We start from the raw sequence: 54773 nt of genomic DNA, 5'->3' as shown, positions 1-54773 counted from the left end.
TAAGTAGATGCAAATCGATCCGGCACTTGAAATGTTGTAGAATCAAGGATAAGAATACGCTCAAAGTGAGCAGAAAGAGCATGAGAAATCTTAGATACTCCTCCAATTTTAGCTTGTAGAAGTATAGTAAATACAGTTCGAAAGAAGGATACAGAAGCCGAGTTAAATCGCCGATTAAGTCCCTCAGGACTTAACAACACTCCTGTTGAAGTTTCTAATTGACTACAAAGTTGAGTAAGAGAGGTAGTAGCGATTTGTTGATTTAACCATACACACAAAGATAAGAAATGGTGCCCGTGGCACTTGCGTTTTCGTTTCATTCCGCCTGCTTCTATAGCTAATTGATTAAGTGTAGCGGGAGACATATATCGATATAACTCTTCAGCAAATAAAGACAACTCTTGTTTTTGATGAATATTCATAAAAAGCACGTCACCCTTTCTCATTAATATAAGAAAATAGTAATGCGCTTTTAATTTCAAGAATAGTCCGAATGTAGATTTGAAATAAAATTGTACTGTTTATAAAAAAGTCCTACCGTTTTGAAAAAAGTTAAACCGTTTGAAAAAATGGATTTAATTGTATTTTTTTGAACAGTCGTGCTAAAATATAAACATGAATACAAAAAATAAAACGAACAATCAAAAAGAAAAGTCATTTATTGAAAAAGCCCGGAGGGCTCAAATTATGGAATGTGCAATTGAAACACTTGCTGAAGTAGGTTATGTAAAAGCCTCTTTAGGACAAATCGCTAAACGTGCAAAAATAAGTAAGGGGGTTATTTCTTATTACTTTACAAACAAAGAGGAACTTCTAGAGCAAGTTATAATCGATTATTATATAGCTTGCCAGTCCTTTAGTTGTCCGCAAATTGAAGCTCAAACGACCCCAGAAGGAATGCTCCAAACGTATATTGAATCAAATCTGAAATTTATAGATAAACATCGAAAGCATGTATTCGCTGTTATAGAAATTGTTTCAAATGAAAGAACAGATGAAGGGAAACTTCGGTTTGCAGCAGACCATGATGAAACTATTTTTCTTCCCATTAAAAATATTTTACGTTTAGGGATGCAAGAGGGGGTGTTTCGAAAATTTTCCGAAACGGCCTTAAGGGTGATGGCGTTAACAATCAGGCATGCCATAGACGGATTTAGCCTCGAGCTAATGAGGAACCCCGATCTAAGCGTTAAAGATTACACTAAAGAACTTATTACAATCTTTGAGCGGACAACTCAAGAGTAACATATCACCCTGATAAGGGGGAAGGTCATGATATTTTATGAGGTTATTTGTTTTTGCTGTAAAAGTGTATTTCGAGTAAATGAAGGAACTGAAAAATATAAGCAATTCAAGGAAAATCCAAAAGGGAAATATTGCTGTGACGAATGCAGTCATAAAATAAGACTTGAAGCAATTAAACATTTTTTAGATAGGGGCATCTACTTCTTATTTTTACTAGTTTATAATGTCTAACATAATTCGTCTTAAAATAATTAAATTTATTTATAAATATTGTTTATATATTCATAAAGGAAAACTCCATTTTAATCAATCTTTTGACAAAATGGAGTTTTTTTATTTGTTGTTAAATAGGGATAGGAGGATATTTTTTAATCCATCTTTATTTTAAAGCTACACCGAATCCTTAAGTTGATGGATGTGGGGTAGCGTCCGGAGTAGCGTTAGGAAAATGGGGATTTACAACGTTAGGTATATTCCAGTATTAAAAATCCCAATTTCTCATTTATATCACTGAGAGATTGGGAATTATTCAACAATCGCGTCTGATTACATAATATTGAAATATGCAAAGAAGCAGTAAAAGTGTTCTTTAGTTATTTTGCGAGTAACACCCTGAGTCCAAAACCAAATTTATTCATCAATCTCCAACTTTTCCCACTCACTTAAATACATGACATCATGTACCACATTTTGTTTCTTTTCAGGAAGTAAACAAAGGAACTCTAATGAATTGCCGTCAGGATCGTTAAAATAAAGATTAGCAGTAGGTGTCCAGGTTTGTACCATGGGCTCAGTAGGTTCAAGACCAAAAGCCGATCTTGGACATATACCTTTATTGAGTAGCCATTCTCTTGCATTAATTATATCTTCATAGTTAATTTTGAATGCAAAGTGGCTTTTATGAAATTCTTCTTCTGAAACCTCCCAAACGCCCAGCATTTGTTCTCTCTTTTTATTTTTATCAAACCAAAAAAATGCTACACGGCGCTCTTCAATATAATGGGCTAGATCTAATCCTAGTTTATTATAAAATTCTATTGCTGTTTCTAAATTTTTTGTTTGAACATGTGTTTCATATAAAGATCCTGGGAACATAGTATATCCTCCTTAGTTTTTTTTTTTTTGAAAATTCTTACTATCAAGGACCATTTTAACAAATTAGAAATAGAAGTGATATCGTATAATTGGCTGAGCATGTATACATTGAATAAAAAGAACCATGTCGTTCAAGAAAAACTGATCAATTTAACAAGAGGATTTCTGATAACAAAACAGAATACATAAACGATTGGAACGTTAGGTAGAGCTGCATCAATATCAATCCCAACAGTAAAACAATAGACAATACGGTAGTTTGGAAAGATCATTAACAAAGTATTAGCTCAAAAAACATTTGGAGGAATATATGTTTAATGGGATTACATTAAGGTACATGGAGATGGTGTAAATGACATTGGAAAAGAAAAAGTATGATGCTGCCGTAATTGGAGGAGGATTGTCAGGAATGACTGCGGCTATTTATCTAGCAAAGGCAGGCAAATCGGTCATTGTTTTTGAAAAAGCAAGAAAACTGGGCGGAATGGCTCAAACAACAAATATAAATGGTGCCCTATTCAACTTTGGTCCGCATGCTATGTATGAAGGAGGCGGAGCGCTTCAAATCCTTAACGAACTCAACTGCATTCCAAAGGGAGGGTATGCTTCCAAAGGTAGACTAATTGGGATTTGGCAAGAGGGTATGGTCCAAATTCCAACAGATTTGTCTCAAGAAGAAAATATGGAGTGGAGTAAACTCATGAGTGGTTTAGGTCAAGTCGATACAGAATCGATTCGATCGATTAACTTAATGGATTGGGCAAAGAACCACATATTTTATGATCGTGTCCGTCTATTTTTTCTAGCAATGTGCAGGCAATGGTCGTATTGTGACAATCCGAGTGTTTTAAGTGCTGGTTTTGTGATCAAGCAAGGACAGCTAGCTGGACAGGGTGTCAAATATATTGATGGAGGCTGGCAAACCGTTGTGGATGATCTGCATGGACTAGCCGTGAAAGCTGGGGTAACCTTTGCCACCGGATGTAAAGTGAATCAAATTCTGCATAGCTCTGGTACTGTTCGTGCCTTATCGCTATCAGATGGTAATACAGTCTTAACGTCTTCAGTTGTCATTACTGCAGGACCAAATGAAGCTTGCCGGCTTGTTGAGGGAGCAGATCATATGTCGCTTGGAAGGTGGAAGAATGAATCTCGTCCCCTATATGCAGCATGTTTAGATGTAGCGTTGAATCGTCTGCCAAATTCGGAGAGAGCTTTCGCACTTGGCTTGGATCAACCATTCTATTTTTCGATTCAGTCGCTATCTTCTAAATTAAGTAAAAATGGAGCGTACGTACTTCATGTCATGAAATATAACGATAATCGGAGTCAGACAGATCCAAAAGAGGACAAGAAGCAATTGACTAATCTACTGGATCTTTTACAGCCTGGATGGGATAAGGAAGTTGACTCCATACGTTTCTTACCTAAAATAATGGTCGCCCACGATTCACGTACGATTTACCACGATGGAGCTGGTTCGGCTCCGGGTGTATTCGTTCCAGAAGTAAATGGGCTTTATGTTGCTGGGGATTGGGTCGGCTTAGAAGGGCGGCTGGCCGACGCGGCAATGATCAGCGCAAAACTTGCTGCACAGGGGGTTATTAACAATTCACATTAACGACATGGTAAATCGGAAGGGTCTCAATGAGCATGAAAAAGTTAGTGATTATTTCGATGTATGTTACGATACGAAGCGAAACAAAAATTACTAAGCAAAGGGGCGTTAAAATAATGAAGAAGCTTGTGTTAGCGACATTAGGATTAGCTATAGCATTATCATTTAGTAACAATACAGGTGATACACAACATGCTCTAAAAAAGGAAGAAATTATACAATACTCACATGCTGATCATTTTTAATAGCTAATTAACGAAGGGACTCCAATTATGGAGTCCCTTCGTTAATGGGGTAATGCTTTAGTTTATCTAATTATAACAATATTTGTAAAAAGTGTAAAGGGGTTCTAAATGTATAGAGGGGTTCATTTGGCTTTTTCATTTAATAAAAAATTATGTTTATACTTAATTTAATAATTTCATCTACGCTATATTTCATGAGCTCTTCAATCTGTGTATCTAGATTTTATTCTTGTGCACTTACAAGAGCGTACCCATAGACCATTTTTAGCCCTCTTTATATATTCTTTTTGATAAGTGTTATTGAGAGTATAAGATGAAAACTGTTTTAGCTGGTGAGGAAAAAGCGGGTTATCCAATATTAGAAGTACGAGAGGGGAAAGAATTCTGGAAAACGTCAAAAGAAAAAAGGAGTCGAATAACGACTCCTTTTTAAATGGGATAGATTTATTATCGGAAATATTACCTACTGAAATACTTTTTCAATTGTAGGCATAACAGCGATTGGTGGTAGAGATTTAGTCCATGCAGCTGCATATATATTTAACTTTTCACCTAAAGTGTAATCTTCTCCATTGGAAACAGGAACTCTTAGAATCTTATTCTGGGAAACTAGTTCCCACCAATCAGTTTGATAAGCAAGTGCTTCATCTTTTGTAGAAGTAGCTGCAACTACTAAATAATTGTTGTCTACCGAAATAACATATCCAGTAAACGGTTCTTGCTCTTGGTTTTGAATAGAGTGAACAGGTGTAGCGCTTCCAGAAGAATTATTTGAATCTGCAAAGGCTGGTGTTAATCCGAAAGTGAATCCACATCCTAATGTTAAAGCTGTTACGGTTGTTACTAATTTTTGATTGTTTGTAAACATGATAGATCCCCCTTATATTTTATCCCTACACTATTCACTTTCTAGTTGTATACATATAAAGCCTTTTAATATTAAGATATTTAACAATTATGTCACAAACATCCCATAAATGTTAATATTATCTATTAATAGGGATGGATTTATGTTATAATTCACTAGGTGAACTATTATTGTTCCTTTCATCTCTTGATGAATGTATACCCTTCCTTAATTTTAAATATGTTCAATTTTATTGGTGAAGAGGAGAGAGATCCCTCTTCTTTTTTCTGTTCATAACATAAGATTTTATATTATGAACAGAAAAAGAACCCTATGGGGTTCTTTTTCCAGGCATATTAACAGTAAGGAGAGTAATGAAGTGCTAATTTCAAATCTTTATTAGGTGAAAGATTTGAAAAAGCTTATGTTATTATTTTTACACATATGTAATATATAGTAAATTGATAATGTTTTGACTTACTATTGCTAATATTCAATTAAGATAGTTAACAATATTTTTATGTTGTTAACTATCTTGTTTGGCATGGAATGCTTTAAAATCTTTCTTTGAAGAATTTATTGTTGGCTATAAACAAATTAAAAATAAAACTAATAAATAAACCCAGTAGAAAATATAGAGTTAATGGATAACATAGCTTCTTATCAACGCAGTAGCATATATTTTTTAAGGGCTTTACTAAGTTTTTTGAAAGATTTAAGAACAAGAAGAAAGTTTTTAATGTTAGAATTCTGGAAACATTAGGGTAGAAATTTAATGTTTTCGGAAAAAAGAATTGACTTCTATATTAGCTGTAACTAGAATGGTTACATAAAGATGTAATCAATTCAGTTACAACTAATGACTGCTTAAAATAAAAATATGATTTATATATTTAATTAAGAATGGTGGTACACACGTTGCCACCCGGTGTAGAAAGTTACTAACGCATTCAAAATGCATAATCCCAACTTTAGTAATTTCTAATACTGGGTAATAATGTGCAACGTTATCTTTTGTTAAAAACCTTGGTTAATCTTTCTTTGGAAAGATTAGTTTTTGGGGAATATAGTAAGGTATCTCAAAAAGAACAAGGTATAAAAAGATGTACTTATATAAACCAAAAAGTTAGCTAAGCTGGATAATAAAAATAAAGGTAGGAGATTTAAATGGAGACGAAACAAGATAACCTTATTTACGTATGGGACGCATATTGTGGATGGTGCTATGGCTTTTCAGAAAATATTAAAGGATTTTACAAAAACCACACTGAAGTACCATTAACAGTTTTATGTGGAGGGTTATTTTTAGATAATTTACCAATGAAAAACTTCTCATATATAGAAGAGGGAAATAAAAGAATTAATCAACTTACAGGTGCAGAATTTGGTCCTTCATATCAAAAATTGGTGGAAGAGGGTACTTTTAAAATGAATTCGCAAGATGCTGCAATTGGCTTTTCAGCTTTACGATCATTAGCTCCAGACCGTTTGTTAGAATTCACTTCGGCTATGCAAAAAGCGTTTTATTATGAGGGGCAAAGTCTAAGTGATCCTGAAACATATCGTAAGATTGCAATTGAGCATGGTTTGGACCCTGAACAAGTATTAGAGCGTTTAAACGCTCAAGAAACACTATTAGATGTCCAAAATGATTTCAATAAAGTTCGACAGCTTGGTGTTAATAGTTATCCTTCATTACTTTTACAAAAGGAGAATCAAATTATTCCTATTGGTGGTGGGGTGATGACACCAGATAAAATCGAAGCGCGTTTTAAAAGTTTATATTAATCAATCTTAAGCAACAGTATCTTGCATTTAACGTTTTAAAAAAGGCTAGAAGTGGATGGACTTAAACCTTTTTATAACAGTTGGTTTCAATTTGTTCTTAAAAAGAGTCTAATTTAAATTCTACTATAAGCTAAAGTAGCAAACATGTTATCTTACGCCAACTGATATTCATCTCTGTCCTATTTGATGGTGCTATCACGCTTTCAGGTGAATGGAAGAGGGAGCTTCTACCGGAATAAGATAAAAATATGTTAACTAGTTAATAACTTTAACAAAAGGAGAATAACATTCTATGTTTAAAACAATCGATACAAATCAAAAAGATGTGAAATTAACGGTGTTTAGTTCGGACGAAAAAAGCTTTATGGTTACTGCAACCTTAGTTGAGAAAGCGGGACATGCATTTTTAATAAACTCAAAATTTACGCAGTCTGATTCTAAAGAAATAATTGATTATCTGAAAAAAAACAATTTATCTCTAGATAAAATCTTTATTATTCATGGGGATCCAGACTACTACTTTGGATTAGAGAGTATTAAAGCGGCTTACCCAGAAGCCATAGCGTATGCTACAGAGTCTACTGTTGAACATATTGTTCATTCTGTCTTAGGTAAATTAAAAGTTTGGAAAGACGCCCTAGGAGAAAACGCACCAAGTAACGTAGTATTACCTCAAGTGTTTAAAGAAAAAGCTATTGATTTTCAAGGGTTAACATTTGAACTAGTAGGTTTAGATCATTACAGAACTAGCTTATTTAATAAAGAGCTAAAATTATTAATTGGTGGTATTGATGTATTTAACGAAATACATGTATTCTTAGCGGATACTAGCTCAAAAGCGGCAATGGAGGCATGGATTGAAAACTTGAAAGTATTACAAGCATTACATGCTGACATAATTGTACCTAGCCATGGATCAATTGAAAAATCTTTAAATAATCAGGCACTTACTGCAACTATGGATTACCTAAGAACTGCGGTTCAAGCTTCTGAGGAAAGTAAAACTTCAAAAGATTTTGTGGCAAAACTTGAAGCAGCATATCCAGGTTATGCAAATAAAGGTGTATTAGAATTAAGTGCAAAAGTTGTAACAAAAGAAATGCCTTGGGGCTAATGCCATGAATAAATATCAAAAAATATTACATGAAACGTATGTGTTAACTGGCGAAGGTAAATTGGACGCGTTCAAAACGTATTTAAGTGAAAATGTATCTTGGACAGAAGCTGCTGGGTTTCCATATGCAGGTACTTATATAGGTCCAGATGAAGTAGTGAAAAATGTACATGAACGCCTTGGCACGGAATGGGATAATTATAGCGCTAAAGATGAAATTTATGCATTTAATAACAATACTGTTATCGTTTATGGAAAATATAGTGGAACATATACAGCTACAGGGAAATCGTTCATAGCAGATTTTTGTCACCTTTATGAGTTTGATGAGAACGATAAGGTTAAGAAGTTTATTCAAATTGTGGACAGTGCAACTGTTAATGAGGTATTGAGTTAGAGTTAATAGCTTCTTGCATACCTTGTATAAAGAGTAATGTTAGGATAAACAGGTTTTACTAACATTACCCCTCAGATCATATTTTGGGGAAGGTTTCACCTTTTTCAAACGTGTTATGGAAGATAATTTAGAAGAGGTAGGTATATATGAAATTAGAGAAAAATTTAATCATAACAATTATTTCTGTATTTATTTTAGGAGTAGTTTCGACTTTGGTATATCAAGCTTCCACCGGTAATAACAAAGGTAACTCAATCAAGAGCGAGAATGGCGCTTCTGTATCAAAAGAAGTAAAAGAAAATGAAAAGAATAAAAAGATGGTAGTTGATTTCTATAATGAAGTTTTTAATAAACACAATATCGATATTATCCCTAAATATGTTAGCGAGGATTATAAGCAACATAATCCTTTTGTTGCTGATGGACGAAAAGCCTTCATGGATTTCTTTAAGGAGGATTTTGTTAAAAATCCTAATTCCTCTGCAGAGATTAAACGTGTAGTAGCTGAAGGGGATACAGTTGCTCTTCATGTACATTCTCGTACTAATTCTCAAGATAAGGGAGTCGCTATAGTGGATTTATTTCGTATAAAGGATGGTAAGATTGTCGAACATTGGGATGTAATTCAGGAGATCCCAAGTGAAGCGGCTAATGATAATACGATGTTTTAGGTAGAATATATATCTAATAATTGTTTAATTTGTAGTGCTGTATAGAATTTAGAAATGTAGATAAGTAAAGGAGATGTCCTAGGCATGGTACTAGGATATCCCTTTTTATTTTAACGAGATTAAATTTACTATTATTAGTAGAGTGTTTATTTCGCGTATTTATTGATAACTTAACACTAAAACTACACCGCTATGAAATTAGATAACCGTATCAGTTTGTAAGAAAGGAAAAACGTGGTCCAGCATGCCATGAATCTATACGATCTACATGAACTTTTGTAAATCTAACCATAGTATCTTCATTAACATAATTCATATAGTTTATAAATATATCGCCATTGGGTCCATAGTTACAAAAAATGACGTTCTATTTTGGTGATTTAACAGGATTTTATAATTCAGATTTTTATATGTCACTAATAGTTTATAAAAAAGTGTTGAATAATTGTGATCCTGGTGTTGCGATTAGTGGGAATCTGCTAGAAGAAGAGGCACAAATTGATGATCGTATTCAAATTTATGCGAAACGTGATGTGGATTTAGATAGAGATGCTGAGGAGAGTACCTATGAAACACTATTTGATGGAGATCTGGCAAAATGCCGATTTCAGGAGAATTTGCTTTAATGCTGGTCTTATCTAAGATTGGTAGTAAATTTGTATTAAAAGAGCTTCCTATCTTAGATAGTTTTGGAAAATTAACTTATAATAAGGAAAAAATTTTGAACTTCTTCTGGTGTACTTGAATACACTTAGGGTAGCGTTGATGGGAATAGAGTGAAGCATGTATTAGCACATACTAAATCGAATCTGCATAAACCTACGCATTCAGTAATTAATGTAGAAAAAACAAAGTTATTAGAACTATTAGATGAAGCCTGGTCCACAAAAGGAGAGCAGTTACCAAAGGATGCATGTATCCTTTGGTAACTATGGGAGAGTTGTAGGAACTGCAGGAGAAATTTCAATTAGAATTGTTGTACGAACTAATACAAATAAAGTTATAACAGCAAACATTATTAATTTAGGATACGATTGGTATAAAGAATAATTCAAAGATTTGCTATTATTGCTTTAAAAGCCTTTTTTCTAAGATGAAGTGAACCATGAAAATAGGACACATATCAAAACACCTTCTGAATTTGTATACTTAGTATGCGAATTCAGAAGGTGTTTTTTTATGTACTACTATTCGAGTACACATCATTTCAGGCGGTTTTCTTTTATGCTTCTATTTCTTTCTCCTTTGCTACCACTGTATCTCTCCACAACACAAGTAGTTTTCTAAATTCAGAGGTCTCAATTTTACATTGGTTATTTGGGGCACTCATAAAGAAGTTAATAGCACTGGTATAATTAGGTTTAATATAGACTGCTGCTACGTTCCCTTCTATTTCATATTGCGGAACTGTTTGGTCAACTACATTATCCAAAACCTGTATATACTCATCTGCCTCATCATCTAAAATATCTTCTAAAAAATGAGAAATTATAGAAATCTCCTTTGGCAAACGTATTCTCAATCCACCAAGTCCATCACGATAAAATTCGTATGTATATTTCATTTTTTACCTCCTAGTATAAACCGGATATGCAGTTATTATCTCATTATTTTTGATAATCATTTCTACTTTAAATTCGTGAGATGTTTGTCCTACATATCTAACTATCTCTCCTCCACCCATCATACTTTCATAGTGATATCCAACAGCTTTTAATCCCTACCCTTTTTGTCTTAGTTCTCCGTGAAAAAGGTACTTAATAAGTGATGAGTCAAATCTATACGGGAATTTCCCACCATTAATTCTTCCACCATTAGCAAATTGATAGGTTGAGAGTTTTTCTTCAGCTTGTTTAAAATCTGGTGAATCAAATCTAGATCGTAAACCATCTCCACCAGCAAAAGCAAATCAGATAAAAATGTAGGGCTTAAGTAACTAGAATAAAGAAAAAAGCCATACAAGTAGTATGACTTTCTTTGCGAAACAATTAAGCTTGTGGTGCAGGCGGTCTTCCATGGTCGTAAGCAGGTGCACCAGTATTACCATCAGCTATACCCCAAGGTTCTCCGTGTGTGTAAGAGGGAGACCAACCTTCTCCATGTGTATATTCAGGTGCACTGCCACCATCACCTATATTTAACGCTAAATCTGGTCTTTGTGGTGCAGGTGTATCACCTTTATTTAATGCCGAAAATTCTAAGATGTTACTTATACCAAAAGTCATGATTCCAGCTAACGTTAAACCTGCTATTGTTAATCCAATCTTTTTCATTACTTTAACGCCCCTTTAGCTAATAGTTTTTTCTTTGCTTCATTACTCATATAAAAATATTTACTAGCCTTCGCATGATGTTTCTCTGCATAAAATTTATTCGCTAATCGTTCTGCATATTCTTCAATGCAATCCCATAACTCTTCTTTTTTAAAGTATGAAACTCCTGCTAATACAACAGTTTCTAATTCTGTAGTGTTAGATGTGTTTTTCAATTTTTCTAAGATTTTAAAGCGATATTGATATTCTTTATTTGCTAATTCATTGCAAATGTTTAAGCCTTTTTCGATGAGTTGAGATGCTACTTCCGTTTCGCCTAATTTTAAATTTTCATCTGCTTGTAAATATAGGGCTTTAAAGTGATTTGGCATATTTTCTGTAACCTCTGATAAGTGACGAATTGCTAAAGAGGAAAGATTTTGATTTGCATATAATAGTCCGATGTTATTTCTAACACGTAGTAACAATGTTCTTTCATTTTTACTTTTTAGAATATCTATGGCAGTGTTAAAACTTTCTTCGGCTTGTTCAAATTGCCTTAAATCTATACAAGATAATCCAAAAACATTGTCACATAGTGCTACATTAATTTTATAGTCTGTGTGTTTAGAGAAAATATCTTTTGCTATTCGTATGTAATCAATAGCTAAAAGCGGTTTATAGATTTGATAGTAAAATGAAGCTAAACGATAATTAAATTCAGATTCTTCTACTTCATTCATTGCGTACATTAAAAGTTTTTTCGCCTTCTCAAAATGTTCTTTTGCTTCATTATAGTCTGCAAGAATTGTGCTGTGAATAGCTTTGAAGAAGTGATAATAATAGGATAAAAAACTGCTATCAGGTATATCAAAAGAGTTAATTTCATTAAAGCTATCTTTTGTAATATAAAGTCCATCGGTTAGTACTTTATATCTAAAGTCTAATAATGAATAGTATAATAATAAATTTTTATCTTCTTTTATACTGGAAAGTTTATCTTCAACTTCTTGTTTTAAGTTTGTTGCTTGTATATTTTGGAATTGTAGTATAGCTTGATACCAGTCATTAAGTAACTTTGTAACTTGTTCATTCCCCTTCACTGGAACGTGCATGTAATCCCTTCCTTTTCTGAATAGTCTTACATTAAATGATAACAAGAATAGAATATAATGGAAATTGAATTTTGATATTTCTCAACATTTGTTTAACAATTTTATTTTCAATTATATAACTAATCGTATTCATTCTACCTGCTTAGTAAATTCAAATACTTGGTACAGTGAAATAATTCTACATGGTATAATTTTCTTGTGAAATACTGTATAAAGAAGGAAGGGCAAGGCATGAGTTTAAACATGTATCTAGGAGAAGTACAACGCCAAACTCAAAGTATGAATGCTGTATGTAACGCTACCATTCAAGGTATGGAACAAGTTATTCAGTCGATTGACACCTTTGCAATTGATACTGTTCTACAAGGACAAACTTATAGCAGTGCAAAATCATTTTTTGTACAAACTTTTCGTCCTTTAGCACAAGGAATCATTTATCTGTGTGAAGAGTTAATTCGTCAGAATGATGCTTTTCCAAGTCAATTTCAATCACAAGTCGCTTCCACAGATGTAATCGAACAAGAAATATTAGAACAAATTCGAGAAATTGACCGAATGAAAGCAAGTATGGAAGCCATCAGTCAAGCTATGCCAATCCCAGGTATGGACGCTATGGCGAATCTTTTTACTGTCATGAGGAAAAAACTGCAAGAAAAATTAGAACATCTATATGAATTTAATTATACTTCTAGTAATAATTATGATACTGCACTCCAACTAGCCGCTAGCATTGCGACAGGTTTAGCAGAGGTACAAAGTGGAAAAGGCTTTAGTCCTGCAAGTGGTACATTTAGTACACAAGGGTTGAATATGGAGTGGACAACTGCTATTCAAGCGATTGGAGAAGATAGGGCACGCCAAGCTAGCAATCTTCTAAATGACAATTTATCAGATGATAATATCGAAGAAGGGGCAATGTATGGTGATACCTCCCCTGAAAAATCTATGCTTAGAAAAGTTTGGGATGGTATATACGTTGGTTCTGGGCAAGTTATCGGAGAGATTGTAGAAGGTTTCAATTCACTAGACGATACAGTAACAAAAGAAAATATCAAGTATGCTATAGGTCACCCTCTAGAAACGGCATATACTATGTGTAATACTTTTTCGGATTCATTTATGAATGATGTTTGGCATGGTGATTTAGAAAGTGGCACAAAGTGGGGAACAAGTATTTTTATGGAATTTGGGTTAGGGTGGATTGGGGATAAAGGGATAAGCAATGTAGGGAAAGTAACTACACTCGGTGAAGGTGTAAATCTAACAAAGTTTTCTACAGGAATCTCTTCTGTTACGAATAAATTACCGTTGACAGAACGCTTTGCATTCGCAGGTGCTAGTGGCTTTGGAAGTGCACAGAGAAAAGCTTCTGAAATGTTACAAGAAGCCCGTGATACATTTATGTTTTCCAAAACTGGTGGAAGAAGTATGATCAAAGATGTTCAAGAAGTAATAAAGGATTATGCAGATAAAGTTCTTGATAGAGTAGATGTAAAAAATGATTATCCCGATTCGTATACAGCATCCAAAGTATTACGTGAAGAACTTAAGGCTGCAGGGATTGAACCACCCCCATATTCTAATGCAGCACATCACATTGTACCTTGGAATGATAGCAGGGCAGTGGAAGCACAGGAATTATTAAAAGAGATTGAGATACATCATGATTCTGCTTCCAATGGGGTATTTTTACCGTATAAAGTGAATGAATATGTGACCACTGAAGTCTTACATATAGGTAGCCATTCTAAAGAGTATATAAGAGAGGTAACAGAAAGACTAAATAGTGTTATAGAAATGGGTGGTACACAAGCTGATGTAGCTGAAGTTTTGCACAAAATAAGACAAGATTTATTAGAAGGTAAGATAAGATTAAATGAACCAAAGAAATAACTATATGTCAATAAATGGTGAAGGAGAATATACATATGAAGATTTGGCAATTAAAAAGTTCAACTAGTGATTATCAAACTTTTCAATTATTAAATTATGAAGAGGACAAAAAATATTTTAAAAATGATTTTAACTCTACAGTGAGTTTGTCAGATTCATGGACAGTTAAATTTATTGAGATTATAGATGAAGGGTATCAAAGTGATTGTCCTATTTTTTGGGGGAAATCTGGTGTACAAATAATTAGTGAGAAAGCTAAAGGAGTATTAGAACCCTTAGTAGGCAATAATGTTGAATTTTTACCATTAATTCATAAAACAACCAACGAAAAGTACTATGCTATTCACGTTTTATGTGTGTTAGATGCACTTGATATTAATAACACAATATTTGAAAAATTAAGTTCAGGTTTAATAATAGGCTGTGAAAAATTTGTATTTATTCCTAGTGTTGTTCAAAATGAAATGTTTTTTAAATTGTATATAAATGGAAAGATTCACCCGAACTATATTTTAGTATCAGATGAATTTAGAAATGCAGTTTTAGAAAGTGATTTAAAAGGTTTTGAATTTGTAGAGATATGGGATTCAGAAGCAAATATGTAGTTAAATTGACTTTCAAAAGCTGACAGACATTATAAAAAAGCAGAACCTCAGCTTTCATCGGGTTCTGCTTTTTTGCTACCTACTACCTCACATATACATAGGCTTCATTTGCTGTTACATAGTATGTTTTGCCATTGTAAATGGTGAATTAAAATTAAATAAACCGAAGAAAGAGTAACCTTATTTATACTAGAAAAATAGCAAAGGAGAGTAAAAATGAAAATTTGGGAATTAAAGAGTTCATTTGATGGTTATCAATCCTTTCAACTATTGAGTTTAGAAGAAGATTCTAAAAAGTACTTTGAAGGGAAAATTGACTCGGCAGTAAAAGCATCTCATTCATGGGGAGAAATACGTATTAAATGTGTAGAAGAAGGAAATCAAAGTGATTTTCCTCATTTTTGGGGAGAAGTTGGTACACCAATGGTTAGTGAGAAAGCTAAACAATTCTTAGAGTCTATGCTTGGTAATAATGTAGAATTTCTTCCCCTAATTCATAATGTGACGGGAGAAGTGTATTATATAATTAACGTTTTAAATGCAATAGATGCTATTGACTATGAAAAAGCTATACTAAAGAAACTACGATCTGGCTTAGTAATAGATTTCAAAAAATACGCATTCTTACCTAATATGGTTAAGAACCAAACAATATTTAAAGTTTACTTAAATGAAATATTACATATTCCTTCTGTTTTCGTATCAGATGAATTTAGAAATGCAGTTTTAAAAAGTGATTTAAAAGGTTTCGAATTTGTAGAGGTATGGGATTCAGAGGCAAATATGTAAAAGAAAGTCCTAAAATAATTAAATGGGATTATTGATGTGAACTAATACCTAAGACATTATTAAATATAAGATTAAGAAGCTTATGTACTTTTATGAGCTTTTTATTATGGATAAGTGTAGAAAAGCATAGTAATCAATATTCTATATATATTTTGGGTTCACAAAATAAGTTGTAAATCCTGCTCGAAGAAATAAAAATATAGCTGCTGATAATCAAATACAATTGCATCATCCTATATAAAATGAATGGGCTATAAAGGGTGATACGATTAGAACGAAAAGAAAGCTCAAGAAAAATTTTCACCATCAAGTCCTGGTTTGCCTTATACCAAAATTTATACTATGCAAAGAAAGTAAAGAAGACTTGAGGTATACAAAACTGATATAGATAATGAACTTAATGTAGGCTATAGAGAAATGATTGAGGCAGAGCATAATCCAAAAACTAAAAAAGGTATTAATGGATGCTTATAAATATTTTGATAGTTTTAAGGGATGAAAAATGGAAGAAATGTTTGTTAGTTTATTCATTCAAGCGAATTCCAATAATATAGAGAAGATGAACACGTATAAAGAAAAGAATAATGAAAGTATAAGAGATTTGACAATAAGCATGAACCTTCTTTTTAGTGCATGCTATGCGAAGAGTGGGAGTCAGGATTGGACAGTAACATGGGGTTTGTGTAGATAGTGAGGAGGGAAGAAGTGAATAGAAAAAACCATCTCAAATAGAGACGGCTTTTTTAGTGCTATCTTTTTGATGCTCTATATCCTGCAGCTTGTGCTTCAGCTGCTGAACAAAACATTTCTTCAGCATTCGTTTTATCATAAAACTGTTGACCAGGCATATGATAAATCTTCTCGCCTTTACTATTTTTATTACCTTTAATATTACAAGTACCATTCTGTTCTGATGCTTGATTAGTTTTTGGCTGAGGAGTTGCTTCTTTTTGTTTATTTTGATTTTGTTGCTCTTGTTGTTTCTTTAACTCTTGTTGTTTTTGTTGATCTTTTTGTTGCTTCTGAAGTTCTTGTTGTCTTTTTTGTTCAGCTTCTTGTTTCTTTTGTTCTTCTTGTTGCTTCTGAAGTTCTTGCTGTTTTTTTTGTTCAGTTTCTTCTTTCTTTTGCTCTTCTTGTTGTTTTTTCTCTTCTTCTTTTACTTCCTCTGCTTTTTTGGATTCCTCTTGCTTTGTAACAGTAGTGGCTTTTTCAGTTTTATCATCATCTGAACCTTTAGCACAAGAACCTATTAAAATAATTAATAAAATAATAATGCCTAAACACCCAAAGCATCCGCACCCTCGGCGTTTTTTTTCTTCTTTCTCATTTGCTGACTTTGCCATTTTTATCCCCCTATGTACTGTAAATTCAAGATTTAGTATATCAGATATCGAAAGGGAATTTTACATAAAGTTTATTGATAAAAGTAACTTTTGTAAGAAATACTATCTCTATGGAGGTGTGTCTATGTTATATGTTTTTCTAATCATAACAGGAGTACTTTACATTTCATGGTATGTCTACAAAAGAAGAAAAGACCCTCATTTATACCAGCTCATCGCGCGTTTTAATAAAGATGAAGAGTTTAAACGTACTTTAGCAATGGGGCCTTATTATCGATTTATGACGCCATTAGAAAATGAAAAGTGCTCATCAGTATTTATACGTCAAACACCATTGGAATTTGAAGCTTTTGTTGCTGATGAGGAAGGACAAACATAATAACAAACTAGTAAAGATCCTACTATTAATAGTTACCTACGGATTACTTGCTATGCTATTGCTGATGAGTATCTAGAAAGCACAATACCCTGAGAGCGATTCTGAGGAAATTAACTTTACTTAGTAAGGTCTAGGTAGGCTAACTCTCGAGAATCAACTCTCAGGGTATTTTTGTTTTACTTAGATATAACTCGTCGTGTACCTTGGACAGTATCTGTGCAGTAATATCGTATTCTTCTGGTGAATCATACCAGGCCTGTGCTAAGCGATCACAAGAGGGGGTGACTCGTCTAGTAATCTGCTGAGCTTCTTCCTCTATAGTTTTGTCTAGCTTGTCCAACTCGCAGGTAGCATTAAGTTGTTCGTCCTCAGCGGCTAATAACTCTGAGGTCGCTTCTGTAATGATGTCATCCGTTAGTTCATCATATTGAGCTGGCAACTCCTGGAGTAACAGGTAATCTGCATCTGCGATAGCTTCTTCTATTTGTTGTTCTACTTCTGGTGAATCTGCTGCAAACACCTTTAGAGTTGTTACGATACCTGCTAGTCTGCTTACCTTGATTTCCTACGTAGTTAATGTTTTCATTTGAACATATCCCCTTTAGTTTTAGTTTAGTTGTACCTATGAGACGGCTTACTTACCGATAGTAGAAACTACCTCGGCGATAAACTTACGGTGCTTCTTCTTGAAAATCAGAGAGTTTTCTTGAGAGGCAAGTCCGACCTTACCTTTCTTATAGCCTGTTCTTGGTGTAAACTTGAAGCTAATAACTCCTCGTGTGAACAGTGATGGCTTACGAACATCCACCATAGTAATATCCTCGAAGTAAATATCTATCGTTCTTTTACCTAGAAGTCTATTCATCATATTAGGTTTGAGTGTTACTTTCTCGTTGTCTACTGTTAATTTCCCTGTTACTAATTTAACTGATTTCATTTTACATACCCCTTTAGTTTCATTTGTTTTGTTACTTCTATTTTAGCTAAGTTTTAAAATAAGACACAAGATATATCTATAAGTTATGGATCATTCCACCTCGATAACATCGAAGAATAATGTATTGCTATATTGCTTACTTCTGAGATAGACTATGTAGAATCCTCCGGCAGTTATAACATCTACAATTGCACCCCCTCCAGTCAACTTACTAATCAAATCTCGATAATTACTTACGAGACCGTCAATCTCCTGCATTAAACCATCCAGCTTGCTTACCCCAATAGTGTTTGTTTTCATAATTATTCCTCTTTAGTATTAACTACTCTTTACGTTAAATGTATTTCAAAATTTTTTTCAAATATCTCTTCACATGTATTAATACTTTTTAGGACAGTACAGTAGTAACTTCTTTAGTTGCAATTTCCTAAAATAAAAGTCGTTTGAAGCAACTTTTTCTTGCAAATGTTTTAAGTCATTTAAGACTGATTCCCCTAGTGCTGTGAAATAGAAAAATAATAGATTTTATTCTGAGGGAATCTAGAATATAGTCTATTATAGATTTTAAAACATTAATTCAGGGATTTTTAATTGATTTTTAAGTAAGTTCCAAGTCTCATCTAGAATAGGTTTTTGTGGTATGTAAATAATTGTTCCATCTCGCCCTCTTGTTAAAATAACTCTATATGCATTGAGTTTAATTTGGAATGGATCTTCGACACCCCATTGATAGTGTTGTCCTTTCCAAGCCCCATTCTGTAGATAAAGATCATCATCCCAATGAACGAGCGCCATATCTAGTTCAAGTCCTTGTGTTTGAAATTCAGTTGCGCTGTAGTTGAGATTTTTACAATAGTATTGAGACCCTGGATAGTTAAAGTATTGAGCGATCTTACTAGGCTTTTCATATCGTTCATTTCGTGGTAGAACAGGGACTTCTTTTTGACGATCAGCGCCACCAGCACAGACGACACCAACTGTTTTTGTATCATCCTGATAAAGCTGATTTAAAGTGATTTTTGCTTTGTCTAAATCACGCGTAATAAAAAGCTGATAATGTTCCTTTGGTAGGTTATGAATAAGCTGTTTCGTTTGTTCAAAATTAACATCTAATAAAGTATTAATAATTTCATAGTATTTTAAAGCTGCATGAGCACGGAAAGATGAATTTAAATGTAGCTGAGAATGAGTTCTATAATGTGCTGCATTTGTAAATACAGAATTAGGGTGTTTTGAGTGAACAGTAACGTTTTTTCCAGCGATCGCAGTATTCCACAGAGGGAGACCGCCTTCTTCCCCAGAATAGATCTCTTGGCCTTCCCCAATTAAGCCAATTGTTACACTCCACGGCTTATTATTTGTCGTAATATTCATTATAATATCCGGTTCACTTAAGTGTTGGGCTTCTCGCTTTCTTCGAGGAAATCCATTTTATATCCATTTCTATTACAAATGAAACCAAAGTTAAGCAATTAATTGTTACAAAAATAGGCTCAGTATCAGCATTACTTTGCCCTTGATTACAGCAACGCTGATACTGGTCCAAGTAAATGAAAAAACATAAAATTCACGTTAAGACATTGTTGGGTTAGCTCAATCCCGTAAAGAAAAGACACTTTAAAGTGTCTTTAAAATAAAGCTATAAGATATCCACGGAAATTCCATCCTGCATATAAGATTCCACATATTATAAAAGGGGCAATTATGGGCCTTAATTTATTTGGTATGTAATGTGAAATCGCTAAAAGTGCTGCATAAACAGCCAGTATTATAACGAATATTTTTATTGCTGAATGTAGTAAACCTGCTACTTGTGATTGTATTTCTGGTGTATTAAAATTCAAACTATCTCGCCTTTCTAATACAAATCTTTTTATCTATATAATAAATTATTTATTGTAAAAAGAAAAGACACCTTAAATGAGTGGTTTTATTTTATAATTACAAAGCTAATAGTAGTATCATATAAGTTATAAATATTTGAGACTCCCACGACAGACCATATAGATTCGTGGGCTAAGGTACTGTTACCATACCGTACAGATGTTGGTTTGCATATGTTTTTGGGTGTTGTACTTCACAATACATTGTTTGTGGTGTTGAAGGGAAGATAAAGATGACATGTTCTTGGTTTCAAAAAGAGTGATATACATAAAAGGTTTGGATATAAAACAAAAAGCCTCCAATATATTATTGAGGTTTTTTGTTTTGAAATGGAGATGTTATTTGTTTTGAATTTTATATATTATTTGTTTTGATGTTGATATTTTTATATGTTTTGTTATAATTATAACAAATGAAACATATTGTTTTTAGGGGGTAATATAGTGTTTGAAATTAATAGAGAGAAAGTTGGAGAACGGATTAATGATATAAGAGAGTCGGGAGGCTGGACTCTTGAAGCGTTTGGGACTCTTATTAATAATACGTCTAGAGGGAATGTAAGCAATTGGATTAGTGGAAAGAATATTCCTACTAAAGAAAAGTTGAATTTAATTGCAGTGCTGGGAAGAGTTAAACCTGAATTTCTTTTGTATGGTGATATGGAGGAGTATTCAAAAGAATTTTTCGGAGATTACAAAGGTACAAAGCTGGATGAAGAATTTTGGAAGTCTTTTAGAGGAATACTAACGAAAAAAGGGATTCCTTATGGAGAAAAAGAACGAATGATTCAATATGCGATTATGGCTAAAGAAACATTAAGAGAAGATGCTGAATTTCGCAAATTCAGTCAGTGTAAGGGAGTAATGGTAGAAACGGTGAGTTACTACGATGTGGAAAAAAATGCACAATATAGAAGAAACTATTTGCCTTTATTAGACGACATGTTAAGGATTGATAATGAACAAGAATATGTTGAGCCTACAAACAATAAAGCAATTCTTCATACTTTAGATATGTTAAGAAGAATTGATGATGAAATGATAAAACAAGACGTTTTGTCTATAATTATTAGTCTATCCCGAATATCTAACCGAAACATACTAATGACCGATAATACTTATCTTCCTAAGGTTTCTGATCATCCGAGTTTCGGGGGATATACTTCCCAGAGTCGTGGTTTAACAGAACAGAAACGTAGTGAAAAAGAAATCAAACAGGATTATAAAGAATTAAAAGAACAAATTAATGCGACACTTGATAGTATTATTAGAAGGAATATAGCAATACTTTAAGTATAGAAGATTAAAAAAAGTATAAGAAACATATTATGATTACAGATTGGCTGAAGTTATGAATCTACCAAAATAAAAATAGGTATTTTCAAAATTAAAAAGGAAATATAAAAAAGAGTGATCTATTTAGATCACTCTTTTTTATGTTCTGGTGCATAGATTATATCTATTCTATGCAGCCGTTTCGAATAGTTGATGAATAAACTTCATTTCATTTTGGAAAGACTTGTCCCGTAAAATAAGTTGACCTTTTTAATGATATGCATTACTTCTATTCCTAAAAGAATAGATCTAGCTGTACGAAAAAATTTCAATCCCAACATTGAACGAACTCTCTTTTTAATAAAACGATGATCTTGCTCTACAATGTTATTAAGGTATTTTATCTGCCTTATTTAGATGCCTAAAGGCATCTTTTTCTTCAATGCTTCAACCGCTATAGGATAGGCCGGATTTTTGTCTACTGTAATCTCATGGAGCTTTGAAACATGAAAAAGTTTTGTTGCCCTAAGATCCCTTGTTTTGCTTAGTGGAATAAGAGTATACCAAAGGAATAATGAATAAAAAAATAGGGTTTAAATCTTAAAGTGTATAGTTTTTTTGTTTTATTAACCAGTAAATAATCCCCCATATAGTTGATCCTTTCATAAATTGAGTAATAAAAATGGTAATATTGAACAGTAAATGTTTTATATCAATAATTCAAAAACTGTAATTTTTAATATAATAATATTCACTTGCCAACTATGTATTCTTTATTTAAATTTGCTATGCACAAGTTATAAATATAAATAATAAAAAAGGAGAAATTCTTAATTTAATTGAAAGTTTGTATTTTACATTGAAAGAGTAGAAGGAATGTAGGAATTCCATATAAATCCTAGAGGGGGTGTTAATAATTAAAAAATAATCTTACATTAAATTCGTGTTTAATTGATAATTAATTTAAAGGTGTTATAAAGGAAAAATGTTAATATATAAATTGTTCATAAATACGATCTTGAAAATTTCTATCTAGTCATGTGAATTTTTTTACCTCAAGATTGTAGGATAAGTTATATTTAAATTAGATTTTAAGATTTTTTGGAGGTATAGAAATGATAGTTGGGTGTAAAAATTGTTGCGAACCAGATTTATTTAGAGCATTTGAGATTTTAAACGAAGATTATATTCCAGGTGCTTCTACAGTACAAGAATATGATGATGAATTGGATACATGTCCAAAGTGTAGGCAACAAATATTAATAAATGACTACATAATTCTTGATAAGGAAGACTTTATTTCAGTAGCTACTGATTTTCTTGCGAATGTGATAAGTAGTAATATTAAAGAATGCCAGAATTGTAACTGGACTATCATCCCACATGAACAGCAACATGGTGATTCACTTAATTTAAAAATGGTGAGTAATTTAGTGTCTGAATATGAATTATCTCCTGAATTAGAGGGGGTATTGTATGAAAAAATATACTGTTCTTGTGGAAACAGTTTAAATTCTGATGATCCTTATGTCTCAGAAGATGACCTCAAAGATTGGTTTGGTGAAGAGGAAATTGAATTCATTATCAATACATTTGATATATCAGCGCAAGATACTGAAGACTTTATTACTTTTTTACAACGCCACCCAATGCTGGGACTTGAGCATCATGTCGGAAGAACAATTCTCAATAAAATAAAGAAAGAATCCCTTAAAGAAACTGAAATATTTAAGGAGGGATCAATATTTTATAGAGGGCGTAATAGGAATAAATTCGAGAGGTTAGTCCCATTTATAGAAAAAGAACTTTGGCATCCTCCTATAGGACTTCCTAGACAAGGAAGGTATAATCCACCAGGTGTACCTTATTTGTATCTTGCTAATAGCATTAATACTGTACTGAATGAAATTAACCCATCTAAAAATGATGTTGTAGATGTTGGTGAATTGGTAACTTTAAAAGAATTTAAGGTGTTTAATTCAACACTGGCAGATATGGATATATTTGCATCAATGGAAAATGAGCACGAACACCATGCTTTTTCGTATGAGTACATATTTACAAATTTTTTATCACAATGCTTAGCATATTGTGGTTTTAACGGAATTGCATATAAAAGTGTAAAATCTAAAGAAGGGTTAAATTTATGTCTATTTAATTTTACTCCGGATACAGATATTGAAATGAAAAGTATTCATACAAATGTAAATATAGAATATAAAGAAGATCCATTTGGCATTCTGTCTAAGTCAGAGATTATTGAAATTGAAAAAAAAGATCCTAGTTTGTTATTTTAAAAATTTGTAATTAATTGGTTTTCCGTATAAAAAGGAAGAGGGAACAATTTTATCCAGATTAAGCTATTACTAGGCAAGAAGCAGTATGGATTACCTGAAAGTATTTAGAAAATATAGGAGCGCCACTTACAGACGCAACCGCATTATTATGTTATCTAGTTGATTTGTTTTAATTCTAGTATAAACATACTGGAAAATCCGACTCTTAATAGAGTTAAATAATGAAATAAGAGATACGTTGGCAAAGGAAAAATAGAATTGTAAGGAATGTATCTTTTTTCATTCTTTTAAAGCTGGGATCTGTTAAAAGAAATTATTGTTTCTTGGAGCCCTTTTTTAATATTTTTAATACGATCTAAAACAAGGAGTACTAAATAATTCTTGAATAAAGCTAATATTAAAAAGTGTGGGTTAGTAAGTGGTTTTGGGAACAGCAAAGAATGATAGTAAATGTTCAAGGTTGTATTACTAAATAGGAAAGTTGGAGATTGTTAAGCGTATTAGAGTTATTTTGTGAAAAGAGAACTGGAACAACAGATTAAACGAAAAATCCTCTTGTTCATCTAACAAGAGGATTTTTCGTTTTCACTTTACAACACATATACAAAAGGTATTTACGACAATCGTTGGAATAAGGATATATTACACAGGGGATGGGCCAAGAAGGAGATCAAGTCTTAGAAAAGGGGAACAAAATAAAACTCTATATTTATCTAGAGAAAACGGAATAGATGCTTACTTATTTTTGATATAGGAAAGCCTGTCTCTATCAGGAGAGTAGAGCTTGTAAGCATCCTTTTCAAGAAATTCCAGAGGATATACAAGGAATAGCATGAAAAGAATCCGAATGATATTTTCAATACTCGCTACGAACATCTTGTATTTGAGTGTTCGCATAAACAACGTATTAAACGACAGGAGGTAAAACAAGAGCAACTATTCTCTTAAGGTTTAATCAAAAAGAAATACGATGACCGAACTTTGGAAGAAGTGTATTCAACAAATGTAGGTGTTTTTTAACTCATAAGTTGGCCAGAAATGGAAGCATAAATTGGCCGTAAACTAAAAGAAGTATAAGTTGACCAGAACGGCCATCTTATGCTTCTTGTTACAAAAATACTCAGAAAAAACAATAAAAATATTTATATTTTACGATATTTTTACTATCATTTAATTAAAAGTAAAAATTGTAACGACAAATTTTAGGAGGGATTAGAACTACTCATAATCATCGGTAGTAAGGTCGTCTTTCCAGTGCCAATAGAACCTACTAATTAATGATTTAGGAGTAAAACATATGAAATTCAATAAAAATTCACATGACTATGTGGAAATTTTTCGATTTGATAATAAAGGTTTTTTTTGCAAACCTTATAACTCTGATGCATATGATCATATTTTTGAATTTATAGATGTCGAGGTAACAGATCTCACATTATTTAATCAATCTATACTGAAAGAAAAAGTCCATAAACCACAGATTAATGATGCCAACTGGTCAGGCTGTTTTTGTTTTCTAAGTGAATTTGCGAAAAATATTACCAAGGATGATGGTCCATTATCAATGAGAAAAGGCCACAAACTGAATATGGCTCTATTACCTAGAAACACAATAATTTGGGTTAGAAATTGCAGTTACTTGGGTGAGGCAGATACTTTTTATAACGAATTCACCTATCAAATTGAACATGAAGGAAATTTATTTTGGACCTCCAATAGTCAAAGCTATAATTGTTATTGTTGGGTGCGAATGAGCGTTGAATTAGCGTTAGAACGAATTAAATTATGGAAAACAAATCATGAAGGGTATGAACCACCTGAATGGTTAACAGAATTCTATCTAATGGAAGAACAATTAGAGATACTCTACCCTCTTTCCTTATGGGATAGGCTAACTTTGTCTGTACAAAAATTCAAAAAGTCTATTATAAAAAAATAAACTAAACAAATGTTTTTTAACTCATAAGTTGGCCGTGAATTAATTATTAACCCATAAGCTGGTCGTAAATTTTACAAAATAAAAAAGTATTTTATTAGTGTTTATGTTGACTGATATGAATTGGCTGAGTGACTTGGGACGTAGATTTTGTTTCACTTTGGTATCAATGAAACGGTTAAATACACGCTCAACAGAATTTTCTTTTGAAATTTTGCTAGTTTTTCGTTTGTGGGGTTGTCGTTTTTTTACAGTGGGTTTTTCAGTGAAGTAATTGATAGACATAAAACAACCTCCTTCATTCTGAATCAGAATTAAAGGAGGAGTTTCAATCAAAACTTGAGCGGTGCTCAACATTAGTTTTGGTCAAAAATAAGATTTTTCAACACTTGATACATAAAGGTATGATCTCGACTGGGTTCGAACTCACGACCTCCACCCTGTCAAGGTGGCGCTAGGGATCGTTAGTCTAACGTAAGTCAAATCGTAAGCCAATGCTAGTCGGAAATGCTTTCATATCAACGTTTGTCGCTAAATAGTTATACGTCCTGCTCGTTTTCTAATAACTATTATAGCGTGCAGCAACGCCAAACTGCAAGGCATAGGGGCGCAGTATTGTATTTAATCTATGCTTCGTCTGAATGAGTCCCTATCTCTTCCTTTAGCTCATCCTTAAATCCTTTATCTTCATAGCGCTCAGATACCAACATCTTTAGGTCCTTCCAATGTTGTAGGGCGTTTCTTATGTGCTGATGCCCTTGATTTGTACCTCCGTGATTATGAAGAACCCTATATGCTGTTATCTGTTGTTCTGTACCTAGGAAGTTCATTTTAGCCAGTTCTTTTACGTTATCTGGATCTGATACTGTAATAAAATTTTCTGAGCCATTTCCTACCTCGCTGTAAAAAGAATTGAATAGATCATTAAGTTTATAATCATAAAATGGAGGAACTTGTAGTATTGCATAATAACTAAGTGTGTCGTGTAATAATCCCCAACCATCATGAATTCTCTGTTGATGATTGGCAATATGATCACATCTATGTAGCTCAATAATGATTTTATTAATTTGTAGAAAAGTATTATATTCTGCATTTGCTAGATCTTTAATCGCATTTTTTGCTATGTCACTATCCATAGTAGGTAAATTCTTTCTTTTTTCTATAAAATACTTTGCTTTCATTTCACTAACAGTCTTTTCTAAATAATTTAAATCTTTTTTTCCAATCGTTGTGATTACAAAACCAAAAGCTAATAATGTCACAAAATCAGTAGGTGTTTTTAGTAATTTATCAAAATCAATGTTAATTTTTGCGCACACAAACGGGAGAATAAAAACTAGAAGAGCAATTTTATCTAAAATTTTAATTTTTTGCATCCACCATTTATTCTGTGTTTCTGAAATAAGGTCGACAGCTGCAAACAGGCATGCTGAAACTGAAAAAGAAAATAGCCAGAGCGAATTGGGTTCAAAAAGCCCTGTTAATCTAAAAAGAGATATTGTTATTAATATAATACCCAAAAAGTAGGTAAGTTGTCTCATGGTCTCTCAAGTTCTCCTTTTGTATTAATTAAGTGATTGTTAAGTGTTAATTTATCTATCCTACCGTTCCCATAGACAACTATTCTTTTTCGTCTATTAAACTCTTCTACTGCCTTATGAACGATTCGATGATGGTCTGGGAATAGAATCATAATGTTATCAGGTGAATTATTCTGAGTAATCGATAACTCTTCAATAGGATGTCTTTCGACGATGGGCACTCCATGGTCATCCATCGAGGAACGTCCACATATTAGGATAGAAATAATATAGAATAATGTCCCATATAACGTGATATTAATTGCTAAGTTACTTACAGTTTCATTAAGTAAGAAATTAGCTGAAATCATAATTAACAATGTAGATATCGAAACCTGAAAATAATAGGATAATGGTTTGTAACCTAAAATTGTATTTTTCATCTGCTCACTAATCGTTTTTTCAGTAATATTAATACTTAAAATTAAAATAGATACTAATATACCTAATATGGAGCTTAATGAACCAATTGCAATTGATATAATATTTCGCAAAATATTTTCATTTATATTAAGATGTATGAGTGAGAATTTACTTAATAAAAACTGTATGAAATACCCCAATAAGATTATTAATGAAACCCAGTACTTATTATTTTTAAACATCGAAACAACCCCTATATAATTAAGAACTTTTATTTCCTCTATCCAGAACGAACATTGGCTAAATAAGTAAAACTTACAATAAGATTTATCGTACTATGTTCGAGGCGAATGTAAACTAATGCAAGCTTAGGTGCAAAGAGTAAACCTACATCGTATGATATTGAATGTAGGTTTGAATAAATTTTTGATTTTATTATGAGGTTTTTAAAGTATATTGATTACGTTTGAGTGGAGTTAGATTATTACTTCAGTTCTCCACCTATTAAAGGAAGATTATCTAAATTAACTGTTAAATCTTCCAATTTTAATTCGTCTGCGCAATACATAAATAATGATAAAAATAAGTGAGCCAACATGAAGATATAGTTGCTCGCATTTACAGAACTTCCATCCGCATTTTCGCTGTTAAGACGTGACGCAATACTTCCGTGAAAACTGTTATTTCTTATTGCATAAATGATAGCTCTAAATATAAAGTTGAGATATTCATAATCATTATCAATAGAGATGGTTTCAAGAATCTTCTTATCTTGGTTATCCTTTTTATCATATATAATAACACTTCTATTCTTAACTAAATGTCTTAACTTCTTTGCTAAACTAGTTGGAATTGTTCGTGCTTTTTCTCTTTTTTCTTCATCAGTCCCATCAATCTGTAAATTCACCTCTAAAAAATTTTCTGTTATTTTTGGGTCGCAAATGTTCTTAAATCCCTCACTATAAGTATTTTTTATCTTTTTATGTATTTTTGAAAAATTACCTTGAAATGTTTCATAGGAAGACATATTATAACGAGAATGAAAACCTAAGTCTTCGATAATATAACCTCTTAATAAATAGTTAGCAATAAATTTGTAAATCTTAAGAGGCATTTTTGCAACATAAAGGTTAATTATTTCTAATATAGTGTAACTTTGACCTTTGTAAGTTAAAGATTGATAAAGTTTTTTTTCGAGTGCAGTTAAGACATTATCAATACAGATTTTATCAGTTAAACGTTTTTCTATGTTTTTCATAAGAAAGACTTTTTTGTATGTGTTATTAATACTCATCCATAAGAAAGCAAAGCCCATATCAGGACGGTGTGGAAGGCAATAATAAGCGTCAAGAAGATATGTTAAAGATTCATATGGAACATCGTTATGAAGTACCCATTCGTCATTAGTCCATTGTTCATTATAAATTCTTTTTAGCCGTTTACTATCTAATAGTCCACCATAAGCGCTATTTTCCTTTAGTTGGTTAACATGTTTTTCCCTAGTGTAGTTCTTAAGTAAATGTAGTATATCTTCCATTTTGTATATACCCCTTAAATTTTTAGTAGATTTATCACCTTAAGATTATACCATTTTTTACAAAAAACATTAATTTTTATTTATGGTAATGCTATAGAAAAAGAATGCTCGTATTTGTAATTTTATTATCTGATTCTTAGCTAATTGATAAGGCTATGCAAGCAGGGACAGAGGGTATATTAGAAAAATAGGTGAAGGATAACTTTTTGCTTTATTCTTGTTGTTTTCTAATTTGTTAGAGAATATGTGTAGATAACGTTCAGTTGTTTTTATACTGGAATAAAGTGAAATTTATAATATCACCATTATTCACTATAATAAAAGTATCATATACAGCACAGTTAAGGACTCCAAGGGGGCTCTTAAATATGAATGGAAGCGTCAAAAAAGATAAGAAAACGGGAAAATATTTTTATATTGTAGACATTGGTATTGACCCTTTAACAGGTAATAGAAAGCGAAAGAAGAAAAGGGGATTCATTACCAAAAAAGAAGCAGAGAATGCTTTAACACAGCTACTTTCGGAAGTTCATACGGGAACACATGTAGAACTTAGTAAGCTACTTTATGGTGAATATCTTGAGAGTTGGTTCAATACAAAGAAGCATAGTGTTGGTGTTCAAACTGCGAAGGTATTTAAACAGTAGCATCATCCCTTCTCTAGGCAATATCAAACTAGCTAAGTTAACATCATTGCACATGCAAAACTATGTTAATTCACTGCGAGACGAAGGGAGGAGTGAATTCTATTAAGTTTGAGGAAGAATTACAATTTTTAAGGGAGCATATGGATAAATTGAAAACAGTTTTACACATTTCAGAAAGTGTTTTAATTCTTGATGAAGAAGTATATGCAAAAGATATACCTATGGTTGTAAAATCCGTTAAAGTAAATGAGAAGATTTATAGTAGATTCGTTGAATTGTGTGAGGAAAGGTTTAATCACTTGAAAATGAAGGATTTAATTTCTCAGGCTTTATTGGATTTTTATATGAAATACAATAAAAAGTATTAGTTTATGGCTAATACTTTTGTTTTTTTTAGTAAAGAAGAGAGAAAAGATTGACATTTAATAAAGTATATTTGAAAATTTTAATAGGGATATTTTTCAAGATATCACTTACAAGGAAATATCAAGAAGAAAATGTAAGTTAAAACTGAAAGGAGTAGAGAAATATGTGGGCTGATGGTGCTTCAAAAATAGATATGTTAGCTTATGAACCATATGCGGAATTAGTGTATGAGGTAGCTATTAGTGAAAGAATGAATCCATTAACAATTGGTTTATTTGGTAATTGGGGAAGTGGTAAATCTACTTTACTACATTTAATAGAAAAGAAAGTATTAAACGAGAGAAAAGAAGCTCAAAATATAGCGGTTGTTTCTGTAAATGCATGGATGTTTGAAGGATATGATGATGCTAAAACAGCATTAATGGAATCAATATTAAGAAGTATGCAAGAAAATGAAGAAATAGTTCAAACAACTGGTGGGAAAATCAAAAAATTATTAAAAAGAGTAGATTGGATAAGGGTTGGAAGTACAGTTGCTAAGAAAGGGATCCCGTTAGGGTTAAGTTTGTTAGCCGGAAATCCACTTCCTATGCTTATGAGTGGGCTAAGTGCAAATGATTTTGATGATGAGAAAAAAATTGAAAAGCATATGGAAACATATAAGAACTTAAAGGAAGAATATATAAAACAAGAAGAGGAGAAAAATGTAATTGATAATATTAGGAAATTTAGGGAGGAGTTTGGAGGTTTAATAAATGAATCTGGTATAGATAATTTAATAATTATCATTGACGACTTAGATAGATGTAACCCTGATAGGATTGTTGAGACATTAGAAGCTATAAAATTATTTTTATCTGTGGAAAAAACCACTTTTATTATAGCAATGGATGAAGATGTGATTACATATTCTATAAAAAGAAAGTATCCACAATTAGAGGAAATAGATATAGATGTTTCTAAAGACTATATAGAGAAAATTATCCAACTGCCTATTAGTGTATCTGAACTATCAGAAATAGATGTGAAAAACTATATGCTATTACTTGTTTGTGAGATGTATTTAAAAGAAGAAGTGTTAAATAAACTACTTCAACAGTTAAAACGAAACGGGATTTTTGTTAGAGGAGAAATTATTAGTGCCAGAGATATCGATGATACTATTAAAGGATTTGACACAGATGTTGAAACGTGTGTTAAGGAAGGAGGAAGTTTTGAAAGCCTCGAGCAGCAGCTATATGTATTTGATAGCATAGGTGATATTATAGCGACGACTTTAAAAGGAAATCCGCGTCAAACTAAGCGTTTTTTAAATACTTTTTATATGCGGAAACGTTTGGCTGAATTACAAGGAATAGATCTTAATTTAGCTATATTAGCTAAATTAATGGTGCTTGAATATGTAGACAAAGATTTATTTAGAGAGTTATATAAATGGCAGATTGAACATAATGGTTACGCGGAACCTTTAAAAGACATAGAGGAGAAGGCTCTAACTGTTATTCAGCCTGAAGAGGTAGAACGATCTGAAGAAGTTAATGGAAATAAAAACAGTGGCTGGTATACAGACACTATAAAAAGATGGATTGGAGTTGAACCATCTAATTTATCCAGTAAAGATTTAAGTGTATATTTTTATCTTGCGCGTGACGCAGTTAGAAGTAAAGGATTATCAGGAAATAATTTGGGTCAAAAGGAAAGAAAGATAATTAATGAAATATGTAATAATCAAATAGCTATTGTATTGAGAAAAGCAAAGATTAAAAAATTAGATGAACTTGATGGAGTTACACAAAAGGAAATTATCAAAGGCATCATATCAAAATATAATCAAGACAAAAAACTATATTTAGAAGTATTAATTGAAATTTATAAAACTTATCCAGTGTATCAACAATTATTATTCAATGAATTTGAAAAAATTAAAGTAACTAATATAACCCCTAAGGAAATTATATTGTTTAAAAATGGGCTGAAAACGGATGATTTTGAAAAAATTCAAAAGCATTACATATCAAAAGGTAGTAAAAAGCCGTTATGGGATATGGCTGTTGATATTAAAGGGGGGAAATAATAGATGGGAACATCAAAGGGATATGCTCCACCAACAGGATATTTATGGTCAGATGCTAAGAGGGCGGTTTCGTACATGGGAAGGAATAATTTTACACCTTCTTCTGTAGGAAAAGCAATTTCTAAGTATTCTCAAGCCTTAAAAGGAATGAAAAATAGTAGTAATAATATTAATATAGGTGGAACTGGTGCCAAAGCCATTAATTTTATTGACTTAGTCAAAAATTATGGATTCACTACAGCTTTAGAGAATATTGGACTTAAGCATTTGATAGATAAAAAACCTGATGAAATATATGTGGGCCTAACAGAGTATTTTGCAGGGTCAAAAAACTCTCTGTTAGAAGGGATTGCTCAGCAGAGTATAAATGAATTAATGGCAGAGATATTGGCTGATGTTCAAACATTAGAAGAATATGATGAAATTTTTCTTTCGATTAATAAAGAGGAGTTCATAAGGGAATTTATTATTAAATTTGTACAAAATAGCTTTTTCACAACTTTCTCTGAAAAGATAATTTCTATGTTTGATAATTTAAATCAATTTGATGGTGTGCAAGATACTATTGAAACTTATATTAGAACGACGATTGAAAATGATTATACATTAGAAGAGTTACAACACATAGATTGGGCTGGAGAACAAGGGAGTAAAATTATTGATCAGAAGTGTGACGGAGCTTTACAAATATTAACTGTTTGGAGTGAGTCTCTTGTTTAAAGTATGGATAAATAAAAAAGTAGATGAGAAACCCAGTGATAGGGAGTATGTAGTATTTAATTTATTTAATAAGAACAAAGAATCTAATATTAAAGTAGATGTGGAGAATTTATGGAGAAGGTTTGGAGAAGAGTCTATTAACGATATTAGTGAGGACTTACTGATTATTGCTATGAGTGTCTTTGCCGTAGATAAGAGAATATCACGAAATCTATTTAAAGATAATTGGACACGTGAAGTTGTGGTGGATATTCCCGTTTTAGAACTTGAAAAATGGAATACAGTCAAACAAGAGTTAGAGACCGTGCTTAGTTTTTTAAGTGGGGACAGATGGAAGTTTAATTTTAGAAAAACAGAATTGAAATTTAGGGCGGATAAGAAAAATACGAAATATAGATTGATTAATAAAAAGAATTTTAATTCAGTCAGTCTGTTCTCAGGCGGATTAGATTCTTTTTGTGGAGCTCTTAATTTATTAGAAAAAAATATACAAACATGTTTTATTGGTTTTAGAGAGTATAATTTACTAACCAATAGGCAAAATGAACTTTTTAGTGCATTAAATTTTGCATATCCTGCAGTGAATAAAGAACTGTTACTATTTAATGCAAGTCCATTAGCTCCTGTAGATATAAGCGGAAATAAGATGAATATTAAGGGAGAGAGTACAAGTAGAAGTCGTTCATTTTTATTTTTAGCAGGAGCGGTTGTTGTTGCTTCGATTATTGGAGAAGAAACTCCAATTTATATACCTGAAAATGGATTTATAGGTATTAATGTACCACTTACAGATAGTAGAAATGGGAGCTGTAGTACTCGCACAACGCATCCGAGGTTTTTAAAAACTTTAAACAGTATATTGAGAAAAATAGGTTTAAATCATAGTATTGAGAACTTCTATTGGAATAAGACTAAGGGAGAAATTGTTGAGGAACATAAGGAAAACGAAGTATTTAAAGAATATGCTCATAAAACATTATCGTGTTCTCACCCTTGTTTATGTAGATATGATAAAATTACGCCACCATGTAATTGTGGTTATTGTTATCCATGCTTAATACGGCGCTCATCCATGATTAAGGCTGGTTATGATGAGACTAATTATAATGAAAAGTATACATTAAATAGGGCTTTTATTGATACTTATAATAGCCCTCAAGGAAAAGCGAGCGATTTAAAAGCAGTACTATTTAGTATTAAAAGGTATCTTAAACATCAAGAGGATAATAATTATATTAGGAACCTTCTGTTAAGACCAGGAAATTTAACAATGGAAGAATTGCTTCAATATGAAAGAGTATATCACGAGTCTATGAAAGAACTATTAATTATGATTGAAAAGACTGATGAAGAAACTGGAAGTAATTTGTTAAGATATATAGGAATAGAGGAAAAAATGGAATGTCAAAATTAATAGATTTTCACATCCATATTGATTACTATAAAGAATACAAAAAACTATATGATTATTTTAATAATAAGCAAATATATGCTCTGTTTGTTACTAATTTACCTGAAATATACGATAAATGTAGGAAAGAATTTTGTAATTCGAAGTATGTAAAAGTAGCTTTGGGATATAATCCTCAGTTAATAAAAACTCATAAATTTAATAAAAATATATTTAATAACTATTTAGGAAGTACAAAGTATATTGGAGAAGTTGGTTTAGATTACTCTAATGAATTTATTTCAACTAAAGAAGAACAAAAGAAAATATTTAAATATATATGTGGTAAAGCTGGTGAAATGAATAAAATAATTTCTATCCATTCAAGGAAAGCAGAGGAAGATACTTTAGCGATACTGAGAGAAAATAATGTGCGTTTTGCTGTATTTCATTGGTATACAGGAAAATTAACTTTAATTGATGAGATTATAAATAGTGGTTACTATTTCTCTGTCAATTATTCAATGTTAACCTCTGCGAAAGGTAAAAAAATTATTGAAAGAATACCTATGGATAGACTGTTAATCGAAACAGATGGCCCTTTTGGGAAGTGTAGCAAAGGGAATAAGAGAGAAGAGTATGATTTAGAGTTTGTATATAGAAATTTTGAACATTACTTTAATAATGTAAATATAAGAGAAATCGTTTTTAATAACTTAAGTACGTTATTAGTTGAACAGCAAAAAGTAAATAAGATTTAAAGGAGCATTTATGGTTGTATTATTCTTTAGCGCTAAACTGTTGAAGGGAAAAGTTCTTGCCACCCCCAATTGAATAAACTGGAGTTCAATGTTAATAAATTAATAAGAGGTATAGAGGAGAGTATAAACAAGTGGAAAAGCTGTTAAAGATTTTAGAGATTCTATTTCGATTAGGGGTTCCAACAATTCATGATAGGGTAATTTGGAGTGCGAAACAGGGCATATATGCTAATCCAAATGGTATAACAGAAGAAGATTTAATATGGTATATAACTAAAACATATTCACTGTCAGGTATATTAATAAAAATAGTTACTAAATTGATTTTATTAATACCTACTATCTGGTCTTTAAATTTAATTGGTACTTTTCCAACAAGTATAGATTATTTAATTAGAATATGCATTGGTTTAATTATGTTATTTATAATTGCAGTGTTAGCAACACATGTTCATTTTCTATTTAGTAGTTTAGAATACAAAAAGCAGAAAATTGAAAAGTCATTTGAGAATTACCGTCACGATTATTTTATGCTGGAAAGTAGTCGAATATTAGAGGATGAATGGAAGAGAATTAAAGATAGACGATATCTTGAAGATTTGTATGAAATATAAAAGTGGATACAAACACATCTCATATCTATTTATAAATTCTTAGTTACTATGCTCAAGTATCAACACATGTAGATTGCATGTTCTTCTGGAAATATGAAATACAGAGGTATGTAACATACTATTTTTTAATGAAGATTTAAGTAGAATAATAAAAGGATAATCAATTTCATATATAGTTAAAGGAAAATCATTCATCGTATCATAAAAGGGTTTTACTTTTTATGGTGTGATAGGAGATGGAAATACTTTCAAAAAAATGATAAAAACAGCATAATAAAATGCTGTTTTTATCTTAATTAGGCACAATTGGATGACCAGGAATTTTCTTCTGCAGTAGACATCCAAATTTCTAATGTTTCAATTCGAAATAGTATTCTCCGCCCAACTCGAAAGTATGGAATCTTACCTTTTCTAACTTGTTCATATACAACGTCCACAGAAACTCCTAAAAATACAGCTACCTCTTTTACAGTCATTGTTCTTCTTTGCATAAATTACCACTCCTTCTTTTAAAATATTATCTTCATAACTTTTCTATTTTTATTATTTTTATGTAAATTTATATTGTAATTTTAATGTATTTAAATTATAAAATTTGATTTTTGATAATTCAATGCTAAAACGGTTCTACCCCGTTTTATTTTAGTTGCTATAAGGAGTGAGGAAGGCTGGCTGGCTGGCTGGCTCTATTGAGAAGAGAGGGAAGGAAAGTTATCGTTTAGTGTATAGTATGGGTTTTGATGCACATGGAAAAAGAATAAAGAGAACCAGAACGATAAAAGCAAAAACAAAAAAGGAAGCTGAAATAGAACTGGCTAAGTTTGTTGCTGAAATAGAAGTTGGAGAATATATAAAACCAGAAAAGATAATGCTAATAAACTTTATTGAAGAGTGGAGAATAAGGTATGCAAATAAAATACTTGCTCCAAAGACATTTGAATCTTACAACATTTATATTGATTCCCGAATTATACCAAGTTTGGGGCATTTACGATTAGATCAAATTAAACCTGTACATCTCATGGATTTTTTAGAGAGCTTAGAAAAAGAAAGAAAGGATGGAAAAAAAGGGGGACTATCAGTAGAAACTATTCGATATAATCATCGAGTTCTAAAAAACATTTTTAGTAGGGCGGTTGAATGGGAATTTATTAAAGTGAATCCAATGGAACATGTACCAAAGTTAAAAGCAAAACCTTCTTCAGTACAGGTTTATAATTTAGAACAGGTTCAAAGAATGATGGGAAAGTTAAAAGATGAGAAAATGTCATGGAGAGTTTTAATAATGTTAGCAATTACCTGTGGATTGCGTCGTGGAGAGCTTCTTGGATTAGAGTGGAAACATGTTAACTTTAAGGAAGAAACCCTTTATATTAACCAGAACGTTCAATATCTAAAAGGGAAAGGTTTTATAATAAAAGAACCTAAAACCAAGAATTCAGTTCGTAAGGTGGCTATTCCAGTGAGTTTAATTCCTATTTTAAAAGAGTATAAGAAAGTTAAAATGGAAGAAAAAGAATTAATAGCTGAACTTTGGGAAGGTGACGAACATGAATTTTTATTTTCTGCTTGGAATGGAAAACCATTAAATCTATCTTCTGTTGGTACATATTGGAGAAGGTTTATAAAGAAGAATGAACTTCCATATGTTCCATTTCATGGTCTGAGACATACAAGTGCTACCTTATTGATAAATAAAGGAGTTCATATGAAAAACAATTAGTGCAAGGTTGGGGCATGCATCAAAAGGCATTGCTGGAAAACGGTTCGTTTGATTATTCAAATGCGAAAAAACATGTTGTAATTATTGATGAAATGAACCGAGGTAATATTTCTAAGATTTTTGGTGAGCTGTTAACGTTACTGGAAGAGGATAAGCGTTTAACACAAAGTAATGAATTGATTGTTGAATTGCCTTATTCAAAAGAGAAGTTTACGTTACCTCCCAATCTATATGTAATTGGAACTATGAATACGGCTGACCGGTCTATAGCTTTGCTTGATACAGCGTTACGTCGCCGCTTTGTGTTTGAAGAAATCATGCCAAATACTGATCTTCTTGAATCGATTGGTGATGAAATTGACCTTGCTGAAATGCTTTCTGTTATTAATAAGAGGATTGAAGTACTGTATGACCGCGATCATATGATTGGGCATGCGTATTTTATAAACGCGAAAACAGATAATGAAGTTATAGCTATTTTTCAAACGAAAATCATTCCACTTTTACAAGAGTATTTTTATGATGATTGGGAAAAGATCGGTCTTGTTTTGGGTGGAATAGGGAGTTCAAAGGAAGATCAGTATATTGTTTATAAAGAAGAAGTTAATGTAAATGAACTGTTTAAACAAAAGCCATCTATTTATATTCCTGCACTGTACCGAGTAAAACGAAAATTAACAGCGCAAGAGCTAATAGCGATTTATGAATAAGACAATTATAGTGCGTGAGGCGTATGACTGGATTACAGAAAATGACTTTACAGTAGAACAATTTGATGAGCTTATACGGTATATTGAAGAAAAATATCCTAATGAACAGGTGATTGATCAGAAGTATAAACGACTTCGCTTTATTAATTATGTTGGCGTGATACAATGTTCAGATGTGAGATACGAAATTATTCCCAAAATAAAACTTACACCTATTGACGATCGAAAGGCATTGCTAAGAATGCTTTCGGTTACAGGGTTTTTGCCGGTTTCATTTTATGAGGAAGTACTAAATGGTGAAGATAGAGGGGAACTGCTTACGGCATTTCTTGCTACATTTCTTGCTCGTTTGCTGAGCGAACTCAGAAAAGGGACTTTTAAAACATACGAACATCATGAGGAAAATTTAAATACACTGCGTGGCAAACTCGAGCTTAGTAAACACATTTATAAGAATGTTTTTCAAAAAACAAAAGCATATTGTGCATTTGATGAATATACGGAAAATAACCCTCTAAACAAGCTATTTAAATGTGCATTGCTCATTGTAAAAAAGCATACAAGAATACATACTTTAAAACTTTATCTTGAGCGCTGTTTAGGCTACTTAGAACCTGTGGATGTAGTACATTTTACAGAGAAGGAAATAAAAAGCATTACATTTAACCGACAGAATGAACGTTTTCGTCAAGCTGCTTTATTTGCTAAGCTAATTGTTGAGCGGGCAACGATTTATAGTAAAGGGCAAGGAGCATCATCGTTCTCTTTCTTATTTCAAATGAATATATTGTTTGAAAAATATATTGAAGTAGCACTACAAGAGGCTATTGATAATAATAAAATAATCAGTCAACATGCAGAGATGAGGCTATTACGTAATAAGAAGAGTGGACGACAGAACATTTTATTAAAACCAGATTTTGTGATTGATAATGTGATAATCATGGATACAAAGTGGAAAAGTGCAACAAATAATGGAAGAAGTAGTTATGTTCAGAGTGACATTTATCAAATGTATGCGTATGTAACTGCTTATAAGGAAGTTCAAAGGTGTATATTGCTGTACCCGAAACAAGAAATAGAAGCTGATCATCCTGTGTGGGAAGTTATCGATACTGAAAAAACTATCGAAATGTGCACGATAAGAATTGATGAATTTTCCGAGACTGTGCGAGAATTAAAAGAAATTCTACAAAAGTAAGTTAAATAATTTTGTAAAGACGCCCAATTGAATTTAGTTGCTTTTAGAAGAAAATGAATATTTTTTTTATTTCAATTGAAATAGAAATGAACTTATTATATAATAAGTTCAAGAAAATTTTTCTTTTTTTATCATTCCTAAATAACCACAAACCTTTCGGGTTTACGATTCATTACAAGGAAGTGTATAAAACATATACGCTAATTTGTAATACGAATGTATTCCTGAGAGGTTTTTTTGCGTTATAGGAATAGGACAAGTATTGAACTAACAGGGAAGTGATAGGATGTCTTAACTTTTTAAGAAATGTAGTAAGGAAGTAAGAATTTTGAATTTCAAAATACAAAATAAGTTGAAAAAAGATGAGAGGAGCAGTCTCGTCTTTTTTATTTCGAAAGGAGAAGGACATGGGTAAGAAAATTATGGTTCAATCTGTAAAGTTGGTAAAAGACAGTAATCGTATTTATGATATTGAGAAAAAGAAAATCACTTGTCCAGAGGATGCTGTACGCTTTGCAAAGATTATATTTGATATAGAGTCAAGACCTAATGAAGTTTTTGGTGTATTTAACTTAAACACAAAGAATGAAATTATTGGCTGTAGCATTGTGTTCGAAGGAACTGTTGATTCATCACTCGTTCACCCACGCGAGACATTCCGCACAGCAATATTAAACAATGCATCTTCAATCGTATGTTTTCATAATCATCCATCAGGGCATAGCATGGAATCCCATGAAGATGTCGAAGTAACTAAGCGATTAAAAGAATGTGGGATTATTATCGGTATCCCTCTTCTAGATCATGTTATTATTGGTGATAACAGTTATGTAAGCTTAATGAAAAAGGGTATTATTTAATAAGATGTAATAGATCAACTATATTCAAAAAATTGTTTGCAGAAACATTTTCAAAGATTTCAAAGAAGAAGGAGGAACATAAAAATGTTCCTCCTTCTTCTTTGAAATCAAGTGGAGCAAATATCATTTGAGATTAGTGGAACTGAAAGCGCCGCAAGATTATAACAAGGTTTGGGATAAATGAGATTTAGTTCATCTATCCTTCTTTTCAGGAAGATACAAGTATAAGGTTACCGATGATAAGAAGCAGTTTAATATCGTCAAAAAAATGATGAAAGCAGCGGATTGTAATTTTGTGGCCACAGATATTGATTGGGGGGGGCGAAGCCATTACACGCTTCACCATTTAGGAAGCCTTGGATCAATAGTATAGAAGTAGATGAGATTGAAAAAGGATTTCGAAGTCTAAAATAAGGATCGAAGTATGTCATTTTGCAGTTATTGTATTAACATATCCTTAAAAATACAATTCTTTTAAAATATAATTTATAATCCATTATTTTCTTTATATTTACTTATTAGTAACTTAAAATTAAGGTGTTTATTACTTATAAATATATTTTAAACGATTTCTGATTCGCGAGTTCAGGAAGGCGTATTAGAGATTGAACTTTTTATCCAGGTAATTCGGAATTTTGAACATAGGAGGGGATTGATTTTGTATGATAAAGGTAAACAAGTTAGGACGGGGTATACTCTTACGTACCTGGTAAATGGAAAGCCTAGATATATAGATATAAAGGAAAAAAGTTTTTATGATGCTAACGAAAAGGCACTAAATATTTTAAAGAATGAAAAGGCGTTAAAAGGTAAGTTTACTAAAAACATGAATATTAAATTACGTTCAAATAATTCTAAAGCAATATATAAACTTGAATGGAAAAAACATCCGCCACTATCAGGACAAGGAGGATATTTTACTACATTTAAATATAATTCAAATGAAAATAATAAAAAGGTTAAATCTAATACTAGTTTTAGCAATACCTATGCAATACCTTTATTTATACTTGTTATAGGTGTACTTGTTTTTCTAAGTGAATATAAGAATGGAGATGCTAAATTTGCGTGGCTTTTGGCAACGTTAGCGTACTCAGCGGTTATACCTTTGGTAAGGTCTAATTTGTTTGAAAAAGCTAAAACCAAGAAAAATATAATGTTGAACAATATACTTTTAGATTCTCCCATTTGGCTCGGGACGTATTTTACTATGCATGCTTTTATAAAAGAAGGGATTATTACAGATACAGCACAATATATGTTTTTTGTGATATCCTTGCTTTTTGTTAAATTAGCTATAAATTATGGGAATGAGAGAGATAAAAGTTACTATGATAGAATATCAACCTCACGTAAATAGACATGTTTACTTGTATGTTGATAGCGTTGAAAGGGATCTCCTTTTTTAAATGAGATAAAAGGCTGTTTTAAATAAGAGGAAATGGGTGTTAATGATGGCTGGACTTGCGATAGTGTCTACTCTCTTTTTTCATAAAAGGTTACTTTGGAATTGGAGCAGGTAATATGTGATATATAAATAGCATTGTATTAGTTCATGTTTCTAATTCAGTATAAGTGGACTGACCAGCTCCTCACAATTTAACTATATTCTCAAATACAGGCCAAGGGCTTGAGGTTAATTAAAAAATGGAAAAAAGAAATTTAGCATTAAGAAATTCAGAAACTGATGGAGTAACAATACATTTATATGAAATGAAAGTTTATAAATTGAAAATACATGAGGACCGGAATACGGTCCTTTTTACTATTTTATCAAAGCATGCTGCTTGTACAAAGCCTTTCAGACAGGATGATTAACAATTCAAATATTTACTTGGAACAAGGTTGTTATGTAAATGAGAGGAACTACGTCCGAAGATAGAAGTACTTACAAATTTTAAAAGAATTCCTTTTGTGTACCAAGAAGCAAAATTTATTTATGATAAAATATAGAAAAAGATGATTAAGAAGGGACAATTAAAGTGAAACCAACAATTTATGATGTTGCGGAAAAAGCAGGTGTATCAATAGCAACTGTATCTAAGGTAATTAATCAAACAGGGCGTATTAGTGAAAAGACAATAAACAAAGTAAATCAGGTAATGGATGAATTAGATTACCAGCCAAGTAGTGTAGCAGCAGCGTTAACAGGGAAAAAAACATATACGATTGGAGTACTTGTCCCAGATATCTCAAACCCATTTTTTGCAGAAGTAGCAAGAGCTTTTGAAAATAGTGCACGAGAATCAGGGTATACACTCATTTTATGTAGTACAGACCATCAAACAAAACGTGAGCATGAATACATTGATCTATTATTTAAAAAGCAAGTAGATGGCATTATTATTGCAACGGAATTAAATGATTATAAACTAGTTAAAAAAATCTTGAATCGAGATTTACCACTTGTTTTATTCACTGTAGATCATCCTTCCATCACAACTCATGTTGTGACAACTGATGATATGAGGGGCGGCTATTTAGCTGGGAATTATCTAACGCAGAAGGGCCATACATCGTTAACAATTATGATGGAGAAGGATCGAAAAAGTAGCTTAGGAAGGCTGAATGGTTTCAAGCAGGCTCTTACAGATTCAGGGGTTTCGTTAGATGATGATGCTATTATTAGCTGTTATTCGACAGTGGAAGATAGCAAACGTGCAAGTAAAGAATTACTTAGTTTGTCTAATAGGCCTACAGCGGTTTTTGCTTGTACAGATTTGATTGCGATATGCCTTATGAATGAAGCAAGAAAACAAGGACTTTCGATACCAGAAGATTTATCAATTATCGGATTTGATAATACAATCTATGCTGAGATTGCAGATCCAGGGTTAACAACGATTGAACAGCCAATTACACAAATGGCGGCCTGTACGTTTGAACAACTCTTAAAAACGATGGAAATGAAGGAGCATGCTAAGCAAAAAATTACGATTATTCCTCAGTTAGTAGAGAGGTCCTCAGTAAAGGATATTACATGAAAACTTTTTTAATAGCCTATTTGAATGTAACGAAAAGAAGGTCATCGTAACCATGTACAGTTATGATGACCTTCTTTTTATTTAGAGTTTATACTGAGAATTGCTCGCCGTTTTTTGTATTTAAATCCTGCTTCATCTCATTCCCCTTTGGAATAGTAAGGAAATGAGTTAGAAATGCACCAAAGAAGTACAAGCCAGCAAAGATCCACATCACACCGCCAACACCTAATGGACCGATGAAAGCAGTAACTACTAATGGACCAACGAATGCTGATAAACCTGAACCTAAATTTAAGACAGACATTGCTGCTCCTTTATTCTCAGGAGATAAAGATGGGACTAATGCTGTAAGAGGTACATAACCGGCAAGTGTTGCTCCATAGCAACAGGCAACAAATAATATTGCCCAATAATTATGTCCTACCATTTGTGGTACATAATAGAGTGCAAGAGTTACAATTCCGCAACCGACTCCTCCGAACCATTTTATTGTATTTACCCAACCAAACTTGTCTCCAACAATACCAAAAATAATATTAAACACCATATTTACAAAGAATAGAGTACCCCAAATTTGTAGCCATTCAGTCATCGTAAAATTATATTTCATCATATAAGTAGGCAGGAAAACAACAAATCCAAACTGAGCAGCCGAGTTTATAATTTTAACAATGCCACCAATCCCAACTTTAGGGTTTTCAAATGCGATGGTAATGCCTTTTAGTAATTCGCTTGATTTGTTGGCGCTTACGGTTTGTGCTTTAAACTTGTCCTTATTGACAACAATTGAGAATAATCCCCCGACGACAACAAAAATTAAAGCACTCCATAAAGTAGCGATTTCTCCGATTTTAGGAACCATATAGCTAGAATAGAAGGCCCCGATAACACTAAGTCCAAGCTGGAATACGAACCAGAACCAGCCAACTGCTCTTGAAAGCATTTGCTGAGGAGTACTGTAAGATACCCAAACTAGGAAGGAATAAGCAAATAAGGGATAACCAAATCCTCGTAGAGCGTAGCAAATTATTATTACCGGATAATTCATATGTTGAATACCTATACCTATGAACCCAATGGAACCTAAAATGAATGAGACTAAACCAAACGTCATTACTTTTCTTGGTCCCCACATTTGTACAAATACCCCCGAAAACCAAGAAGAAGCAGATACAGTAATCCCGTAAATAGTAAACAGAAAAGCAGCGTGTTCTAGTGTTAGTCCTTTTTCAACGAGATAAGGGGATAACCATCCTTGTTCTAAACCATCCCCAATCATAAAAACAATAATCCCTATGTATCCCCAAGTTAAATTAGAAGGAATACCAATTTTGTCCATAAATGTTTTGTTTGAACTCATTGCGTTCATTCTCCCACCACCGATAAGTTTTTTGGTTAAGCGCTTAATTCTTTTTGATAAAAAAAGTATACGCTTACATAATGAGGTCGTCAATGAAATTTTTTGACAATTTACAACTTTCATTCATAGGGACATTCTATTTACTTATCGGACAATAAAATAATAGTGAATATGAAAACAAAGAAATACCTTATAGATGGGAGTTTAGTATTTAAAAGGCTTCGTTTTCTTTGTTATATCAGTATTTTAAAAGATTATTTTTGTAGCTGTTAAGATTATTTGTTTCTAATTATTAATTTGTATGTGGACGTAGTACGTTTACTTACGAAATTTGAAATTCAGATGAAAAGAAAAGTATTCAAAAAAATAAAAATGTTTTCAATTTAGAATCAAGTGTGTATAATGAAGAAAAATAGGGAAAGCGCTTAACTAAATTTGATGTGCTATACCTTATAGACTTTCATTTCGTTTCTTAAATTTTAATAAAGGGGGAGAAATCATATGAATGTTTTAACGATTGGGATTATTGGTGCTGGACGAATTGGAAAACTGCATGTTGATAATTTGCAGCTGATGCCACAAGTGAAAATTAAAGCGGTTTCAGATGTAGTGATTAGTCATCTAGAAAAATGGGCTGAGGATAAAGGGATTTCCACTCTGACTACAAACTATCAGGATTTATTAGCAGATCCAGAAATTGATGCTGTATTTATTTGTTCACCAACAAATACACATGCGCAAATTATTAAAGAAGCGGCTCTTGCGAAAAAACATATTTTCTGTGAAAAGCCTGTTAGTTTCTCAGTAGAAGAAACATTAGATGCATTAGAAGTAGTAAAAGAACAAGGAGTATCTCTTCAAGTAGGTTTTAATCGTCGTTTCGACCCTAACTTCAGAAAAGTCTATGATCTTATTCAACAAGGAGAAGTGGGACACCCACATATTTTAAAAATTACGTCTAGAGATCCACAACCACCAAGTATAGAGTATGTTCGCTCTTCAGGTGGATTGTTTATGGATATGATGATTCATGATTTTGATATGGCTCGTTATGTAATGAATAGTGAAGTTGTTGAAGTATTTGCATATGGAACAACATTAATTGATCCATCCATTCAGGAAGTAAATGATGTTGATACAGCAATTGTCACATTAAAATTTGCGAATGGAGCTTTAGGGGTAATTGATAATAGCCGCCAAGCTGTTTATGGATATGACCAGCGTGTTGAAGTGTTTGGTGAAAAAGGCGCGGTCGCTGCGGATAACTGTTGCCCGACAACAGTACAAGTTTCAAAAACAGAAGGTGTTGTAAAAGATAAGCCGCTTTATTTCTTCTTAGAGCGCTACACGCAGGCTTACATTGAGGAAGTAACACAATTTACAAAGTCAATTATAGAAGGACAAGCTGTTATTTGCAGTGGTAATGATGGGTTACAAGCAGAACGAATTGCGAAAGCTGCGAAGGAATCTTTACTAACAGGAAAACCTGTTCAAATCGAACATAAACAGCCTGCGTTAAACCAATAAAGAGAGCGCTTACTTCTAGAAAGATAAAGAGTTATGAATATTAGGTTTATAAAAATATGAACCATATCATTCACTCTTTCATAAAGCATAGGAGGTAGTAACAATGAATCCACTTATTTTTAAAGAAGATTGTCCATTAGATCTAATTGCAGTTGGACGTTTATGCGTTGATTTAAATGCCAATGAAACACAACGTCCTATGGAAGAAACAAGAACATTTACTAAGTATGTGGGGGGATCTCCTGCAAATATCGCGATTGGTGCGGCACGTCTTGGTTTACAAACAGGATTTATCGGTAAAGTGTCCGATGATCAAATGGGCCGCTTTATTACAGGGTACTTAAAGGACAACAATATTAATACAGGTCAGATATGTATTGATCGCACTGGTGCAGTGACAGGTCTAGCTTTTACAGAAATTAAAAGCCCTGAAGATTGTAGTATTTTAATGTACCGCGACAATGTCGCAGATTTAAATCTTGATCCAACAGAAGTATCTGAGGACTATATTAAACAATCAAAGGCTCTCTTAATTTCAGGAACAGCTTTAGCGAAAAGTCCTTCTCGCGAGGCGGTATTTTTAGCGCTAGAATATGCGCGTAAGCACGATGTAGTCGTATTTTTTGATGTGGATTACCGCCCTTATACATGGCAGTCAGAAGCTGAAACGGCTGTGTATTACAATCTAGCGGCTGAAAAATCTGATGTCATTATTGGAACGCGTGAAGAATTCGATATGATGGAAAAACTATTAAACTACGAACAATCTAATGATCAAGTTACGGCTGAAAGATGGTTTTCTCATCATGCAAAAATCGTCGTAATTAAGCATGGCGGGGATGGTTCAATCGCTTATACGAGAGACGGCCAATCGCACCGCGGCGGTATCTTTAAAACAAAGGTATTAAAGACGTTTGGCGCTGGCGACTCGTATGCATCTGCGTTTATTTATGGCTTAATGCAAGGGCTTGAAATTCCTCAGGCGATGCGATTAGGTGGTGCTTCTGCTTCCATTGTTATTTCTAAACATAGCTGTTCGGACGCAATGCCAACAAGGGCAGAGATTTCTGCATTTATGGAAACGGCTGAGGAAATTGTATAGAAACATCATAAATGAGTAATCAAGTAAGTGCGTATCTTATATACGCTTCTACATTACATAAAAGGGAGAGAATGAATATGACAGTACAAACAGCACAAATTGTAAAAAACTACATTGGCGGCGAATGGGTAGAATCTATTTCAACGAAGATGGAAGCGGTATACAATCCAGCAACAGGGGAAGTAATCGCCCAGGTACCTCTTTCAACAAAAGTAGATGTTGAACAAGCTGTATTAGCAGCAAATGAAGCTTTCAAATCTTGGTCTAAAACAGCTGTGCCAAAACGTGCTCGTATTCTATTTAAATATCAACAATTATTAGTAGATAACTGGGAAGAGTTGGCGAAACTTATTACGATTGAAAACGGAAAAAGCTATAACGAAGCTTATGGTGAAGTTCTTCGTGGTATTGAGTGCGTGGAGTTTGCAGCGGGTGCTCCTACATTAATGATGGGAAAACAGCTTCCTGATATTGCGACAGGTATAGAATCTGGTATGTATCGTTACCCAATTGGTGTTATAGGCGGGATTACACCGTTTAACTTCCCGATGATGGTTCCATGCTGGATGTTCCCACTTGCGATTGCTTGCGGTAATACATTTGTGTTAAAACCTTCAGAGCGTACACCACTTCTAGCAGCAAAATTAGCTGAGCTAGCTGAAGAAGCTGGTTTACCTAAAGGTGTATTAAATATCGTTAATGGCGCACACGATGTAGTAAACGGTCTTCTTGAACACAAATTAGTAAAGGCAATTTCATTTGTAGGTTCCCAGCCAGTTGCAGAATATGTATACAAAAAAGGAACAGAAAACTTAAAACGCGTGCAAGCATTAGCGGGTGCGAAAAACCATTCCATTGTATTAAATGATGCGAATCTTGAACTAGCTACAAAGCAAATTATTAGTGCAGCGTTCGGCTCAGCTGGTGAACGTTGTATGGCTGCTTCTGTTGTAACAGTAGAAGAAGAAATTGCAGATCAATTAGTTGGAAGACTCGTAGAAGAAGCAAATAAAATTGTAATCGGAAATGGTCTTGATGAAGATGTATTTTTAGGACCAGTTATTCGTGATAACCATAAAGAGCGCACAATTGGTTACATCGATTCAGGTGTAGAGCAGGGCGCTACATTAGTTCGTGATGGACGCGAAGATACAGTTGTAAAAGGAGCTGGTTACTTCGTTGGTCCAACAATTTTTGACCATGTTACAAAAGAAATGAAAATCTGGCAAGATGAGATTTTTGCTCCTGTTTTATCCATTGTTCGTGTGAAATCATTGGATGAAGCAATTGAAATTGCAAATGAGTCTCGCTTTGCAAATGGAGCTTGTATTTATACAGATAGCGGAGCAAGTGTACGTCAATTCCGTGAAACAATTGAATCAGGTATGTTAGGTGTGAATGTTGGGGTACCAGCGCCAATGGCATTCTTCCCGTTCTCTGGCTGGAAAGACTCTTTCTATGGTGATCTTCATGCGAATGGTACTGACGGCGTTGAGTTTTATACAAGAAAGAAAATGCTTACATCTCGTTGGGAAAAGTAATCATTAAGAGAGAAGTAGAATCTCCTAGTTGCTTGTAAGCGAAAGTAACAGAAGTAGTAAAACATAAGAAGGAAGTATTAGGAGTCTATCAAATTCCTGATACTCCTTTTTCATATGCAGAATGACTGATAGAGATAGAAAGGAGCAAACAATATGCAAACTGTTCGAATGACGACAGCGCAAGCTTTGGTGAAATTTTTGAATCAGCAATACGTAGAATTTGATGGAAAGCAACAAAAGTTTATTAAGGGAATCTTTACGATTTTTGGTCATGGAAATGTAGTTGGCCTAGGTCAAGCTTTAGAAGAAGACGCAGGGGAATTAGAAGTATATCAAGGGAGAAATGAACAAGGAATGGCAAATGCTGCGATGGCTTTTGCAAAACAAAGACATAGAAAACAAATTATGGCGTGTACTTCTTCTGTTGGTCCTGGATCAGCAAATATGATTACTTCTGCTGCAACAGCTTCTGCAAATAATATTCCCGTTTTACTACTTCCAGGTGATGTATTTGCAACGAGGCAACCTGATCCTGTTCTTCAACAAATTGAACAAACGCATGACTTATCTATTTCTACGAATGATGCTTTCCGTGCGGTAAGTAAGTATTGGGACCGGGTGAATCGTCCTGAGCAATTGATGACAGCTATGATTCAAGCCATGCGTGTTTTAACGAATCCGGCAGATACAGGTGCTGTAACAATTTGTTTACCACAAGACGTCCAAGGGGAAGCTTGGGATTTTCCAAGTTACTTCTTCCAAAAGCGTGTTCATCGTATTGAACGTCGTCTACCTACAAAAGCCAGTTTAGCGGATGCGGTAGAAATGATTAAGAAAAAGAAAAAGCCAATTATGATTTGCGGTGGTGGTGTAAGATACGCAGAAGCGGCAGAGGAACTGAAACAGTTTGCTGGGGCATTCCGCATTCCATTTGGAGAAACGCAAGCTGGGAAAAGTGCGATTGAAAGCAATCATCCATATAATCTTGGCGGCATTGGGGTAACTGGAAATTTAGCAGCTAATACAATTGCAAAGGAAGCGGATCTTGTTATTGGAATCGGGACAAGATTTACTGATTTTACAACGGCATCTAAGCAATTGTTCCAGAATAAAGAGGTTGAGTTTTTAAACATCAACATTTCGGAATTCCATGCGAACAAACTTGATGCATTGAAGGTTATAGCAGATGCAAAAGAAGCGCTTCTTTCCCTAATAGATGAACTGCAAGCAATTGAGTATCGATCTAGTTACACAGTAGAAATCACTAATGCAAAAGAGGCGTGGGAAACAGAATTAGCACGTCTACATAATGTTCGCTTTACAGATCAAGGTTTCACGCCAGAAGTTGAAGGTCATTTCGATGAAAATTTAAATGAGTATGTAGACGCACTTGGTACACAATTAACACAGACCGCAGTCATTGGACAAATCAATACATTACTTGATAAAGATTCGATTATTGTTGGTGCGGCAGGAAGTCTTCCGGGTGATTTACAAAGAATGTGGGCAGCAAATAAACCTAATACATATCACATGGAGTATGGATACTCTTGCATGGGCTATGAGGTTGCAGGCGCACTTGGTGCAAAGCTAGCTGAACCATCGAAGGAAGTATATGCAATGGTAGGGGATGGCAGTTACCAAATGCTTCATTCTGAGCTTGTCACAAGTCTTCAAGAAAACAAAAAAATTAACGTCTTATTGTTTGATAACTCCGGATTTGGCTGCATTAATAACTTACAAATGGGCAACGGAATGGGGAGCTTTGGAACAGAGTTTCGCTACCGAAACCAGCAAACTCGTAAATTAGACGGGGCAATTATGAAAATTGATTTTGCAGCGAGTGCGGCTGGATATGGTGTAAAAACGTATCGCGTTACATCAATAGAACAATTACAGGTAGCGCTTAAGGATGCGAAAAAACAAACAGTTTCTACATTGATTGATATTAAAGTATTACCAAAAACAATGACAAATGGATACGATTCATGGTGGCATGTAGGTGTTGCAGAAGTATCTAAGAGTCAAAGTGTACAAGCTGCGTATGAGAGTAATGTAAGTAACTTGCAAAAGGCAAAATCTTATTAGATTAGGACATAAAGAGAGCTTTTTATCTACATGCATATTGTTTAGTAAGCTCTCTTTTTAACGAAAAGATAGGAGAATTTAGCGAAACTCTATAACATTTTACAAAGAGGAGAGACAAGGGGATGTTCAAAGAAAACACGATTAAGCTTGGGATTGCACCAATTGCTTGGACAAATGATGATATGCCGGAGCTAGGAGCAGAAAATACGTTTGAACAATGTATTAGTGAGATGGCACTAGCTGGATTTAATGGAAGTGAAGTAGGTAATAAATATCCGAGAAATACAGTTGTATTGAAAAAATCATTGGAATTACGAAATCTGGAGATTGCTAGCGCATGGTTTAGTGCGTTCTTGACAACGAAGCCGCTTGAAGAGACGGTACAAGCATTTATTAAACATAGAGATTTCTTGCATGAAATGGGTGCAAAAGTCATCGTTGTATCAGAGCAAGGACATAGTATTCAAGGTTTAATGGATGTACCGCTATTTCAAAACAAGCCCGTTTTTACAGCAGAAGAGTGGGATAAGCTTGCAGATGGATTACATCACCTCGGTAAATTAGCTCAGGAAAAAGGGCTACATATTGTATACCATCATCATATGGGTACGGGTGTTCAAACAACGGCAGAAATTGAAAAGTTAATGGATATGACTGATCCAGAGCTAGTATCCCTGCTTTTTGATACAGGTCACCTTGTTTTTTGAGGAGAAGAGCCGCTTTATATTTTGAAAAAATATTTACCTCGTATTAAACATGTACATTTAAAAGATATTCGCCAGGTGGTAGTAGATGCTGTAAAGGAAAATAAATTAAGTTTCCTACACGCAGTAAAGAATGGTGCATTTACAGTTCCAGGGGATGGCGTAATAGTATTTGATGAAGTGTTTACTACCCTTGCGAACTCTGAGTATAAAGGATGGTTTGTGGTAGAAGCAGAGCAAGACCCAGCTTTAGCGAATCCTTTTGAATACGCATTAAAAGCTCGAAAATTTATACAAGAAAAAGCAGGTTTGTAATTTAAGCATTTTAAGATTATCCCTAAGTAAATGGTATGGTAATCAACATGTCTTCTTACAAAAGGGGTAAAAAGACGTGACGGTTGGTTTTACATTTAATAAATAATATTGAAATAGGGGAGTATGTAATGCCATTAGTTCAAATGAAAGATATTTTAATTAAAGCAAATCAAGAGAATTATGGGGTTGGAGCTTTTAGTGTCGCTAATATGGAAATGGTAATGGGAGCTATTCAAGCAGCTGAAGAGTTACGTTCCCCACTCATTCTACAAATTGCGGAAGTTCGTTTGAATCATTCGCCCATTCATATGATTGGTCCTTTGATGGTAGCTGCAGCGAAAAAAGCAACTGTTCCAGTAGCAGTTCACTTTGATCACGGTATGACGTTTGAAAAAATTAAAGAGACATTAGAAATTGGTTTTAGTTCGGTTATGTTTGATGGCTCTCACTATCCGTTAGAAGAGAATATCCAAAGGACAAAAGAAGTTGTGGAGCTTGCGAAACAGTACGGAGCGACAGTAGAGGCTGAGATTGGCAGAGTAGGTGGTAGTGAGGACGGATCAGAAGATATTGAAATGATGCTGACAAGTACTAAAGAAGCAAAAAGATTTGCAGAAGAAACAGATGTTGATGCGTTAGCTGTTGCGATTGGAAATGCGCACGGGATGTACAATGGAGACCCTGATTTACGATTAGACCGCTTGCAGGAGATTAATGGGATAGTCGATATTCCTTTAGTATTACATGGTGGGTCTGGCATTAGCCCAGAGGATTTCAAGCAATGTATTCAACATGGTGTTCGAAAAATTAATGTAGCAACAGCGACGTTTCAGAATGTAATTACTAGAGTTAACACTGCGGCCTTAAATACTCCTTATTCAGATTACTTTACGTACCATCAAGATGTAATTGAGGCCGCATGTGAAAACGTTAAAAATCATATGCGCATATTCGGAAGTGAAAAAAAAGCATAACCAGAAAAGCCTTCTTCATTAAATAATAGAAGGAACTCATAATTTAGTTAGCTGACAAAAGTAGAGTAGCCATTAAAAAAAGGGGGAGAACATCATGTTAGGAAAATTAGGTGAATTAAATGAAGGATATAATGTATTAACAGAAATGAACGGTCATTGCAGTGATATGTTAATGGATATAGGCATATATAAGATGTCTAATGGAAAAGAAGAGCTGTTATTTGATAATAAGAATGAAACGGCAGTACTTTTACTAGAAGGGGCAATACGTTTAGAGTGGGATGGAATGGAACAAGTTATTCAAAGGCAGTCTGTTTTTGAAGAAAACCCTTGGTGTTTGCATGTGGCTAAAAATGTGAAGGTTACAATTACTGCTCTTTCAGATAGTGAAGTGCTTGTTCAAAAAACAGATAATGACCAAGAATTTGCGTCCAAGTTGTATACTCCAAATGAGTGTCAAAGTGTTGTAGCTGGAGATGGAGTATGGGAGGGAACAGCGCAGCGTGTTATTCGTACAATTTTTGACTATAACAATGCAGCATATTCTAACATGGTAGTAGGAGAAGTTATTTCTTATCCAGGACGATGGTCGAGTTACCCACCGCATCACCATGATCAACCGGAGGTATATTATTATCGCTTTAACAAGCCACAGGGATTTGGATGTGCGATGGTAGGTGAGGATGCTTATCGCGTTGTACATAATAGTTTTATTACAATTCCAGGTGAACTAGACCACCCGCAAGCAACTGCGCCTGGATATGCAATGTATTTTTGTTGGATGATTCGACATCTTGAGAATAACCCATGGAATGATCGTATCATGGAGGAAGACCACAAGTGGTTATTAGAACCCAACGCGAAAATTTGGCCAGAAAAGGAATAGATGAAAATAAAGGTTCTGGACAAAAACGATGTCACTTGCAATTGTTTTTGCTCAGAACCATTAATTTTTTGTCAATTTAGGCAGGCTCTTATGTGAGGTAACGTAAGAGCCTGTTTAAATGTACTACCTTTTTTTATGTACAATAAGAAATGATATAGACAGGGAGAGAAAATCCATATCCACTAAATTAGTAAATTTACGTATTGATTTTGCTTTTAAACAGTTATTTGGAACGAAAGGAAATGAGGAAGTTTTAAAGAAGAAAAGTAATTCTGGATAATAAGGACTTGTTCATTTTAGTTTAGGAAAAATTAAGATTTACTTATTATTACTTTAACTATTTAAAGTGAAACCTTAAGAGAAAGTTTAGATAAAATAAAATTTCGCGTTATAACATAATAATGTAATTTTTATTTGAATAACAAAAAATCTTATAAAAAGGGTACTAGTAATTATTATGGAGCGTGGAATTTATTGAGTACTACAGGAGGGTTTCATGAGTAAAATAATAGTATTATTAAGGAGTCTAGATAAAAAACTAATTTTAATTTTATGCATGTTTTGTATTATTAGTACCGCTGCAATTTATAGTAGTCAACAAACTGGTCAGTATGGAAGCACAAACTTTGCATTGCAGCAAGGTAGGAACTATATAATTGGTTTTGTACTGTTAATATTTGTTGCAAGTATTGATTGGGATCAATGGCAAAAGTTATCTTGGCCATTGTATATTGTTGGTTTTGTGGCAATTGTTATATTAAAAATACTACCGGAGTCAACGTTTACTCCCGTTAAATTAGGAGCAAAAAGATGGTTTCAATTTCCTGTTATCGGTCAAATTCAACCATCGGAGTTTTTCAAAATTGCACTAATTATATTTGTCGCCAATTTAGTAGTGAATCATAACGCCAAATATATGATTCGGACATATAAAACTGATTTCATATTGGTCGGAAAAATTATGTTAGTTTCAATTCCTCCTATTTCTTTAGTATACAGCCAGCCAGATACAGGTATGG

General features: G+C 33.2%; 49 protein-coding genes and 7 pseudogenes (1 of these 56 only partly in view). 37 read left to right on the top strand and 19 right to left on the bottom strand.

Going from position 1 to position 54773, the window contains the following annotated elements; genetic code table 11:
• Positions 1-422 (bottom strand): transposase (locus tag JDS81_RS21720; RefSeq protein ID WP_472926272.1); only part of this gene is annotated, 422 nt, incomplete at its 3' end.
• 193 nt (positions 423-615) lie between these two features.
• On the opposite strand from JDS81_RS21720, the gene JDS81_RS21715 reads away from it, so the two are divergent.
• Both JDS81_RS21715 and JDS81_RS21710 read left to right on the top strand, forming a co-directional pair.
• Positions 616-1245, top strand: a complete 630-nt coding sequence (locus JDS81_RS21715; protein WP_097953409.1) for a TetR/AcrR family transcriptional regulator — start codon at positions 616-618, stop codon at positions 1243-1245.
• Positions 1246-1272: 27 nt separating this feature from the next.
• Positions 1273-1476 carry a DUF2197 domain-containing protein gene (locus tag JDS81_RS21710; protein WP_097953408.1) on the top strand — a complete coding sequence of 68 codons (204 nt, stop codon included), beginning with the start codon at positions 1273-1275 and terminating at the stop codon, positions 1474-1476.
• Between the two features lie 399 nt (positions 1477-1875).
• Here JDS81_RS21710 and JDS81_RS21705 read toward each other — a convergent pair whose 3' ends face one another.
• Positions 1876-2340: a VOC family protein gene (locus JDS81_RS21705; RefSeq protein WP_097935979.1), complete on the bottom strand. Its 465-nt coding sequence runs from the start codon at positions 2338-2340 to the stop codon at positions 1876-1878.
• A gap of 352 nt (positions 2341-2692) precedes the next feature.
• Here JDS81_RS21705 and JDS81_RS21700 point away from each other — a divergent pair, with 352 nt between their 5' ends.
• Together JDS81_RS21700 and JDS81_RS30765 are read left to right on the top strand one after the other, a co-directional pair.
• A complete protein-coding gene (locus JDS81_RS21700) occupies positions 2693-3961 on the top strand; it encodes a phytoene desaturase family protein (RefSeq protein WP_097953407.1) in 1269 nt (422 codons plus the stop codon).
• A gap of 113 nt (positions 3962-4074) precedes the next feature.
• On the top strand, positions 4075-4203 hold the full coding sequence (locus JDS81_RS30765) for a hypothetical protein (protein ID WP_016094016.1): 129 nt from the start codon (positions 4075-4077) through the stop codon (positions 4201-4203).
• 463 nt (positions 4204-4666) lie between these two features.
• Here the strand turns inward: JDS81_RS30765 and JDS81_RS21695 are convergent, their stop codons facing one another.
• Positions 4667-5071, bottom strand: a complete 405-nt coding sequence (locus JDS81_RS21695; protein ID WP_097953405.1) for a DUF3221 domain-containing protein — start codon at positions 5069-5071, stop codon at positions 4667-4669.
• Between the two features lie 1146 nt (positions 5072-6217).
• On the opposite strand from JDS81_RS21695, the gene JDS81_RS21690 reads away from it, so the two are divergent.
• The 5 genes and pseudogenes from JDS81_RS21690 to JDS81_RS31200 all read left to right on the top strand — a co-directional run.
• Complete coding sequence (locus JDS81_RS21690) at positions 6218-6838, top strand: DsbA family protein (protein WP_097953404.1); 621 nt, start codon at positions 6218-6220, stop codon at positions 6836-6838.
• A 292-nt stretch (positions 6839-7130) separates the two neighbouring features.
• Positions 7131-7952: an MBL fold metallo-hydrolase gene (locus JDS81_RS21685; protein WP_097953403.1), complete on the top strand. Its 822-nt coding sequence runs from the start codon at positions 7131-7133 to the stop codon at positions 7950-7952.
• A 4-nt stretch (positions 7953-7956) separates the two neighbouring features.
• Entirely contained in the window at positions 7957-8349 is a 393-nt protein-coding gene (locus tag JDS81_RS21680) for a nuclear transport factor 2 family protein (protein ID WP_097953402.1), read from the top strand.
• A 146-nt stretch (positions 8350-8495) separates the two neighbouring features.
• On the top strand, positions 8496-9020 hold the full coding sequence (locus JDS81_RS21675; RefSeq protein WP_097953401.1) for a nuclear transport factor 2 family protein: 525 nt from the start codon (positions 8496-8498) through the stop codon (positions 9018-9020).
• 350 nt (positions 9021-9370) lie between these two features.
• Positions 9371-10070 (top strand): annotated as a pseudogene (locus JDS81_RS31200) (chitobiase/beta-hexosaminidase C-terminal domain-containing protein); the annotation flags it as partial.
• A gap of 172 nt (positions 10071-10242) precedes the next feature.
• Here JDS81_RS31200 and JDS81_RS21665 read toward each other — a convergent pair.
• From JDS81_RS21665 to JDS81_RS21655, 4 genes and pseudogenes are all read right to left on the bottom strand, one after another.
• Positions 10243-10584 carry a hypothetical protein gene (locus JDS81_RS21665; RefSeq protein ID WP_097953400.1) on the bottom strand — a complete coding sequence of 114 codons (342 nt, stop codon included), beginning with the start codon at positions 10582-10584 and terminating at the stop codon, positions 10243-10245.
• Positions 10585-10587: 3 nt separating this feature from the next.
• Positions 10588-10929 (bottom strand): annotated as a pseudogene (locus tag JDS81_RS31120) (hypothetical protein); the annotation flags it as partial.
• 79 nt (positions 10930-11008) lie between these two features.
• Positions 11009-11293 carry a hypothetical protein gene (locus JDS81_RS21660; RefSeq protein WP_000719635.1) on the bottom strand — a complete coding sequence of 95 codons (285 nt, stop codon included), beginning with the start codon at positions 11291-11293 and terminating at the stop codon, positions 11009-11011.
• The gene (locus JDS81_RS21655; protein WP_097953399.1) at positions 11293-12387 is read right to left on the bottom strand and encodes a response regulator aspartate phosphatase; all 1095 of its coding nucleotides are present in this window, start codon (positions 12385-12387) and stop codon (positions 11293-11295) included. Before JDS81_RS21655 ends, JDS81_RS21660 begins: the two co-directional genes overlap by 1 nt.
• A 231-nt stretch (positions 12388-12618) precedes the next feature.
• Between JDS81_RS21655 and JDS81_RS21650 the strand changes: the two genes are divergently transcribed.
• The 3 genes from JDS81_RS21650 (at position 12619) to JDS81_RS21640 (ending at position 15674) form a co-directional block, all read left to right on the top strand.
• Positions 12619-14280 carry an AHH domain-containing protein gene (locus tag JDS81_RS21650; protein ID WP_097953398.1) on the top strand — a complete coding sequence of 554 codons (1662 nt, stop codon included), beginning with the start codon at positions 12619-12621 and terminating at the stop codon, positions 14278-14280.
• Positions 14281-14315: 35 nt separating this feature from the next.
• Positions 14316-14885 (top strand): imm11 family protein, encoded by a 570-nt coding sequence (locus JDS81_RS21645; RefSeq protein WP_097953397.1) that lies wholly within the window; start codon positions 14316-14318, stop codon positions 14883-14885.
• Between the two features lie 216 nt (positions 14886-15101).
• On the top strand, positions 15102-15674 hold the full coding sequence (locus tag JDS81_RS21640) for an imm11 family protein (RefSeq protein WP_097953396.1): 573 nt from the start codon (positions 15102-15104) through the stop codon (positions 15672-15674).
• A 749-nt stretch (positions 15675-16423) separates the two neighbouring features.
• Here the strand turns inward: JDS81_RS21640 and JDS81_RS21635 are convergent.
• Positions 16424-17017: a sunset domain-containing protein gene (locus JDS81_RS21635; RefSeq protein ID WP_097953394.1), complete on the bottom strand. Its 594-nt coding sequence runs from the start codon at positions 17015-17017 to the stop codon at positions 16424-16426.
• Between the two features lie 124 nt (positions 17018-17141).
• Between JDS81_RS21635 and JDS81_RS21630 the strand changes: the two are divergent.
• Positions 17142-17378 (top strand): annotated as a pseudogene (locus JDS81_RS21630) (restriction endonuclease); the annotation flags it as partial.
• A 178-nt stretch (positions 17379-17556) separates the two neighbouring features.
• Here the strand turns inward: JDS81_RS21630 and JDS81_RS21625 are convergent.
• The 4 genes and pseudogenes from JDS81_RS21625 to JDS81_RS21610 form a co-directional block, all read right to left on the bottom strand.
• Positions 17557-17916 carry a hypothetical protein gene (locus JDS81_RS21625; protein ID WP_097953393.1) on the bottom strand — a complete coding sequence of 120 codons (360 nt, stop codon included), beginning with the start codon at positions 17914-17916 and terminating at the stop codon, positions 17557-17559.
• A 114-nt stretch (positions 17917-18030) separates the two neighbouring features.
• Positions 18031-18333, bottom strand: coding sequence for a hypothetical protein (locus tag JDS81_RS21620; protein ID WP_097953392.1), 303 nt, complete (start codon positions 18331-18333; stop codon positions 18031-18033).
• Positions 18334-18423: 90 nt separating this feature from the next.
• Positions 18424-18633 carry a hypothetical protein gene (locus JDS81_RS21615; protein ID WP_097953391.1) on the bottom strand — a complete coding sequence of 70 codons (210 nt, stop codon included), beginning with the start codon at positions 18631-18633 and terminating at the stop codon, positions 18424-18426.
• Between the two features lie 264 nt (positions 18634-18897).
• Positions 18898-19752, bottom strand: a pseudogene (locus JDS81_RS21610) (DNA/RNA helicase domain-containing protein); the annotation flags it as partial.
• A gap of 908 nt (positions 19753-20660) precedes the next feature.
• Here JDS81_RS21610 and JDS81_RS21605 point away from each other — a divergent pair.
• A complete protein-coding gene (locus JDS81_RS21605; protein WP_061531643.1) occupies positions 20661-21509 on the top strand; it encodes a helix-turn-helix domain-containing protein in 849 nt (282 codons plus the stop codon).
• 171 nt (positions 21510-21680) lie between these two features.
• Here the strand turns inward: JDS81_RS21605 and JDS81_RS21600 are convergent.
• Positions 21681-22039: pseudogene (locus JDS81_RS21600) on the bottom strand (DDE-type integrase/transposase/recombinase); the annotation flags it as partial.
• 567 nt (positions 22040-22606) lie between these two features.
• Here JDS81_RS21600 and JDS81_RS21595 point away from each other — a divergent pair.
• Positions 22607-23788 carry an RES family NAD+ phosphorylase gene (locus tag JDS81_RS21595; protein ID WP_097953390.1) on the top strand — a complete coding sequence of 394 codons (1182 nt, stop codon included), beginning with the start codon at positions 22607-22609 and terminating at the stop codon, positions 23786-23788.
• Between the two features lie 1297 nt (positions 23789-25085).
• Positions 25086-25727, top strand: coding sequence for a hypothetical protein (locus JDS81_RS21590; RefSeq protein WP_097953389.1), 642 nt, complete (start codon positions 25086-25088; stop codon positions 25725-25727).
• A gap of 39 nt (positions 25728-25766) precedes the next feature.
• Here JDS81_RS21590 and JDS81_RS21585 read toward each other — a convergent pair whose 3' ends face one another.
• The 4 genes from JDS81_RS21585 to JDS81_RS21570 all read right to left on the bottom strand — a co-directional run bounded on the left by JDS81_RS21585 (position 25767) and on the right by JDS81_RS21570 (position 29207).
• Positions 25767-26009: a hypothetical protein gene (locus JDS81_RS21585; protein WP_242481377.1), complete on the bottom strand. Its 243-nt coding sequence runs from the start codon at positions 26007-26009 to the stop codon at positions 25767-25769.
• A 341-nt stretch (positions 26010-26350) separates the two neighbouring features.
• Positions 26351-27268 carry a hypothetical protein gene (locus tag JDS81_RS21580; RefSeq protein WP_097953388.1) on the bottom strand — a complete coding sequence of 306 codons (918 nt, stop codon included), beginning with the start codon at positions 27266-27268 and terminating at the stop codon, positions 26351-26353.
• On the bottom strand, positions 27265-27801 hold the full coding sequence (locus JDS81_RS21575; RefSeq protein WP_142316320.1) for a hypothetical protein: 537 nt from the start codon (positions 27799-27801) through the stop codon (positions 27265-27267). The genes JDS81_RS21580 and JDS81_RS21575 overlap by 4 nt, the downstream gene beginning before the upstream one ends.
• 353 nt (positions 27802-28154) lie before the next feature.
• Entirely contained in the window at positions 28155-29207 is a 1053-nt protein-coding gene (locus tag JDS81_RS21570; protein ID WP_097953386.1) for a hypothetical protein, read from the bottom strand.
• Between the two features lie 368 nt (positions 29208-29575).
• Here JDS81_RS21570 and JDS81_RS21565 point away from each other — a divergent pair.
• The 7 genes and pseudogenes from JDS81_RS21565 to JDS81_RS21535 all read left to right on the top strand — a co-directional run.
• Positions 29576-29942, top strand: a pseudogene (locus JDS81_RS21565) (Arm DNA-binding domain-containing protein); the annotation flags it as partial.
• A 4-nt stretch (positions 29943-29946) separates the two neighbouring features.
• The gene (locus JDS81_RS21560; protein ID WP_097953385.1) at positions 29947-30222 is read left to right on the top strand and encodes a hypothetical protein; all 276 of its coding nucleotides are present in this window, start codon (positions 29947-29949) and stop codon (positions 30220-30222) included.
• Between the two features lie 161 nt (positions 30223-30383).
• On the top strand, positions 30384-32294 hold the full coding sequence (locus JDS81_RS21555; RefSeq protein WP_097953384.1) for a KAP family P-loop NTPase fold protein: 1911 nt from the start codon (positions 30384-30386) through the stop codon (positions 32292-32294).
• 3 nt (positions 32295-32297) lie between these two features.
• Positions 32298-33014 carry a hypothetical protein gene (locus tag JDS81_RS21550; protein ID WP_097953383.1) on the top strand — a complete coding sequence of 239 codons (717 nt, stop codon included), beginning with the start codon at positions 32298-32300 and terminating at the stop codon, positions 33012-33014.
• Positions 33007-34428 (top strand): Qat anti-phage system QueC-like protein QatC, encoded by a 1422-nt coding sequence (qatC, locus tag JDS81_RS21545; RefSeq protein ID WP_097953382.1) that lies wholly within the window; start codon positions 33007-33009, stop codon positions 34426-34428. The genes JDS81_RS21550 and qatC overlap by 8 nt, the downstream gene beginning before the upstream one ends.
• Positions 34416-35165, top strand: coding sequence for a TatD family hydrolase (locus JDS81_RS21540; protein WP_097953381.1), 750 nt, complete (start codon positions 34416-34418; stop codon positions 35163-35165). The genes qatC and JDS81_RS21540 overlap by 13 nt, the downstream gene beginning before the upstream one ends.
• 131 nt (positions 35166-35296) lie before the next feature.
• Entirely contained in the window at positions 35297-35779 is a 483-nt protein-coding gene (locus JDS81_RS21535; protein WP_097953380.1) for a hypothetical protein, read from the top strand.
• A 296-nt stretch (positions 35780-36075) separates the two neighbouring features.
• Here JDS81_RS21535 and JDS81_RS21530 read toward each other — a convergent pair whose 3' ends face one another.
• Positions 36076-36270 (bottom strand): helix-turn-helix domain-containing protein, encoded by a 195-nt coding sequence (locus tag JDS81_RS21530; protein ID WP_097953379.1) that lies wholly within the window; start codon positions 36268-36270, stop codon positions 36076-36078.
• Between the two features lie 167 nt (positions 36271-36437).
• Here JDS81_RS21530 and JDS81_RS21525 point away from each other — a divergent pair, with 167 nt between their 5' ends.
• The 6 genes from JDS81_RS21525 (at position 36438) to JDS81_RS21500 (ending at position 43257) form a co-directional block, all read left to right on the top strand.
• A complete protein-coding gene (locus JDS81_RS21525; protein WP_142316319.1) occupies positions 36438-37502 on the top strand; it encodes a site-specific integrase in 1065 nt (354 codons plus the stop codon).
• Positions 37503-37516: 14 nt separating this feature from the next.
• On the top strand, positions 37517-38212 hold the full coding sequence (locus JDS81_RS21520; protein ID WP_371399167.1) for an McrB family protein: 696 nt from the start codon (positions 37517-37519) through the stop codon (positions 38210-38212).
• On the top strand, positions 38205-39413 hold the full coding sequence (locus JDS81_RS21515; RefSeq protein WP_097953377.1) for an McrC family protein: 1209 nt from the start codon (positions 38205-38207) through the stop codon (positions 39411-39413). Before JDS81_RS21520 ends, JDS81_RS21515 begins: the two co-directional genes overlap by 8 nt.
• 407 nt (positions 39414-39820) lie before the next feature.
• A complete protein-coding gene (locus tag JDS81_RS21510; RefSeq protein ID WP_097953376.1) occupies positions 39821-40273 on the top strand; it encodes a JAB domain-containing protein in 453 nt (150 codons plus the stop codon).
• A 658-nt stretch (positions 40274-40931) separates the two neighbouring features.
• The gene (locus tag JDS81_RS21505) at positions 40932-41633 is read left to right on the top strand and encodes an amino acid transporter (RefSeq protein ID WP_097953375.1); all 702 of its coding nucleotides are present in this window, start codon (positions 40932-40934) and stop codon (positions 41631-41633) included.
• A gap of 622 nt (positions 41634-42255) precedes the next feature.
• Positions 42256-43257: a LacI family DNA-binding transcriptional regulator gene (locus tag JDS81_RS21500; RefSeq protein ID WP_097953374.1), complete on the top strand. Its 1002-nt coding sequence runs from the start codon at positions 42256-42258 to the stop codon at positions 43255-43257.
• An 88-nt stretch (positions 43258-43345) separates the two neighbouring features.
• Here the strand turns inward: JDS81_RS21500 and JDS81_RS21495 are convergent, their stop codons facing one another.
• Positions 43346-44626, bottom strand: a complete 1281-nt coding sequence (locus JDS81_RS21495; RefSeq protein WP_097953373.1) for an MFS transporter — start codon at positions 44624-44626, stop codon at positions 43346-43348.
• Positions 44627-45118: 492 nt separating this feature from the next.
• On the opposite strand from JDS81_RS21495, the gene iolG reads away from it, so the two are divergent.
• The 8 genes and pseudogenes from iolG to JDS81_RS21455 form a co-directional block, all read left to right on the top strand.
• Positions 45119-46144 (top strand): inositol 2-dehydrogenase, encoded by a 1026-nt coding sequence (gene iolG / locus JDS81_RS21490; protein WP_001101871.1) that lies wholly within the window; start codon positions 45119-45121, stop codon positions 46142-46144.
• A gap of 103 nt (positions 46145-46247) precedes the next feature.
• The gene (gene iolC, locus JDS81_RS21485; protein ID WP_097953372.1) at positions 46248-47246 is read left to right on the top strand and encodes a 5-dehydro-2-deoxygluconokinase; all 999 of its coding nucleotides are present in this window, start codon (positions 46248-46250) and stop codon (positions 47244-47246) included.
• A 77-nt stretch (positions 47247-47323) separates the two neighbouring features.
• Complete coding sequence (locus tag JDS81_RS21480) at positions 47324-48787, top strand: CoA-acylating methylmalonate-semialdehyde dehydrogenase (RefSeq protein WP_097953371.1); 1464 nt, start codon at positions 47324-47326, stop codon at positions 48785-48787.
• A gap of 153 nt (positions 48788-48940) precedes the next feature.
• On the top strand, positions 48941-50875 hold the full coding sequence (iolD, locus tag JDS81_RS21475; RefSeq protein ID WP_097953370.1) for a 3D-(3,5/4)-trihydroxycyclohexane-1,2-dione acylhydrolase (decyclizing): 1935 nt from the start codon (positions 48941-48943) through the stop codon (positions 50873-50875).
• 122 nt (positions 50876-50997) lie between these two features.
• Positions 50998-51894: pseudogene (iolE, locus tag JDS81_RS21470) on the top strand (myo-inosose-2 dehydratase).
• Positions 51895-52022: 128 nt separating this feature from the next.
• Positions 52023-52868 carry a class II fructose-bisphosphate aldolase gene (locus tag JDS81_RS21465; protein WP_097953368.1) on the top strand — a complete coding sequence of 282 codons (846 nt, stop codon included), beginning with the start codon at positions 52023-52025 and terminating at the stop codon, positions 52866-52868.
• Between the two features lie 94 nt (positions 52869-52962).
• Entirely contained in the window at positions 52963-53754 is a 792-nt protein-coding gene (locus JDS81_RS21460) for a 5-deoxy-glucuronate isomerase (RefSeq protein ID WP_097953367.1), read from the top strand.
• A 496-nt stretch (positions 53755-54250) separates the two neighbouring features.
• Positions 54251-54773 carry the 5' end (the start) of an FtsW/RodA/SpoVE family cell cycle protein gene (locus tag JDS81_RS21455; RefSeq protein ID WP_097953366.1) on the top strand. 656 nt of this gene lie beyond the right edge of the window, so only the first 523 of its 1179 coding nucleotides appear in the window; it begins with the start codon at positions 54251-54253; its stop codon lies off the right edge, out of view.

The organism is Bacillus cereus group sp. N31, assembly GCF_016483245.1.
GTDB lineage: Bacteria > Bacillota > Bacilli > Bacillales > Bacillaceae_G > Bacillus_A > Bacillus_A toyonensis.
The sequence above is the reverse complement of the archived record's forward strand: the minus strand, read 5'-3'. Positions and strand labels throughout refer to the sequence as shown.

What these genes read in the sequence shown, in the direction of transcription:
- JDS81_RS21570 (WP_097953386.1), bottom strand. Translation starts at nt 29,207, where the DNA reads ATGGAAGATATACTACATTTACTTAAGAACTACACTAGGGAAAAACAT.
- JDS81_RS21660 (WP_000719635.1), bottom strand. Translation starts at nt 11,293, where the DNA reads ATGAAAAAGATTGGATTAACAATAGCAGGTTTAACGTTAGCTGGAATC.
- iolG (WP_001101871.1), top strand. Translation starts at nt 45,119, where the DNA reads ATGAATGTTTTAACGATTGGGATTATTGGTGCTGGACGAATTGGAAAA.
- JDS81_RS21540 (WP_097953381.1), top strand. Translation starts at nt 34,416, where the DNA reads ATGTCAAAATTAATAGATTTTCACATCCATATTGATTACTATAAAGAA.
- JDS81_RS21690 (WP_097953404.1), top strand. Translation starts at nt 6,218, where the DNA reads ATGGAGACGAAACAAGATAACCTTATTTACGTATGGGACGCATATTGT.
- JDS81_RS21555 (WP_097953384.1), top strand. Translation starts at nt 30,384, where the DNA reads ATGTGGGCTGATGGTGCTTCAAAAATAGATATGTTAGCTTATGAACCA.
- JDS81_RS21620 (WP_097953392.1), bottom strand. Translation starts at nt 18,333, where the DNA reads ATGAAATCAGTTAAATTAGTAACAGGGAAATTAACAGTAGACAACGAG.
- JDS81_RS21515 (WP_097953377.1), top strand. Translation starts at nt 38,205, where the DNA reads ATGAATAAGACAATTATAGTGCGTGAGGCGTATGACTGGATTACAGAA.
- JDS81_RS21520 (WP_371399167.1), top strand. Translation starts at nt 37,517, where the DNA reads ATGCATCAAAAGGCATTGCTGGAAAACGGTTCGTTTGATTATTCAAAT.
- JDS81_RS21675 (WP_097953401.1), top strand. Translation starts at nt 8,496, where the DNA reads ATGAAATTAGAGAAAAATTTAATCATAACAATTATTTCTGTATTTATT.
- JDS81_RS21645 (WP_097953397.1), top strand. Translation starts at nt 14,316, where the DNA reads ATGAAGATTTGGCAATTAAAAAGTTCAACTAGTGATTATCAAACTTTT.
- JDS81_RS21580 (WP_097953388.1), bottom strand. Translation starts at nt 27,268, where the DNA reads ATGAGACAACTTACCTACTTTTTGGGTATTATATTAATAACAATATCT.
- JDS81_RS21655 (WP_097953399.1), bottom strand. Translation starts at nt 12,387, where the DNA reads ATGCACGTTCCAGTGAAGGGGAATGAACAAGTTACAAAGTTACTTAAT.
- JDS81_RS21465 (WP_097953368.1), top strand. Translation starts at nt 52,023, where the DNA reads ATGCCATTAGTTCAAATGAAAGATATTTTAATTAAAGCAAATCAAGAG.
- JDS81_RS30765 (WP_016094016.1), top strand. Translation starts at nt 4,075, where the DNA reads ATGAAGAAGCTTGTGTTAGCGACATTAGGATTAGCTATAGCATTATCA.
- JDS81_RS21460 (WP_097953367.1), top strand. Translation starts at nt 52,963, where the DNA reads ATGTTAGGAAAATTAGGTGAATTAAATGAAGGATATAATGTATTAACA.
- JDS81_RS21680 (WP_097953402.1), top strand. Translation starts at nt 7,957, where the DNA reads ATGAATAAATATCAAAAAATATTACATGAAACGTATGTGTTAACTGGC.
- JDS81_RS21650 (WP_097953398.1), top strand. Translation starts at nt 12,619, where the DNA reads ATGAGTTTAAACATGTATCTAGGAGAAGTACAACGCCAAACTCAAAGT.
- iolD (WP_097953370.1), top strand. Translation starts at nt 48,941, where the DNA reads ATGCAAACTGTTCGAATGACGACAGCGCAAGCTTTGGTGAAATTTTTG.
- JDS81_RS21635 (WP_097953394.1), bottom strand. Translation starts at nt 17,017, where the DNA reads ATGGCAAAGTCAGCAAATGAGAAAGAAGAAAAAAAACGCCGAGGGTGC.
- JDS81_RS21640 (WP_097953396.1), top strand. Translation starts at nt 15,102, where the DNA reads ATGAAAATTTGGGAATTAAAGAGTTCATTTGATGGTTATCAATCCTTT.
- JDS81_RS21590 (WP_097953389.1), top strand. Translation starts at nt 25,086, where the DNA reads ATGAAATTCAATAAAAATTCACATGACTATGTGGAAATTTTTCGATTT.
- JDS81_RS21700 (WP_097953407.1), top strand. Translation starts at nt 2,693, where the DNA reads ATGACATTGGAAAAGAAAAAGTATGATGCTGCCGTAATTGGAGGAGGA.
- JDS81_RS21715 (WP_097953409.1), top strand. Translation starts at nt 616, where the DNA reads ATGAATACAAAAAATAAAACGAACAATCAAAAAGAAAAGTCATTTATT.
- JDS81_RS21480 (WP_097953371.1), top strand. Translation starts at nt 47,324, where the DNA reads ATGACAGTACAAACAGCACAAATTGTAAAAAACTACATTGGCGGCGAA.
- JDS81_RS21685 (WP_097953403.1), top strand. Translation starts at nt 7,131, where the DNA reads ATGTTTAAAACAATCGATACAAATCAAAAAGATGTGAAATTAACGGTG.
- JDS81_RS21585 (WP_242481377.1), bottom strand. Translation starts at nt 26,009, where the DNA reads ATGTCTATCAATTACTTCACTGAAAAACCCACTGTAAAAAAACGACAA.
- JDS81_RS21530 (WP_097953379.1), bottom strand. Translation starts at nt 36,270, where the DNA reads ATGCAAAGAAGAACAATGACTGTAAAAGAGGTAGCTGTATTTTTAGGA.
- JDS81_RS21510 (WP_097953376.1), top strand. Translation starts at nt 39,821, where the DNA reads ATGGGTAAGAAAATTATGGTTCAATCTGTAAAGTTGGTAAAAGACAGT.
- JDS81_RS21595 (WP_097953390.1), top strand. Translation starts at nt 22,607, where the DNA reads ATGATAGTTGGGTGTAAAAATTGTTGCGAACCAGATTTATTTAGAGCA.
- JDS81_RS21550 (WP_097953383.1), top strand. Translation starts at nt 32,298, where the DNA reads ATGGGAACATCAAAGGGATATGCTCCACCAACAGGATATTTATGGTCA.
- JDS81_RS21665 (WP_097953400.1), bottom strand. Translation starts at nt 10,584, where the DNA reads ATGAAATATACATACGAATTTTATCGTGATGGACTTGGTGGATTGAGA.
- JDS81_RS21695 (WP_097953405.1), bottom strand. Translation starts at nt 5,071, where the DNA reads ATGTTTACAAACAATCAAAAATTAGTAACAACCGTAACAGCTTTAACA.
- JDS81_RS21705 (WP_097935979.1), bottom strand. Translation starts at nt 2,340, where the DNA reads ATGTTCCCAGGATCTTTATATGAAACACATGTTCAAACAAAAAATTTA.
- JDS81_RS21495 (WP_097953373.1), bottom strand. Translation starts at nt 44,626, where the DNA reads ATGAACGCAATGAGTTCAAACAAAACATTTATGGACAAAATTGGTATT.
- JDS81_RS21710 (WP_097953408.1), top strand. Translation starts at nt 1,273, where the DNA reads ATGATATTTTATGAGGTTATTTGTTTTTGCTGTAAAAGTGTATTTCGA.
- iolC (WP_097953372.1), top strand. Translation starts at nt 46,248, where the DNA reads ATGAATCCACTTATTTTTAAAGAAGATTGTCCATTAGATCTAATTGCA.
- JDS81_RS21615 (WP_097953391.1), bottom strand. Translation starts at nt 18,633, where the DNA reads ATGAAAACAAACACTATTGGGGTAAGCAAGCTGGATGGTTTAATGCAG.